The organism is Nannocystis bainbridge (assembly GCF_028368995.1).
Lineage (GTDB): Bacteria > Myxococcota_A > Polyangia > Nannocystales > Nannocystaceae > Nannocystis > Nannocystis bainbridge.
Map to the genome: position 1 here is coordinate 1,267,912 of NZ_JAQNDL010000003.1, position 57,671 is coordinate 1,325,582.

Here is a 57,671-nt window from a genome sequence, read left to right on the forward strand (position 1 = left end):
CCGTGCCCCAAGCAATGCCTCGTGATCAACGAGGTCGACTACGACCAGCCGGGCACGGACAACGCCGAGTTCGTGGAGATCTACAACGTCTCGAGCGGCCCGGTGAGCCTCGCCGGCCACTGGCTGGTGCCGGTCAACGGCAACGGCAACGCGCCCTACTCGGCGGTGGACCTCGGCGCGTCGTTCCCCTCGCTCGCCGCGGGGCAGTACCTCGTCGTCATCTGGGGCAACGTGACGGTCCCGGCCGGGCAGCTCAAGCTGGTCGCCAACATGATGAGCGTCATCCTCCAGAACGGCTCGCCCGACGGCGTGGCGCTGGTCCACGTCCCGAGCAAGCAGTACATCGACGCCCTCTCCTACGCCGGCGAGATCAACGGCGTGAACTTCATGGGCGTGGGCCCCTTCAACCTGGTCGAGGGCACGCCCGCCAACCTCGTCGACTCCGCCAACAACCCCGGGTCGCTGAGCCGGATCCCCAACGGCATCGACACCAACCAGATGAGCGTCGACTGGAAGTTCGTCAACACCCCGACCCCGGGCGCCGCCAACGTGCCCTGAGCCCGCCGAGGCCGCAGCGCCTCGCCCGAAGCATCGATCCGCGCGTCGCCCCGAGCCCTCGAGGACCCGACGCGACGCGCAGATCTTATCCAATCATATGTCCAACCGGACATGCTCCTGAGAGCATGTCCGTGTGGACATCTCATGACATCGGCCGCAGGACCTCCGGGCGCGCCGGCGCTCACTCTCCCGCCGGCTCGACCCGCCGGACCTGCAGCTCGGCCTCTGCCGGCCGCCCTTCCCACGCCGCGAAGCTCCCGGCGAACGCGGCCCCCGCCGCCTCGATCGCCGCCGCCTCCCCGCCCTCGAGCCCGATCGCCCAGCGCAGCGCGCCCGCGCCCAGCGGCCGCGGGTACGGCCGCACCCGCGCCCCCGCGTCCTCGAGCGCCAGCAGCAACCACATCACATGTCCTTCGAGCCAGCCGATGCATTCGCCGGCCGCCTCGCCCACCCCGATCAGCGTCAGCTCGACGCGCGCCGGATGCTGGGCCGGATCCACCGCGCTGATCAGCGACGGATCGCCCGCGCCGGCCAGCGCGTGCCCGCGGCGCAGCTCCGCGTGCAGCAGCGCCAGCGTCGAGCGGATCACGTGGCGCGCCGAGTTGAAGGACGGCGGCGTCGGGGTCCAGATCGGCCACAGCGGCTTGCGCCCGCCGCTCCGCGGCTCCGGCGGCGCTCCGAACGCGATGGCCGCCCCTGGCGTGCGCGCCGACAGCAGCATGAAGAAATACCGCAGCAGCGCCGCCGGCTCCGCCGCCACCTCGGCCTCCCCGGCCGCGCGCAGCGCCCACGCCGTCAGCAGCGCCCACGTATAGCCGCCGAGCAGCCCCCACGCCCCGACGTCGAGCTGACGCGCGCGCGCCCACGCCCGCACCCGCGCCAGCGTCTCGCGGAACACCTCGGCCTCGTAGTGCTCGCCCACGAGGGCCACCAGCGCGTCGGCATCGATGCAGGCCAGCGCCGCGCGGCGGCTGGCCTCGTCGAGCGTCGCCAGCTCGTCCGCGGCCAGCGACCCCAGCGCTCGCGCCTGCAGCGGCGGCGGCAAGTCGGCGACCTGCAGATCGACCGCGACCCCCTCGAACCTGCACTTCAGGACAGGCAGCCCCCCGCTCTTGACCGTGCGCACGCCCTGCAGCTCGCCGGCCGCGGCCAGCCGCTCCGTCAGCGCCGCGAACAGCGGCTCGCGCTCGGCCCCGTCCGAGCCGGCCCACACCAGATCGAGGTCACCGTCCGGCCGCGCCGCTCCCAGCCGCGCCGAGCCGACCAAATGCAGCTGCGAGCCCGCGTGCACCGCCGCCGTCGCTCGCGCGAACACCCCCGCGACCCGCTCGTGCGCCGGCGACGGCCAGCGAGCGAACGACGGCAACAGAACCGCCTGTCCCTCAGGACAGCTCGGCACCGTCGCCTTGATCTCGAACGGCCCCTCCTCCCCGCGGCCGATCAGGTGCACCGCCTCGACCGTGAATTCCAGCGGCCGCCAGCTCGCCTGCCAGCGCGCCATCGCGGCCGCGATCTCCGCCTCGCTGCCCGTCAGTCTGGCGATCGTCAAATGCGGCGTGAACCCCGGCCCGCGCGACGACTGCTCGTCGCACAGCGGGAACAGCCCCGCCGCGGCCGCCTGCAGCGCCATCAACGCCCCGGGCGGATCGCTGACCGGCTCGAGCCACACCGTCGTGCTGCCGCGGTGGTCAAACCGGCGCAGCTCCTTCAACACGATCCGCAGCGGCAACAGCTCGCGCAGCGCCGTCGTCAACGCCTGCGCCGCCGCGGCGAACAGCGCCTCCGGCACGAACCCGTAGATCAAGTTGATGTGCGGCATCCAGCGCCCGTGGCTCGGGTCGTGGTCCACGCGGATCGCCTCGATCGCCGGCCACGCCGACGCCGGCGGGATCACCACCAGCGCGCTGCGGTGCACCGGCGTCGCCGCGGCCAGTCGGGCCCGGCGCGCCGCCGCGTCGGCGCCTTCGACCACCTGCAGCAGCGCGCACAGGCCGAAGTGATCCGACACGAACCGCTCCTGTCCCTCGGGACCTGTCCCGAACGACCTGTCCCCGAAGATCGTGGCGTCGACCGCCGCCAGCGCCCCGGCCGGCGAGCGCACCAGCGCCCGGTCGAACCGCGCCGCCCGCCCGGTGCGGCTCGCCAGCGCCGCCAGCGGGTTGGCGACCGGGTCGAACGTGAAGCCCGGGTGATGCGGATGGACCTCGCGCCACACGTCGACGAGGCCCGCGCGCGCCAGCTGCCGGTCCTCCTCGCCGTCGCCGAAGTTGAGATCGCCGAGCACCAGCGCGTCGTCGACATCGGCCCGGCCGAGCCGCTCGACCAGCACCCCCAGTTGCTCGGCGCGGCGGTCGTCCGCGTCGGCCTTGCGGTTGCTCGTCAGGTGCACCGCCGCGACCGCCAGCCGTCGCCCCGCCACCTGCAAGCGCCCGACCACCAGCCGCTTGCGCTCCGAGAACGCGTGCAGCTCGAGCGCCAGCGGCCAGCGCGACAGCAGCACCTGCCCGTACGGCTGCAGCCCCTCCGCGTCTGGCCCTTCGGACACGTAGTAACCATCGCGCAGCCACGGCGCCGCCAGCAGCGCGGCCCACAGCCCCGGCGTCACCTCCTGCAGCGCGACGATGTCGGCGTCGCGCTCGCGCAGCAGCTCGAGGCACGCCGGCGTGCGCGCCTCGGTGTACAGCTGCTCGGGCTCGTAGAGGTCGAACAGCACGTTGTAGGTCGCCACCTGCAGCGCCTCGACCCGGGCCTCGTGCAGCCCGGTCGCCGGCACCGGCAGCCACGCCCCGCTGCGGCGATCGAAGCGGAAGCACGGCCGCGCCACGAACGCCGCCGGCCCGCCGCGCGCCTTGCCGCGCCGCGTCGGCGGAGCCGCGATCGTCGGCGTCGGCGCGCACGCGCGGGCGATCGCCGGGTGGTCGGCGGCCGGGCTATCACCTGACCCGAAGACCAGGTCGATGCGCGCCCGGCGATCCCACACCACCAGCTCGCCGGCCTTGATGAAGAAGATCCGGTGCCACGGGATCTCGTTGTCGCCGGCCAGGAACTCGGCCAGCGGCGCCTCGCGCACCCCCGCGAACCGCTCCTCGTACCCGACCACGAACTGGCGCACGTCGAACGCCGCGTCGAAGCGGAGCCGCCCGACCACGTCCTGCACCGGCCGGAGCCCCTGCCTCTCGCGCTGCTTCGCCATGACGACCTCCCGCGATCGCGGGGTCACGAGGCTAGGCAGCGCGGCCGGGCGAAGCAAGCGGTTTGCCTCGCGCGCCCGCGCGCCCGCGCCTGCATCTGCGATCCGCCGCGCGCCCTGCCGCGCACCGGCGCCCCCGCCTGCGGTGTTACCGTCGCCCGCATGCAGCGCCTGCCGATGCTCGCGATCTCTCCTCTCGCCGTCGTCCTCACCAGCGCCACGGCCCACGCCGCCGACGTCCCGGTGGCCGACGTCGAGGCCTTCCTCGCCGCTGTCGCCGCGGCTCAGCCTGGCGACACCATCGTCCTCGCCGCCGGCGACTACGAGGTCCACCAGAGCAAGATCGCCTGCAACACCCCCGGCACCGCCGACGCCCCGATCGTCGTGCGCGCCGCCGAGCCCGGCGCCGCCAGGCTGCGCCTCGACTCGCTCGAGGGCTTCCACGTGCGCGCTCCCTTCTGGAAGTTCGAGGGCCTCGACATCGAGGGCATCTGCGCCGCCGACAGCGACTGCGAGCACGCCTTTCACATCACCGGCGCCGCCAGCCACACCCACATCGTCGGCAACCGCCTCCACGGTTTCAACGCCATGATCAAGGGCAACGGCGAGCCGATCGGCCCCGACATGGCCTACGAGCACCCCGACGACGTCGTCGTCGAGTACAACGAATTCTACAACGACGCCCCGCGCGACACCGCCAACCCGGTCACCCCGATCGACGTCGTCGGCGGCCAGCGGTGGGTCTTGCGCGGCAACTTCATCCACGACCACGCCAAGGGCGGCGGCGACAACATCAGCTACGCCGCCTTCCTCAAGGGCCACGCCAAGGACGGCCTCATCGAGCGCAACCTCGTCGTGTGCGAGCTGCTCCACAGCGGCCAGGTCCGCCTCGGCCTCTCGCTCGGCGGCGGCGGCTCGGGGCCCGACATGATCTGCGAGGACGGCGCCTGCAAGCCCGAGCACGAGCGCGGCATCATCCGCAACAACATCGTCCTCAACTGCCCCGCCGACGTCGGCATCTACATCAACGCCGGCGCCGACTCGAAGATTCTGAACAACACCCTCTACAACACCGCCGGCATCGACATGCGCTTCGCCGAGACCACCGGCGTCGTCCACAACAACCTCATGAACGGCAAGATCCGCGACCGCGACGGCGCCGTCACCGACAAGCAGAACAACCTCGTCGAGGCCACCCTCGAGCAGTTCGCCGCCTGGTTCGCCGACCCGGCCGCCCAGGACTTCACGCTCGTCGACGGCGCCGCGATCGTCGGCCTCGGCCTCGCCGTGCCCGAGGTCACCGACGATTACTGCGGCAACGATCGCAACGACGGCGCGCCCGACATCGGCGCGATCGAGTACGACGGCGACGGCTGCAACGGCGGCCTCCCGGTCCCCGGCGGCAGCGGCGGCGAGACCTCGACCACCGGCGAATCGACCGGCGGTGACTCGACCACCGACGATCCCGGCACCCCGACCACCGGTGATTCCGGCGCCCCGACCACCGGTGATTCCAGCGACCCGACCACCGGTGATTCCGGCGACTCGACCACCACCGATCCGACCGCAGGGACCACCGCCGCGTCGGCCAGCGACACCGCCGGCGACACCGCGCCTGCCACCGACGACGACGGCGGCTGCGGCTGCCGCAGCGACGCCTCGGCCGGCGGCCCGCTGGCCCTGCTCGCCCTCGCCGGCCTGCTGCGCCGGCGCCGGCGCGCTTCCTGACCACGAGCCCCGGGACATTCACCACAGTCGCCCGCGTCTCACGCGGGCTCCCGGGCCGGTCTCGATTCATCACAGTCGCTCGTCCGCGAGCGACGCGAGCATTCATCACAGTCGCCCGCCCGGGCTCGGCGCGGCCCCAGCCGCTCGCTCGCGGCGCATGCATGCAGTCGCCGCACCGTCGAACTCGGTTGCCGCCGATCCGCGACATGCCATGCTCCTGCGCTCCGCCATGCGCCCCGCACCGCTCCATTCTATTTACCAATCCATCGTCGCGCTCTGCTTCCTCGCGCTGCCGGTCCACGCCCGCGCCGCCGAGGTAGCGACCGCGATCGGCCCGATCGTCGGTGGCAAGCACGGCATGGTCGTCTCCTCGAGCAACGAGGCCGCGCGGGTCGGCGCCGCGGTCCTCGCCGACGGCGGCAACGCCGTCGACGCCGCGATTGCCGTCCAGTTCGCCCTCGGCGTCGCCGAGCCCGGCTACTCCGGCATCGGCGGCGGCGGCTTCATGCTCGTCTACGAAGCCGCCACCGACGAAGTCACCGTCTTCGACAGCCGCGAGCGCGCCCCTGCCAGCGCCAGGCCAAAAATGTTCCTCAAGAAGAACGGCGAGCCGATCGCATTCGCCAAGCGGCGCACGCTCGGCGTCGCTGTCGGTGTCCCTGGCGCGCTCGCCGGCATCGAGGCCGCGCGGCTCGAGTTCGGCACCCGTCCTCTCGCCGAGCTGATCGCCCCGTCGATCGAGCTCGCCGAGCACGGCGTCATCGTCAGCCGGCTCATGGCCGCCAGCCTGCGCGAGCACGAGGCCGTGCTCGCCGCCAATCCGGCCGCCAGCGCCCGCTTCTTGCCCGGCGGCGAGCCGCTGGCGATCGGCGACCTGCTGGTTCAGCCCGAGCTCGCCGACACCCTGCGCCTCATCGCCGAGGACGGCATCGACGCCTTTTATCGCGGCCCGATCGGCGAGGCCTTCGTCGCCGAGGTCGACGCCGCTGGCGGCGGCATGACGATGGCCGACCTCAAAAAGTACGCCATCACCCGTGACGAGCCCGTGCGCGGCAATTACGGCGTCTACGAGCTCGTCACCGTCGCCCCGCCCAGCTCCGGCGGCCTCACCGTCCTGCAGATGCTCGCGCTGCTCGACCGGCTCGACCTCGGCCAGTACCCCGAAGATTCCAGCCTCCGCTACCACGCCGTCTTGAAGGCCATGCACCTCGCCTTCGCCGATCGCAACGCCTGGCTCGGCGACCCCGAGTTCGTCGACATCCCGCTCGCTGGCTGGCTCGCCCCCAAGTACATCAAGCAGCGCGCCGCCCTCATCGACTTCGACGCCGACACCTGCCCCATCCCGCCCGGCGCGCTCGCCGGGGCCGCGCCCGCGCTCGCGCCCCTCGAATTCCTGAACGGCGACCCGCAGACCACCCACGTCGACGTCGCCGACCGCTGGGGCAACCTCGTCGCCTTCACCGTCACCATCGAGCAGCACTACGGCACCGGTCGCCTGCTGCCCGGCCACGGCTTCTTCCTCAACAACGAGCTGACCGACTTCGACCCCCTGCCCGGGCGGCCCAACTCGCCCGCGCCGAACAAGCGCCCGCTCAGCAGCATGGCGCCGACGCTCGTCCTCCAGGACGGCCAGCCCGCCTACGTCATCGGCTCGCCTGGCGGCCCGCGCATCATCGCCGCCGTCGCCCAAGTCCTGCTCGACCTGCTCGAGTACGACCTCGACCTCGAGCACGCGATCGCCCGCCCGCGGGTCTTCGCTGCCGCCTGCGACGACAAGATCCGCTGGGAGGCCGACCTCTCGCCGGCCGTCCGCAGCGAGCTCGAGCAGCTCGGCCATCGCTTCCGCGACGAACCGCTCGAGGTCGGCGACGTCGGCCTCATCGCCATCGAGGGCGACACCTACGTCGGCGTCGCCGACCCGCGCCGCGACGGCGTCGCCGTCGGCCTCACCCGCGCCGACTGAATTCATTGTCACCAACGCGGCCAGCGGACGCCGCAGTGTCGTCGACCCTCCGCCCGCTGCGGCGAGCGCGACCCGGCCCGTGCGCCGCGCGGACCGCGAGCGTCACCACCTGTCCTCAAGTGCATGTCCCGATTCGGCGCCCCGCGGCCGCGAGCGTGTCGTGCAGGGTGCGGGCCTTCCGACATGCGCGACGGCCGTCGTCGCCGCGGACGGGCGTCCGCGCCGAAAACGCGCCTCATCGATGTGTGGACGCGCCGGTCCTGCCAGCGGGTCGCGCCGCGCGAGCGGGCCGGCCCCCGCTGGTAGGATGGTCGCATGTCGATGGCTTCGCTTCGCCCGTTCGTGACTCGCGCGTCTCTGGTCTTGTCGGCGCTCTCCACCGCCTGCGGCGACAACAGCGGCGTCGCCACCGAGAGCAGCAGCGCCTCCACCACGCTCACCACCCCGACCAGCGTCACCGACGGCCCCACCACCGACGTCGGCACCGCCTCGATCACCACTGGCACCGGCACCGACACGCTCGGCGGCACCGACAGCGTCAGCGCCACCGAGTCCCCCACCACCACCGGCACGACCTCCACCTCCACCACCGACGCCACCACCGGCCCCGTCGTCACCACCGGCACCGAGACCGACGTCACCACGATCGATCCGAGCCGCGGCACCACCGAGGACACCGACGGCACCTGCATCAAGTGCACCGCCGACCTGCACGGCATCGAGACCTGCAACGGTCAGCCCATCGCCACTTGCGAGGGCACCGACGGCTGCGACGCCGAGCTCGTCGCCTGCATCAACGCCTGTCAGGCCGCCGAGAACAGCAAACAATCGGTCGGTTGCGAGTACTACGCCACCTTCATGCAGCACCACGACGGCCCCCAGTCGCGCTGCTTCGCCGCCTTCGTCGCCAACACCTGGAACACCCCTGCCAAGCTCGCCGTCACTCGCCAGGGCCAGACCCTCGACATCGCCAAGTTTGCGCGGATCCCCAGCGGCATGGGCCCTGGCCTCACCTACGGCCCCTACGACGCCGACGCCGGCCTCGCGCCTGGCGAGGTCGCCATCCTCTTCCTCGCCGGGCCCAAGGGCGCTCCCATGCAGGGCTCCGCGCCCTGTCCGGTCGACAGCGCCGTCCCGCAGGGCGCCGCCGTCGCCGGTACTGGCCTCGGGGACAGCTTCCGCATCAGCGCCGACGTCCCCGTCGTCGCCTACCAGATCAACCCCTACGGGGGCGGCAGCGCGGCCGTCACCGGCGCCTCGCTGCTCCTGCCGACCAGCGCCTGGGACACCAACTACATCGTCATCAACTCGCTGCAGGCCTCGGTCGGTCAGCCCTCGGCCAACATCGTCGCTCACAGCGACGGCACCAAGGTCACCATCGAGCCGGTCGTCGCCCTCGCTGGCGGCGGCGGCATCCCGGGCGGCCCTCCCGGCGTCCCGCTCGAGTTCACCCTCAACGCTGGCCAGCACGCCCAGCTGACCCAGGGTGCCGAGCTGACCGGCAGCGTCATTCAATCCGACAAACCGATCGGCCTGATGGGCGGCCACACCGGCATGCAGGCCCCCGTCGGCACCCCTTATTCCGACCACGCCGAGCAGATGATCCCGCCGATCCGCGCGCTCGGCAGCGAGTACGTCGGCGTCATGCACCGCCCGCGCGTCAACGAGCCGGCGATGTGGCGGGTCGTCGGCGCGGTCGACGGCACCGAGCTGACGTGGAGCGGCGACGTCGGCGGGCCGACCAACCTCGCTCGCGGGCAGAAGGTCGAGTTCGTCACTGCCACCCCGTTCGTGGTCGAGAGCCAGGACGACGAGCACCCCTTCTTCCTCTTCACCTACATGAGCGGCTCGGGCTGGCAGCCGAACCTCAGCGGCCACGGCGACTCCGACTACGTCATCAGCGTCCCCGTCGACCAGTACTTGCCGCGCTACGTCTTCTTCACCGACCCGACCTACCCCGAGACCAACCTCGTGCTCGTGCGCAAGAAGACCGAGGCTGACGTGTTCGAGGACGTCACGCTCGACTGCAGCGGCGTCGTCGGCGGCTGGCAGCCCGTCGGTGACTACGAGTGGACCCGCGTCGACCTCAGCACCGGTGATTTCCAGCCGGTCGCCGGCTGCTCGACCGGCCGCCACGAGATCACCAGCGACGGCCGCTTCGGCATGTGGATCTGGGGCTGGGGCAGCCCGAAGACCACCGTCTTCACCCAGAACGTCTCCTACGGCTACCCCGCCGGCATGAACGTCCAGCTCATCAACGACGTGATCATCATCCCGCAGTGACCCGCGGCGGCCCGGCGAATCACTGCACCACGAGGTCCGCCGGCGAGCGCGGCGCGACCTCGTACGTGTCCTCGTACTGGAACGCCAGCCCCGTGACCGCCAGCGTCTGCCCCGGCACGATCGCCTGCAGCGCCGCCGCGTCGAAGCCGGCCGACACGTGCACGAAGATCTGGATCTGCCCCGAGCCGTCGTCGACCCACAGCTTGTAGCCGTACGGCGAGTCGTCGACGAAGCCCTGCGTCACCGCGCCGGTGACCTTCACCAGCCGGCCCTCGACCTCCTCGTCGACGTCCGCGGTGGCGACCGCCTCCGGCGCGACTGCCATCGCCTCGCCGAGCGCCGCCACCCCGGCCGGCTCGGCCGTCACCACCCGCATCTTCGCCATCTGCCCGAGCACCCCGGTCACCTCCACGCGGTCACCCAGCGCCAGCGTCGCGGCCTCGTCCATCTTCACGTAGATGCCCGCGCCGCCGTCGGCGATGGCGAAGCCGTGCTCGAAGGTCGCCGACGTGAAGGTCCCCGGCGCCACCGACACATGGCCCTTGACCGTCACCTCGCTGCCGTCGGCCTGTTCGCGCGCCGCGGCGATCGAGAGGTCCGGTTCGGCCGGCTCGCGGCAGGAGATCAGACAGACAGCGGCGAGCGTGGAGCGGAGCGCGAGGCGGAGCATCAACCGATTGTACGCCGACGCCGGCGTCCGAGCGAGCTCGACAGTCAACGGCGGCCCCCCTGCGCGCTCGCGCCCACCGGGCTCCACGGGAGCGAACGCCGGATTTCGCCACATGGCCTCCAGAGCATGTTCTTCATAACATGCTCTTATCGACATGCCCTTACGGGCATGTCCGAACGTGCATGTCCTGCGGCGGCGCGCGACTACTTCCGCCGGGTGCTGCGCACGGCCATGAAGGCGAACACCAGGAACGCCAGCGCCCCGCCGCCGATGTACGGATAGGTGTTCGCCTCGCTCGCGCGCAACATCCGGAGCGTGCCCGTGCCGCTCTCCAGCGTCGACATCGCGCGCCTGTACTGCTCGCGGTCCTCCGGCAGCACGTTGCCTTGCGGGTCGTACCGCACCTGAGCGAGCGTGGCGTCCGCGGCCTCGAGCCGTTCGGCCGTCTCGGCCCTCGTGCCCTGGAACTTGCGATAGTCGCTGATGCCGGCGCCGGCGACGAGCAGCGCGACGAGCGCGAGGAACCCGGCGGCGAAGGTGGTCGAGTTGAAGGAGCGGCGAGCTGGGGTCGAGGTCATCTCGTGGGACAAGGACGTCGCCTTCCGGGCCAGGTCGCACGGAGACTCGCGAAAGCGTCGTTCGTCCGCGAACGCGGAGCCGGCCCCAGGGCGGTCCCCGACTCGCGCCGCACCATCGATGCACCCTGCGGCATGCCCTCATTCATGCCACCGGAAGTCCGCCATCGTCGCCGCATGAATCCCGCGTCAGCCGGCGTCGCCGAGGCCCGCGGCTTGACAAGCCCGGCGCCGATGCCGTCCCCTCCCTCCGCCATGACGCACCCCCCCGACGACGTGTTCGCGCGAGTCTCCCAGCTCCTCGGCAAGCGCTCCGACGACCCCGCGGTCGTCGCGTTCCATGCGGCCCGCGGCCTCAAGCCGCCGCCGATCGTCACCAAGCTCGACATGCTGTACGACGTGCGCGACCAGGAGGCCGGCTTCACCCTCAACTACCAGGCGGAGGTGCTGCTGCCCGGCTGCTACCCGCCGCGCCGCGAGGGCGGCAAGTACGTCGCTTACCTCGCGTCGGTCGACTTCCGCCCGTCGTTCACCGGGCGCATCGCCGGCGAGCTCGACGTCGGATTGCCCGAGGCGCAGGCCAGGACGCTGGCGCAGCAGTTCGAGGACGGCTCGTGGAGCACGCCGATGTACCGCGGCCACGTCGTGCGGCGCGAGGCCGGGCAAGAGGTCGTGTTCCTCTACGACCCCGACGACGACAGCTTCGCCGAGGTCCAGCTGCAGCTCGTGCAGCTCGCCGAGGACGACCCGGCGCTCGCGCAGCTGGCGAGCGACGCGAAGGCCAGCGAGCCCACGCCGGCGCCGCGGCAGTTCCCGCGCCGCGGCCGCAAGGCGCCGGGCAACGAGCCGCTGCCCGCGCCGCTCGCCGCCCTGTTCGAGCTGCAGGGCAGCGACGGCCTCGGCGAGATCGACCTCGAGGTCCTGTCGGAGATCGAGGCCGGCGGCCCGGCGGCGTGGACCGGCAACAAGGCGGCGGAGCACGAGCTCCGGGTGTTCGCGCAGGACGGGTCGGGCGGGCTGGTGGCTTTCTGGATCGTGCAACACGACGACGGAGCCGCGCGGCCGCTGGCGGACCAGCCGGTGGTGTTCCTCGGCTCCGAGGGCGAGCGAGGCGCGGTGGCCTCCGACCTCGCCGACTTCCTGCATTTGCTGGCCGCGGGGATCGGGCCCTACGAGGTCGTGGAGTACGGCTCGACCGAAGGCGAATCACCGCAACCGGCGATCGCCGCGCTCGCCGAGCAGTTCTTCCCCGCCCGCGGCCAGCGCGAGGCCAGCGCGATCATCGTCGACGCCCAGCGCGACTACGCGGATTTCGCCGACCGCCTCGCGGCGCTGGTGAAGCACTGAGAATTCGCCCGCGCTACTGACCCAGCGTCGCCGCCAGCCAGGCGTCGATCTGGGCCCAGCCGACCTCGCGGTTCAGGTGCAGGTTGAAGTCGTGGCCGATGTCCGGCAGCACCTGCACCGTGACCGCCGGAGCGCCGCTGTAAAACGCGGCCTCCTCGGCGGCGACGGAGGCGGAGGCGATGAGGTCGTGCTCGCCGAGCTGCGACAGCACCGGCACCTCGACCTGGTCGACGCGTGACAACCCGACGATCGCCTCCGGATCGCCGATCGCCAGCGCCGTCATCATGTCGAGCACGTCGAGCAACAACCCACGCGGCAGCCCCGAGACCATGTTGGCGTTGTCGTACGCGATCACGTCCGGGTCCGCCGTCGGCGGATAGTAGAACAGCAGCTCGCGCACCGGCGGCGAGAAGGCCACGTAGGGCTGCTGCAGCGGCTCGGCGAACGCCTCCGGATCGATCGGGATGATGCGCGGCGCGTGGGCCCAGCCGGTCGCCACCAGCGCGTCGGCGATCGGCCCGTAGCTGCCGAGCGCGTACACCGAGGTGATGGTGCCCATCGAGTGGCCGACCAGGGCCACCTTGTCGAACACCGGATCGCCGAACAGACCGAAGCTCCGCACCCGCGTCAGCACCTGCTCGAGCGCGCTGGCGCTCTCAGCGAGGTCGGCCAGATCGCCGGGCGGAGCGCTCGACGCGCCGGCACCCAGCATGTCGAGGGCCAGGACCGCGTAGCAGCGCGCCGTCATGTAGTCGGCATACGAGTAGCGTTCGCCGTTGATGCGAGGCCCGTCCCAGTACTCACTGTCGTACGTCCCCCCGTGCAGGACCACCTGCAGCGTCCGATCGTGCCACAGCCCGCACGCGCCGCCGAGCTTCATGGACAAATGCCCGACGACCGTGTAGTCCTGGTCGTCGGACAGCGTGACCACGAATTCGACACGCTTGCCGAGGCTGACGCTCACTGGCAAAAGCCCGGCCTCGGCGGCCGGGACAGGCAGCAGATTCGCCGCTGCTGCTACCATCAGTGCACCCGCCGCGCGAGCTCCCTTGCGTGCGCTCATCTCGTCCTCCTATGATTCGCCGGGGTCGCGGCCGCGACGACCAGGGCCGCACGGCCCCGCCAGCGACGCCGCACGATCAAGCTACAAGCCCGCGGCGCCGCAGCCAAGACAATTCGCGGGACCTTTGGGCATCCCACGCGCTGCGCTGAATGTGGTCACGGGGCGGAGACCGGCCCCGGGGCGCCGGGGCCCCACGCCCGACGTGTCGGATGCGCCCCATGAATGATCATACCCCGCTCGGCATGACGGGGCCGCGGGCCCGGGAGCTCCAGCGGCGGATCCTCCTCAGCGCCCAGGTCCTCGTGATCGCCTGCCTGATCGCGGCGGCCGGCAACACCGCGATCACCGTGTTGCTCGCGCACATGTGGCAGCTCGACGGCGTCATCGTCGTCCTGCTCGGCCTGGTCGCGGCCTACTGGCGTGTGGTCATTCCGCGCGCGCGGGCCGGCGAGCTCGACGGGGCGGCCCGCGCCGCCATTCGCGTCATGACGGTCGCGGTCGTGTTGTGCTCGCTGCTGATGGCGGGCACCGCCGGCAGCCTGGCGCTGACCGGCTTCATCACCGCTCTGGCGCTGGCGCCCGGAGTGCTGTCGTTCCGCGAGGTCAACCGCACGATGCTGGCGATCACGCTGATCGGCATCGCGCTGATCGCCGTGGAGGCCCTGCAGCCGCCGTTTCAGGCCGTCTTCCCGCTGTTTCAGACGTGGCTGCTGATCATGACGTCGGTCGGCATGGTCGCCCTGGCCCTGCTCGTCGTCCGCGACTTCAAGCAGTTCCCGCTGGCCACCAAGCTGCAGATCGCGTTCCTGTTCGTGTCGCTCGGCGGGGTCGCGCTGCACGCGGGGCTCGGCGGCTCCGACCTGCGCAAAGAGCTGGTGAGCCGCGCCGAAGCGCAGCTCGGCCAGGTCGCGCTGGCGGCCACCGGCTCGCTCGACGCGGCGCTCTACGACGCGGCCGCGCTCGCGTCCAGCGACGCTCGCCAGGCCGACCTCGCCGCCGCCGGCCCCGACATCGACGGCCGCCGCCGCGCCGCCGCCGGAATCGTCGCGCTGACCGAGCGCCCGCTCCGGCCGGCCGTCGGCGCGGTGGTCCTCGGCGACGACGGCGAGGTGTGGGCTTCGGTCGGCGACCTCGACGTCGCGCACACGACCCCGCAGGAGCCCGTGCGCACGGGCGTGCGCGTGGGGCTGCGCAACGGCGCCTTCGAGGTCGAGGTGCCGCTGCTCGGCCGCGACGGCGCCCGGCTGGCGGTGCTGCGTATTCGCTACGCCGCCGCGCCGCTGCGCGAGGCCCTGGGCCGGCTCTCGAGCGTGGTCGGCGACGGCGTCGGCGTGCTGGTGCTCGCCCCCGACGGCGAGCCAGCGCTGCGCGCCGGCGCCGAGGCGACCCCGCTCGCCGCGGTCCACGAATCACCGGGCGAGCGGGTGACGCAGCTGCAACCACCCGGGCGCCACGGCATGCGGATCGCCGCGACGATCGACGCCTCGACCCTGCTGGCGCCGCTGCGCGCCCGCGACCGCGACGCCAAGCTGATCGCCATGCTGATCGCGGCGCTGGTGTCCGGGGTCGCGTTCGCCGTCGGCAGCGTGCTGTCGCGGCCGATCCTCGGGCTCACCGCCGCGGTCACGCGCATGCGCGCCGGCGACCTGACAGCGCGCGCCAGCGAGGGCGCGCACGACGAGGTCGGCGAGCTGACGCGGGCCTTCAACGCGATGGTGGCCCAGCTCGGCGAGCTCATCGACGGCCTCCGCACCCGCACCGCCGAGCTGCACGCCGAGGTCGCCACCCGCCTGCAGCGCGAACAAGAGCTGCAGCGCCTCAACGAGGAGCTGTCGACCGCCCGCGACCGCGCGCTCGAGGCCAGCCGGGCCAAGAGCACCTTCCTCGCCAACATGAGCCACGAGCTGCGCACGCCGCTCAACGCGATCATCGGCTACACCGAGCTGCTGCAGGACGACGCCGCCGAGGCCGGCCAGCGCGAGGTGGTCCGCGACCTCGCCAAGATCCACGGCGCCGCCGCGCACCTGCTGACCGTCATCAGCGACATCCTCGACCTCTCCAAGATCGAGGCCGGCAAGCTCGACGCGCACCTGGGGCCGGTGATGTTCGCCGAGCTGGCCGCCGAGGTCACTGGCGCCCTGCGGCCGCTGGCCGACAAGCACCGCAGCGTGTTCGTCGTCGAGGTCGACCCCGACGTCGGCGTGCTCCACACCGACCGCACCTGGCTGCGGCAGATCCTCTACAACCTCCTCAGCAACGCCGCCAAGTTCACCAGCCGCGGCCAGATCCTGCTCCAGGCCACGCGCGTGGTCGACCTCGACGCCGGCGTCGACGAGCTCCGCTTCGTCGTGCGCGACACCGGCATCGGCATCCCGCAGAGCAAGATCGGCGCGCTGTTCGAGCCCTTCACCCAGGTCGACGACTCGACCACCCGCCGCTTCGGCGGCACCGGCCTCGGCCTGGCGATCACGCGCCGGTTCTGTCGCATGCTCGGCGGCGACATCACCGTCACCAGCGAGCTCGGTCAGGGCTCGAGCTTCACCGTGATCCTGCCGGCGCGGAGGTCCGTCCCCGCGGCGCCCCAGCAGCTCGGCGAATGGACCGAGTCGACGCCGATCGAGCCACCCGCCGAGGGCGCCTCGACCGTGCTCGTCGTCGACGACGAGATCGTCGTCCAGGAGCTCATGGCCCGCTTCCTCGCGCGCGAGGGCTATCGCGTGGTCCCGGCCCGCAGCGGCGCCGAGGCGCTGCGACTGGCGCGCGAGGTCTCGCCGGACGTCATCACCCTCGACGTCGTCATGCCCGGCATGGACGGCTGGGCGGTGCTCACCGCCCTCAAGCGCGACCCGCAGCTCGCCGAGGTCCCGGTGATCGTGATGACGATCGTCAGCGACCGCGACGTCGGCTTCTCGCTCGGCGCCTCGGACTACCTGCTCAAGCCGATCGATCGCGACCGCCTGCTCTCCACCCTCGCCCGCTACCGCCGGCCGAGCCTGCCCGCCTCGGTGCTGGTGGTCGACGACCAGCCCGACGTCCGCGAGCTGCTGCGCCGCCTGGCCGAGCGCGCCGGCTGGTCGGTGCGCGAGGCCGCCGACGGCCGCGAGGCGCTCGCCGCCCTGCGCGACGGCATTCCCGACGTCGTGCTGCTCGACCTGATGATGCCCGAGGTCGATGGCTTCGAGGTCATCCAGACCATGCGCGCCGAGCCACAATGGCGCGACGTCCCCGTCATCGTCATCACCGCCTGCGAGCTGTCCGCGTGCGAGGCCGAGTTCCTGCGCGCCGGCGTGCACCGGGTGCTGCGCAAGGGCAGCTACTCGCAGGCCGCCCTGCTCGACGAGGTCCGCGCCCTGCTCGAGGCCGCCGCGAGCAAGGCCGCCCGCGATCCCGACGCCTCGTAGCAGCCGCCAGTCCGCGAGCCCCCTCGCGCAAGCCGAGCGCCTTCAGATGTGCTTGCGCGTCACCGCCACCGTCAGCCGCTGATACAGCGACGGCAGCAGGCGCGCCATCAGGTCGATGAAGTGCGCGTCAGGCCCGACCAGCACCCGGCGCTTGTCCTTCTGCACCCCGCGCAAGATCGTCTCGGCCGCGACCTCGGCGGTGGTGATGAAGTTCTTCTCGAACTTGAGGTTGGCGTTGTTCGGGTCGCCGCCGAGCGCGGCGATGCTCGGATCGATGCGGCCGGCGCGGGCGATGTTGGTCTTGATCCCGCCCGGATGCACGCTGGTGGCCGAGACCCCGCAGCGGAGGATGTCGAGCTCCTGCCGCAGCGACTCGGTGAACCCGCGGACCGCGAACTTGGCCGCGTTGTAGGCCGACTGCGACGGGATGCCGATGAGGCCGAACACCGACGACGTGTTGACCACGTGGCCCTCGCCCGCCGCCTTGAGGTGCGGCAGGAACGCGCGCGTGCCGTGGACCACGCCCCAGAAATTGATGTTCATCAGCCACTCGAAATCTTCAAGGCGCATGCCCTCGACCGTGGCCCCGAGCCCGACCCCGGCGTTGTTGAAGATCAGGTTGACCCGCCCGTGATCGCGCACCACCTGGTCGGCCCACGCGAAGATCGCCTCGCGGTCGGCCACGTCGACCCGCTGCGTCGTCACCTTGACCCGCGCCTCCCGCAAGAGCGCCGCCGTCTCGGCCAGCCCGATCTCGTTCACGTCGGACAGCGCCAGGTGACAGCCGCGCCGCGCCAGCGCCAGCGCCAGCGTGCGACCCATGCCCGAGCCGGCGCCGGTGATCGCCGCGACCTTTTCGGTAAAGCTCTTCATCCCGGCCGGCATACCAGCTTTGCCGGCCCCGGCCCAGCCCATTCGGCCTCCACCCGCACGTGCCGCCGCTTTTGCACGGCGCGCACGCCCCTGGATCCTGCGAGGAGCAGCCGCCGCCGGCCCCCGTACCGTCGCTCGCCGGCGTCAGCGTCGGCTCGCCGCTGTCGACGAAGTCCCACAGCGGCCCTGAGCGTCGGATATGATCATAGGACTGCCCGCCAGCGCCGTCATGCAGCGGCGCTCGGCGGCGCTGCTCTGCGCTCAGGTCTCCCAGGAGTAGCCGCCGGAGCCCTGGCTCTTCTTCCCCTTGCTCGACTTCTCGCCGTAGCCGACGACGTCGAGGGTCGCATCGCCCTCCCACTTGAAGCCGATCGCGTCGCCGCCGGTCAGCTTCTTGTGCCCGCAGTTGCGGGTGGACCCGACGACGACCGCGCCGTTGCCGTACCAGCCAGTGCCGCGATTGACGATGTCGTCGACGTGCTCGAGGAAATTGTCGTCGACGAGCCGGCTGCAGAACCGCTCCGACGGGAAGCGCACGGCGATGCCGCGAATATCGAGCGTCGTGCGTTGACCCTGCTTGAGCTCCTCAGCCTCAGGTGTATCCCACATGTTCGTCCTTTCGAATGGAGGGACATGCATACCATGGCACCCGCCCCCGCCTGGGGCCGCCCGGGCACTCGAACTCGAGACAATACCAGTGGTCAGGCGGAGACGGGCGACGCGGATCGCATTCGCCCTGCAGAGAATCGCGCAATCGGGTCACCAGCGCGCACGACGGGCAATGCGGGTCACCGACGTCGCAGCGGCTCCGCGCAATGACGATCGTCTCAGAGCAACAGGCACGCCGCCGTCGGCACCTCGTGGTCGACCGTCAGCAGGCACTGCGCGCGCAGGCTGATCGCGATAAGCTCGCGCGCCTCCGCCTCGCCCGGCTCGCGCCCCGCGCCCGCCAGCGCCCGCGCCCGCGCCAGGTCGGCGAGCAACCGCGGCCGCGCCAGCCCCGTGAACTCGTCGGTGCCGCGGACCCCGCCCTCGCCCAGCCCGGCCGCCAGCAGCTCGGCCAGCACCGCCGCGTCGGCGCTGCGCAGCGGCTGGTCCCGGGCCCAGGCTGGCCGATCGGGCATGTCCGCGAGGACACGTACGTGCGCCTCGACCACGTCGACGGCGGCCAGCATCTTGTCGTATTTCAGCGTCTCCGGCGTGTCGCTGGGCTGGTGGTAATGCGGGGAGCGGCCGGTCGAGACGAACAGCGAGGGGATCTCGCTACCAAAGAAGGCGCCGTGATCGCTGAACGCCTGCCGCCCGTGCGGCAGCTCTTCGACGAGACGCAGGTGCATCGCCCGCACGGGCAGCCGCGGGTCTTCGCGCAGCGCCGGGGCCGGCGGCCGCACGAAGGTCTCGCGGCCCATCACGTACAGCGGCGAGCGGTAGCCGTCCCACAGGTCGCCGCCCATCAGGTCGAGGCAAACCACCGCGACCAATTGCTCGCGGGCGATCGTCGGCCGAGCCACGAAGTAGTCCGAGCCCATCGAAGGCGTGCGGTAGTCCGGCGGCTCCTCGGCGTCGAAGGCCGCGAGCAGCACGCTACGCGCCGGCGGATCGGCGGCCAGCCGCCTGACGACCGCGAGCGCGACCGCCACGCCGCTGGCGTTGTCGTCGGCACCGGGATGCACCACCCCGTCGACCTCGCCGAGGTGATCGTAGTGGGCCGCCAGCACCACGTGCTCGCCAGCCCGCGCCGGGTCGCGCCCCGGCACCCGCGCCAGCACGTTGGCGCCGCGCGGCAGCGGCTGCTCGAAAGACCCTGTCTCTCCGGCCATCTCGAGCCCGTACGCCCGCACCCCGGCGACGATCGCCGCCCGCGCCGCCGCCCCGCCCGGGCTGCCGTTGTCGCGCCCGCCGAGCTCCGGCCCGGCCAGCAGCTCGACCCAGCAGCGCAGCGCCGCCGCCTCGTCGCGCTCGCCGGCGCATGAGGTCGGCGCCACGGCCCGTGGCACCGTCGCCCCGGTCACCCCCGCGTCGGCCACCGGCGCCACCGACCCCGCCTCGCCCCGCTCCCCGCAGGCGAGCATCCAGCAGACCGCGAACAGGCGCCAGGGCGACATCCCGACCATGTAGCACGGCGTCCGCCCCCGCCGGAGCGCGCGTTCGCCGGCACGACGCCCGACCCATCATCGGGGCCGGAAGACCGCAATCTCTCGCGTCTCCGCCTGTGCCCCTGAGCCGGCATCGGGCGATTTGTGACCCCGTATACCAAAATTTCGGGTTGCTCGCGACCGCGCGGCTTCCTAGATTCCTCGTACCTCCGGCGAGGTCGGTATGATCAACCGCCATTTCACCGCATATACACGTTTCACCGGCGAGGGCGCGCGATGCTCGAAGTAGAGATCGACGTCGAGGTCGTGGCGCCGCCGCCGAACGGCGCGCCGCTCGATTTCCGCGAGCGACTGGTGCTGGCCCTCAAGACGACCGACGCCGCGGTGCTCGAGGCGGCGGAGGGGGCCTTCCGCGGCGTGTGGCCGAGCATCGACGCTTACATCCTCGAGCGGCTGGCCGCCGACCTGCCGCCGGGGCTCGGCTGGGTCCTGGACTGCTGCGACCCCGCCGGCCTGCGCCAGGGCTACGAGGCCGGCGCGCGCGAGGTCTGGGCCATCCCGCTGGGCCACGGCCGGGCCATGGTGTTCGAGAGCCGCCAGGCCGCCGCCGCGCCGGCGTAGCGGCCCTCGCTCGCGCTCGTACGATTGCGCCGCCGTCGCGCGATTCATGCGACCTGGTGCGGCAATCGTGACACCCCGCATTGCCCGCGGCGCCCGTCCGCGATCGGCCGTCGGGACCCGGACGGGCCCGCGGGCGAAACCGCGCAAACCCCGCACCCCGGGCCCTCTTGCCGATTTGGCCGGGATTCGGGACGCTGCTTGGGTCACCGGTGTCCTTCATCAACACCAAGGCCGGCGAGATCGGCGTCAAGGTCGTCTACTTCGGGCCCGCGCTGGCTGGCAAGTCGACGAACATTCGCACGATCCACCGCAAGACCCGGCCGGCCCTGCGCGGGCGGCTCGACGCGATCGCCGGCGACCTCGGGCCGATGCTGTCGTTCGACTTTGCCCCGGACACCTTGCCGCGCATCGACGATCGCTACCGCGTGCGGCTGCACCTCGTCACCGTGCCGGGCCCGGTGCTGAGCCCCGTCTCGCGCAAGCTCGTGCTCAAGGGCGTCGACGCCGTCGTGTTCGTCGCCGACACCCAGGAGGAGGGCGGCGAGCTGGTGCGGTTCGAGGACAACGTCGAGTCGATGCAGCAGCTCCTGACCCTGCTCGACGACCTCGGGGTCGACAGCGCCTTCATGCCGATGGTGCTGCAGTACAACAAGCGTGACCTCGTCGAGGCCCCGACCCTGCGCCCGTTCGACTCGGCCCACGCCTCGCCGATCCCCCTGACGACCCTGGCCGCCCTCGACGAGGCGATCAACCCCAACGGCCTGCCCACCATCGAGGCCGTCGCCACCGCGGGCATCGGCGTGATGGACTCCCTGCGCATCGTCGTCAAGGACCTGCTCGCCCCGCTGCGCGCCGAGTACGAGGCCAGCGGCGACCGTTACCCGATCGCCGCCGGCAGCTCCGGCGGCTGGCCCCGCGTCTGACCTGCGCTTGTATCAGCGTGTCCCCGGGGACAGGTCATTCACCTGTCCCGCGGGACAGCTCGCTTACGCCTCTTTCGCCTCGTACGCGGCGATCAGGTGCTTGTAGTTCGGCACGTGCTCGACCATCAGCTTGGTGAAGCCGGACTCGTCGTTCCGCCAGTCCCGCATCAGCTCGGACGCGACCGCGAACCATGACATCGGCTGCGCCCCGGCCATCGCCATGCGAGCGATCGCCCCGCCGGCCGAGCCGACGCACAGCGAGCCGGACGCGTCGGTCACCACGCGGACGTCGTAGCCGGCCTCGAGCGCCGACAGGACCACGAACGCGACGCACACGTCGGTCGTGATGCCGGCCACGATGAGCTGCTTGCGCCCGGTCTTCTTGACCGCCTTGACGAACTCGGGGCTGTCCCACGCGTTGATCTCGCCCTCGCGGCGGATCACCTGGACCTTCGGCAGCCGCGCGCGCACCTCCGGCATCAGCGGCCCGTTCGGTCCATCCTCCTTCGAGGTCGTGACCACTGTCGGCAGCTTGAACAGCTTCGCGGTGTCGGCAAGGGCCAGCACGTTGCGGTCGAACACGTCGGGGACGTGGTCGTGGACCAGCTGAAACAGGCCCGATTGGTGGTCGATGATCAGCAGCGCCGCCTCGTCCTTCGACAGGCGGTCGTACTTCAGCTTGGCGCGTTCGATATCCATGATGTGTCCTTTGGAACAGGTGCGCAGGCGCGCGGATCACCCGTCGCCCGCGACGGTCACCATAGCCACCGCTGCCGGCGCGCGAGCCTCCGGCCCCGGCGCTGCTCCTGCCCTCTCACGGCCCGGTCGCCGGCCGCACCGGCCCTTTCGGCCGCGGCCGCCGCGGCGCGCCCGTGCCCATGGCCCTACGGCGACCTGTCCTTCGAGACATCTCATCCGCGCGCCCGCGCGGCGCGCTCCTCCACGCGATCACGCGCCCGATCGCGCCCCGGCGACATCGACCGCCGTCGGTCGTCACATACGCCAGGCCCGCCTCGACCTGTCCTCGCGGACATATCACCGCGACCCTCGCCGGCGCCCGCGCAAGTCCCGTGGTCGCCGCGAGGACGACCGGTCGCCCGTCACGGCTCCTTCGCCGCCTCGTGGGTGCCTCGCCACCGTCGCACCGCCAGGTACACCAGCACGTACGACAGCCCCGCCAGCGTCGGGATCGCCACTGCCGCCCCGAGCGCGAACGGCCCAAGCATCGAAGTGAACAGCTCCCACCAGCCCGACCCGTCGAGCGCCCGCAGCTCGGCCCACGACGGCAGCGGGCGGCCCATCAGCGCCAGCCCGAGATAGAGCTCGCCGGCGTAGAACACCGCCCCGGTGACCGGGTTCACCACCGCCGTGCCGAGGTACGTCGCCGGGATGTTGAGCTTGAGCGGCGGCGCCAGGGCCAGCGCCAGCAGCATCCCCGCGAACGGGATCGGGATCAGCGACAGCCCGACCCCGAGCGCGAAGCCGCCGGCGATCCCCTGCGGCGTGCCGTTCAGGGCCAGGAGCCCCGCGACCCAGGTCCGGACCCGCCCCACTACTTCTTGTCCCTCTCGTCCTTCTCGAGCTCCGCGTTCGCGGCCTCCACACCGGCCTTGGCGGCGCCCTTGATCTCGTTGAACTCGGCCTTGCCCTTCTCGAGGGCATCACGCGCGCCCTGCTCGACCTTGTCGGCGCCGCGCTGGATGTGCCGCGCCGCATCCTCGGCGCCGTCCTCGATCTTCTCGCCGGCCACCCTCGCCCCCGACTCGACCACGCCGACCGCCTTCTCGGCCCCCGAGCGGACCTTGTGCCCGGCCTCCTTGGCCGCGTCGGCCGCCGCGTCGATGGCCTCCTTCGTCTCCGCGGCCGCGCGCTTGCTCGTCGGCGAGTCGCCGCAGCCGGCCAAGAGCCCCGAGAGCACCACCGCGAGCGCTGAAATCCCGTGTTTGCGCATGCTTTCTCCTTCGAACCGGCCCAAGCGTGATCGCGAACGGCGAACTCGACAAGCGCGCTTGCATATCTACTCGGGAGTAGATATGCTCCCCGAGCATGGGTCGTCCGGCAGCTGGGAGCAACACCACGGCCACCCCGGAGCGCCTGCTCGACGCCGCCGACGCGGTGTTCTCGCAGCATGGATTTCGCGGCGCGCGGCTCGAGGACATCGCCGCGGCCGCGGGCATCCGGCGGCCCTCGCTCCTCTATCACTTCCCCTCCAAGGAGCTGCTCTACAACGCGGTGGTCCGGCGCACCTTCCAGCGCCTGGGCGCCGCGCTGACCGAGGCGATGCTGCAGCCCTCGAGCTTCTCCCAGCGCTTCGACGCCATCATCGACACGTACACCCAGTTCCTCGAGGAGCACCCCGAGCTGGCGCGCATCCTCGTGTGGGAGCTGCTCGACGGCCAGGGCCCCGGCCGCGTCGTCCTGCTCGAGCAGGTCGTGCCGCTGCTCGACCTGACCGAGCGATTCGCCCGCATCGAGGGTCGCCGCGACATCCGCCCCGACCTGCCGGTGCGCGCGGCGATCCTGCAGATCGCCAGCGACCTGGTGCTGCGCACCTCGGCCCGCGAATTCAAGACCGCCCTGTGGGGCGATCAGGACCACGCGCGGGTCCTCGCCCGCGCGCTCTTCTTCTCGAGCAACAGCGGAGGGTAAGCAATTGCACGTCAAAGAGCTCCTCAACCAAGCCAGCGCCTATAACCCCACCACGGTCTTACAAAAGGTGCTGCGCAGCGGCAACGTCAAGGTCGCGCTGAACCTGCTCGGCCCGGCGATCCGCGGGCTCGTGCTGCACGGGGGACGCAGCCCCACCAGCGAGATGCAGGCCAATCACAAGGCCCACTTCGACTGGACGTACCAACGGACCCAGCCCGAGATGGCGCGCCTCTACGAGCTCGCCAAGACCTCGCAGTGGAACGCCACCACCGACCTCGATTGGTCGATCGACGTCGACCCGTTCGACACCAGCCGCGAGCTGTTCCCCGAGCAGCTGTCGCCGCTGCCGAGCATCCCCGCCTATCGCAAGCTCGACACGCGCGCCCAGCAGGTCCAGCGCCACGCGCTGCTGGCGTGGATGCTGTCGCAGTTCCTCCACGGCGAGCAGGGCGCCCTGTTCGCCGCCTGCCAGGTCACCGAGGCCGTGCACTGGGTCGACGGCAAGCTGTACGGCAGCACCCAGGTGGTCGACGAGGGCCGCCACGTCGAGGTCTTCTACCGCTACCTCAACGACAAGCTCGGCAAGCTCTACACCGTCAACGACAACCTCTTCACGCTCATCGACGCGCTGATGACCGACGGCCGCTGGGACCTCAAGTTCCTCGGCATGCAGATCATGGTCGAGGGCCTCGCCCTGGCCGCGTTCGGCACCCTGCGGCAGACCAGCCGCGAGCCGCTGCTGCGCGAGCTGCTCAAGTACGTCATCACCGACGAGGCCCGCCACGTCCACTACGGCGTGCTGTCGCTGCGCGACTTCTATCATCAGCTGCCCGAGACCGACCGCCGCGAGCGCGAGGACTGGGCCTTCGAGGTCGCGGTGCTGATGCGCAACCGCTTCCTCGCCCACGAGTTTTACGACGAGTTCTACGGCCACGCCCTGTCGCGCAAGCAGTGGGACGAGCTGATCCTGCGCTCGTCGTACATGCAGAACTTCCGCAAGACCATGTTCCGCCGGCTGGTCCCCAACCTCAAGCGCATCGGCCTGCTGACCGACCGCATCCGCCCCCACTACGCCGCCCTCGGCCTGCTCGAGTGGGAGAACGAGCGCGCCGCCACCGACATCACCGCCGGCGACCTGATCCGCGACTCCGACATCCCCGTCACCCTCAACTGAGCTCGCCGCGCCCGCGGTCGTCGCCCACATGTCCCCGAGGACATGTCATCGCCCCGGATCGGAGATGACATGTCTCTCGGGACATCCCGTCAATCAAAGCACACCTCCTCGGTCGGCTGGCAGTCCTCGACCCAAGCCGCCGGGTCGCCGCACTCGGGCGTGAACGCGATCAGGCACGCCTCGAACAGCTCGCGCGGCTTCAGCATGCAATCGACGATCTCCGCGTAGCCGGGCGGCTGCGTCTGCGAGCGCCACTGCCAGCGCACCTCGTCGGTCCCCGCGCCGCGGGGGATCAGCCGGTGCAGCGCGCACCCCCCGTCGCAGCGCGCCACCTCGATCACCCCGGTCGCGCGGTCGTAGAGGGCAGCCAGCGCGCACATGCCCGCGGGGCCAGGTCCCTCGCAGCCGCCCGCGCAGTCCCAGGCCGGGCACAGCGGGTTGTCGAGGCACGCGAACAGCCCCTCCGGCAGGTGCGGCCCGCTCGCCCCCGGCTCCTCGCTCGCCTCGCTCGTCGCCGCCGTCGTCGGGTCGCCCGCGCCCGTCGTCGCCGTCGAATCACCCGTGCTCGCATCGGGCGTTCCCGGCAGTCGCTCGCTGCACCCGGCGATCCACACGAAGATTCCGAGCCCGACGAGGCGACGCAGCATGCTTCCACCATAGCCGCCGGCTCGCGGCTCCGCGCCGCCGGTCCGATCGCGGTACGAGCCTCGCGCGGATTCGCCCGGCTCGATCCGCGCCACGGCCTCGCGCGTCGCGGGCATCATGCGCCCGTGACTGCCCCCCAGCTCCGCCAGATCGGCGCCGCCTCGGCGCTCGTGCTCCCTGATGCCGGCCCCGCCCTCGGCACCCTCGACGACGCCATCCAGCTCATCGGCGACGCCGGGGGCAGCGACGCCGACACCGTCGTCATCCCGGTCGCCCGTCTCCACCCTGATTTCCTGGTCCTGCGCACCCGCATGGCCGGCGAGTTCACGCAGAAGTTCGTCCAGTACCGCTGCCGCCTCGTCATCCTCGGCGACCTCTCGCTCGCCCTCATCGACAGCCCCGCCCTCCGCGACTACGTGCGCGAGGCCAACCGCGGCGACGACGTGTGGTTCTTCGCCGACTGGCCCGAGCTCGAGCGCCGCCTCACCGGCGAAGCGGCCTGAGCCGCGGCTGGGCCAATCGCAACACATGTCCTATCGGCCATGTCTTACGAATCGCCGAGCGCCGTGGACCCCGGCGCGTCGTGCCACCGCCGGCGGCGACCGTCCTCGTCCATAGTCGCGCGATTTTTGTCACGCCTCCTCGCGGTCGGTTCCTCACCGAACGGTGCTCTAACCGCACCTGCATGAGCGGCGCTCTCCTCTCTCCCCTTCGTCTGCGCAACGGCCTCGTCGCCCGCAACCGGGTCTGGCTGGCCCCGCTGACCAACCAGCAGAGCCGCGACGACGGCGTGTGTTCGCCCGAGGAGCAGCGCTGGCTCGAGCGGCGGGCCGAGGGCGGCTTCAGCGTCGTCGAGACCTGCGCCGCCCACGTCTCGCGCGACGGCCAGGGCTTCGACGGCCAGCTCGGCGTGTGGGGCGATCATCAGCTCCCGCGCCTGCGCGAGCTCGCCGCCGGCATCACCGGCGCCGGCGCGATCGGCCTCGTCCAGCTCTACCACGGCGGCGTCCGCTCGCCCTCGCGGTTGACCGGTCAGCAGCCGTGGAGCGCCAGCAGCTTCACCGAGGCCAAGCCCGACTTCGAGGTCCCGCGGGCCGCCGACGTGCGCGACATCGAGGACGCGCTCGACGCCTTCGAGCAGGCCGCGCGTCGCGCCGCCGCCGCTGGATTCCAGGGTGTCGAGCTCCACGGCGCCCACGGTTATCTCCTCGGTCAATTCCTCAGCAGCGCCATGAATCAGCGCACCGACGAATGGGGCGGCAGCTTCGCCAATCGCGCTCGCCTCATTCGCACCGCCGTCCGCCGGGTCCGCGCCGCCACCCCCGCGCAATTCCTCGTCGGTGCGCGGATCTCCCCCGAGGATTTCGGCCACGCCCGCGGCCTCGACCTCGACGAATCGTTGCAGCTCGCCGCCTGGCTGGCCGAGGACGGCGTCGATTTCCTCCACGTCTCCCTCTGGGACACCAGGAAGAACACCGCCAAGCGCCCCGACCAGCACCCCGTCCCGCTGTTCCGCGCCGCCTTGCCGGCCGGCGTGCCGCTGGTCGTCGCCGGCAACATCTGGACCCGGGCCGAGGCCGAGGCCCAGCTCGGGCTCGGCGCCGACTTCGTGGCTCTCGGCAAGGTTGCGATCTTGAACCCCGACTGGCCGCGACGCGCCGCCGATCCGGCCTACGAGCCCGAGCGCGGCCCGCTCACGCCCGCCCAGCTGCACGACCTGGCCATCAGCGACACCTTCGTCGACTACCTGCGCCGCTTCAGGACGATCGTCCGCGACGCCTGAGCTGCCGTCGCCCATCCTGGCGCGCTGTGGTGATTCGCCACAGCTCGCCAATCACCCCAGAGGCCGCCGCTGTGGTGATTCGCAACGCCCCGCTCTCCTCTCCAGCTGCGCCCCGATCTATCACCCCCCTCTGAATTTTCCCGCGTGACAATGCCGCCGCGCCGCGCCGATCGCCGCCTGCGACGGCGCGAATAAGTCGCCTCCCGGGGCGTCACCGGAGGCCATGACAATCCATCGAAGCGTGCATCGCGGCCTCCTCGCCTGGACCCTCGCCTGCGCCGGCGGATGTGGGGACGACGGCGGCGGCTCGACCGGCGACGGCTCCACCACCGAGCCCGCGACCTCCGCGGCCACCGACGAAAGCACGGGCGCGCCCGGCACCACCACCGACGGCACCACTGGCACTTCCACCACCGGCGAGGACCCGACGACCACCGGCGAGCCGGAGACCGGCAGCACCACCGAGGCCCCGATCGACGGCAGCGGCCTCAATTGCATGACCCCCGCGACCCCGATCCCGAATCCGGTCCCGCCGGAGATCCTTCCGACCTCCTTCACCTTCGATTTCGCCGAGAGCGGGACCGTCGGCGATATCAACGTCAAGCTGCGCACCAGCGAGCTCAAGAGGGCATCCTACGTCGAGATCCGGCTGACGCACGGCGAGACCACGGTCGTCCTTTCCAAAGACAATTGCGAGGAGAACAAGGACTTCAGCGTCGTCTTCGACGACGAGGCCGGCCCGTTCACCTGCTGCGGGGACATCTTCTGCTCCGGCGATCCGCTCGTCGGCGACTTCCAGCCCACCGAGCCGCTCGCCGCCTTCGCCGGCCAGCCGATCGCCGGCACCTGGACGCTCGACATCTACCCCTTCACGTGGTCCCCGGACCTGCCGTATCAGGGCATCGTCGAGGAGTTCTGCCTCGACATCTCCCTGCCCTGATCGAAGGCGGAGCATCGCTGCGATCGCCGGCGCCGATCGCCGGCACATGTCTCGAGAGACATGTTGTGTCAATTCATCGCTGTCCGCTCGCCGATGCGCATGCCCGCGCGTGGCATCGCGCCTGCGCGCCCGCGAGCGCTCGCCGTACTTGTGCGCCGGCGGGTCGCTCCCGTATAGCCTGATCATGCGCCGCTCCCTGCTCCTCGCCTCCCTCGCGCTCGCCTGCACCCCCGCGCCGCCCCAGGGAGTGAGCACCGAGCCCCGCCCTCTCGCGCCCGAGCTCCCCACGCCCGCCCCTGCCCCTGTCCCCACGCCGGTCCCTGCGCCCACGCCTGCGCCTGCGCCCGTCGTCGCCCCCGCCCCTGCCCCCGCGCCGACCTTGCTCGCCGGCCCCGACCGCTATCGCCTGCCGAGCGCCGCCCGCTGCCAGGAGGGCGAAGAGGGCCCCTTCTGCGGCGTGTACATCGTCGACGCCGCCACCGGCGACACCACCACCCTGCTGACCCGCGACGGCTCTGCCTGGCTCGTGCGCGTCGGCAAGACCGAGACGCCGACGGTCGTCGAGTTCGTGGAGATGCCGCGCCCCCCGGAGCAGATCCAGCCCCTCGATCTGCCGCGCACCGACGCCGGAGCGATGATCGCCTTTTTGCCGCCGCATCCGCTCGTGCCCGAGCCCTTCGCGCTCGCCGGCGTGCGCTCCTTCTTCGGCGATTTCGTCGTGCTCGGCGACAAGTTCTACGGCGCCGGCCTCGTCAAGGACACGACCCTCCTCGAGATCGATCCCAGGGCCCGCAGCTTCAAGCCCTTCAACCTCGCCGGCAAGTCGCCGCTCTCCATTCAGCCCGCGGGGCAAAACCTCGCCCTGTCGCTCGCAGGCAAAAAGCGCAAGACGGTCGCCACCTTCGAAGTCGCGACCGGCAAGCTGCTCCGCGAGTTCGCGCTGCCCCGCGACCTCGAGCCCGAGTGTCGGCGCAGCCATCACTATTACGGCGAGGACCAGGCGCATTTCGACATGGCGACGGGTCGCTTTTACGTCGGCTTCTCCTGCTTCCCCGACGCCTGACAGCAATCGTCGGGCTGCTTCCTCCAGAGCGGAGCGGGGTCCTCCTTCGCCTCGTCCTGCCGATGAGGAGTTCCCTGACATTGCTATGAGCGGCGCGCGCCGCGGGCTGCCCTCCTCGCGCAGACCTGCGGTCGGACGTCCGTCCCGCGAAGCAGTTTGTCCGCGCAGCGGCGCACGACCGACCGCATCGCTCCTTCGCGCCTCGCCGCGCCCCCGAAGATTCTCGTCCATACGGCCTCGTGCGGGCTCCATTCGTCGATTCTCCGTCGCTCGGAATACATGTCCCTCGGGCTATGTTCCATCCCATCAGGACCACCGAGGTGCGCCTCGCTCTGCCTCCTCCGGAGGCCTCAGCGGCGGCGGCCTGGTCAACCTCGCCCGCTACCTCGGCGCCAAGTACCCCGATCAGCGCCTCGGCCTGGTCTCCTCCACCCTCGACGTCACGATCCGCTTCTTCTTCGGCTACGGCGAGGACGAGTGCACCCCGAAGACCATCAACGTCCCCGCCGGCGAGTTCGAGGCCGGGCTCGTCGACCTGCGCGACAACTACGTGCACGAGCCTTCCGGCGTGTGGAGCACCTACCTGGTCGGCGGCAGCGACGCCCACGTGTGGACCATGAGCTCGCGGTTCGCCAACACCCACGTCGACGGCGTCCGCTTCGTCGACTGGCTCACCGACCTGCTGGCCGGCGAAGCCCGCCACGTCGGCCCGTGACCTGCGCTCGCGGACATGCCCAATCGGACATGTCCACGCAGACACATCACACCTCCGCGCCGCAGGTGCGCGCGACGGCTCGATCCGCCGCCGCGATCGAGGTCATCCTTCGCGTCTTCCGCCGTCGACTCGCTTCGAGCGGGCAATGACCGCCCGACCGTTCGCCTCGTTCCTGCTGCCCCGAGGACGTCGCACCTGAGGCCGCTCGCGGGTCCGGGTCGGCGATCGCGCAATGATTTGTCGCCCGCCGCCTCGAACCGCGCGGGGGCATCTGCTACAGCATGGCGATGATCGACCTCTACACCGCAGCCACGCCCAACGGGCACAAGGTTTCGATCGCGCTCGAGGAGATGGCTCTCCCTTACGAGGTCCACGCGCTCTCGCTCACCCGAGGCGACCAGAAGCAGCCCGAGTTCCTCGCCATCAACCCTAACGGGCGGATCCCCGCGATCGTCGACCGCGACGCCGGCGACCTCGCCGTGTTCGAGTCGGGCGCGATCCTCATCTACCTGGCCGAGAAGACAGGTCAGTTCCTCCCCACCGAGGCGCACGCGCGCAGTCGCGTCCTTCAGTGGTTGATGTTCCAGATGGGCGGCGTCGGCCCGATGATGGGCCAGGCCAACGTCTTCTTCCGCTACGCCCCCGAGAAGATCCCCTACGCCATCGGCCGCTACCAGCGCGAGGTCCGGCGCCTGCTCGAGGTCCTCGACAAGCGGCTCGCCGGCGTCCCCTACCTCGCCGGCGACTACTCGATCGCCGACATGGCCACCTGGCCGTGGGCCCGCGCCCACGACTGGGGCGGCGTCAGCATCGACGGCCTCGACCACCTGCAGCGCTGGCTCCGCGACGTCGGCGAGCGCCCGGCCGTCGTGCGCGGCTACGCCGTCCCGCCCTCCGAGGCCCCGCAGCCGACCGACAAGACCGTCGAGGGCATCCGCAACACCCTCCTCGTGTGACAGCGCCGCCGAAGATCGACCAGTCTGTTCCGTCAGGTCCGAAGGGACATGCCCCGAGAGACATGTCCCAAGACCGTCCGCCTCACGCCAGCCCGTAGAGCGAATCGACCAGCGCGTCGAGGGCCGGCGCGACTGACGGGTCGCCCGCGCGCCAGCGGTCGACCAGCCTGACGATCTCCGCCGCCACCTCCCGGTCCCAGTCCTCCGGGGCCGGCACCGGCAGCCCGCGCAGCTGGCGGGGACCGATCCGCAGGTACCCGCGGGCCAGGCGGTCGCCGCCGTGCACGTGTTGATAATAGTCGTCGATCACCCGGCTGTGCACGATCGCCGCCAGCACCCGCAGGTCGTCGGGCCACCAGCAGATCGTCGTCGACTTGCCGGCCAGCACCTCGCCGCGGGCGTCGATCGTCGCCTCGATCGAGCGCGTCATCCCGGCCACGATCAGCTTCGGCGTGCGCGCCTGGGCCAGCCGGCGCGGCGGCAGGCGCTCGGGCGCCGCGATCACCGGGCGCAGGAAGCTGCGGCCCAGGTAGCGCAGCGGCGTCTTGCCCCACAGCTCGGCGCAGCGGTCGATCGTCCCGCTGTTGACCACGCGCAGCCCTGCTTCGCCCTCCACGATCAGCTCCGCGATCGCGTAGGCCTCGCCGACGGTCGCCGCGCCCCACACCTGCGCCAGCTCGCCGAGCGGCCGGCCGACCGCGCGCATGTGGGCCACGCAGGCCGCGTCGCCGCGGCCCGAGATCGGCCACGGCCCCTGGGACAGACCTGTCCCGAGGGACATCTCCTCACATTCGTCCGTGCCGCGCCGCAGCGCCACCGGCGTCGCCTCGCCCGGGCCGCGGCGGGCCACGAACGCCAGCGGGTAGACCCCGGCCGCGAACGGCAGCGCCTCGCTCAGGTCGTACAGCGCCACCAGCCGGGCCTCGCGCGTCAGCAGCCGGCGGGTCGCCGCCGCGTAGTCGGCCGACGCCAGCTTGTTCGGCACCACCAGCGCCACGTAGCCGCCCGGCGCGCACAGGCGCAGGCCGAGCTCGATGAACACGCAGAACAGGTCCCAGTTGCCGCGGGCCGCCTCGTAGCAGCCGGCGCAGTGGCGGCGCAGCGCCGCGTGGTGGCGCGTCATCGCCTCCGCGTCGACGAACGGCGGGTTGCCGAGCACCGCGTCGAAGCCCCCCGCCGCCAGCGCCGCCGGGAACTCCTCCGCCCACACGAACGGCTGGCCCGCCGCCGCCGGCGCCCCGGCCCCCAGCAGCGCGTTGCCGACCTTGATGTTTTCGGACATGTCCTCGGGGACAGCTCCCACCAAGCCCGCCACCGCCGCGCGCGCCAGCAGGGCCGCCGCCGGGTCGACGTCGACCCCGAAGATCGCCGCCTGCAGCAGCGCCAGCCGCTCGCCCGCGCTACGCGCTTCACCTGTCTCTCGGGCCATCTCCTCGTCGCGGGCCAGCAGCGCCGCCGCGGCCGCGATCAAGAACGCCCCCGCGCCACACGCCGGGTCGACCACCCGCACCGTCGCCCCCGCCGGCGCCGCCGCCAACACGCGCCCGAGCGCGTCGTCGACCAGCCGGCGCACCAGCGGCGCCGGCGTGTAGAACACCCCGTCGCGCTTGCGGCGGGCCGGATCGAGCCCGCGTTCGTGCGCCCGCGCGGCCTCGTTCATGCCGGCGATCCCGGGCCCGCGGCGATCTCCAGCGCGCCCGCCGCGGCGCCCCTGGACGGCGACCACGGCCCGCTCTCCGCCCTCGCCAGGCCCGCCCGCGGCCAGCCCGGCCGGGCCACGAGCGCCTCGCCGCGGACCTTCGCGGCCCGTCCGGCCCGCGGCTCACGCGACCTGGCGTCGGCGCACACCGGCGCAGTTTACCCACGCCCGCCCGTCTGTGCTACCACTCCCGCGCGGACGGCTCGCCACCTGTCCGGAGAGACATGTCCCAACAAACAGCCTCGCCCGAACGGCTCGCGCCGGTGATCGCCCCCTCGCTGCTCAGCGCCGACTTCGCCCGCCTCGGCGAGGAGGCCGTCGCGCTCGACCGGGCCGGCGCCGACTGGCTGCACGTCGACGTCATGGACGGCCGGTTCGTCCCCAACATCACGATCGGCCCGCTGGTGGTCCAGGCCCTGCGCCCGCACACCGCGCGCGTGCTCGACTGTCACTTGATGATCGAGGAGCCCGAGCGCTACGTCGAGGCGTTCGCCGACGCCGGGGCCGACATCATCACCGTCCACCTCGAGGCCTGCCGCCACCTCCACCGCAACCTCCAGCAGATCCGCGACCTCAAGCGCAAATCTGGCGGGCGGGTGCTGGCCGGCGTCAGCCTCAACCCGCACACCCCCGCCTCGGCCCTGGTCCACGTGCTCGACCTGTGCGACCTCGTCCTCGTCATGAGCGTCAACCCCGGCTTCGGCGGCCAGCAGTTCATCCCCGCCGTGCGGCCCAAGATCCGCGAGCTGCGGGCCATGATCACCGCCGCCGGCCTGCCGACCCGGATCGAGGTCGACGGCGGCGTGACCGTCGACACCATCGCCGACATCGCGGCGGACGGCGCCGACGCCTTCGTGTCCGGCACCGGCGTCCTGCGCAGCCGGCAGTTCGGTCGGGACTACGCCGCCGCCATCGCGGCCCTTCGGGGAACCGCCGATGCCGCCATGATCTGGCGCACCTGACCGGCCGTCCGGCCCCGCGGAGGCCCTGCGCGATGGCGCGGGAAGTTGGCTGGCGGCGCAATCGGTGTCACAAACGGGCGCGTCGATTCCGCCATGCCGTCGCTCGTCCGTCACTCCTCGTTCGTCGCGTTCGCCCTCGTGCTCGCAGCCGCGGGCGACGTCGCCGCCCAATCGCCCACCCCAGCCCCGCCGGCCGAGCCGCCCGACGAAGAGGCCGCGCCGCCTGCCGAGCCCACGCCGCCGCCTGCCGGTACTGCCGCCTCGACCGCCAAGACGACCGGCACCATCGGCACCCAGGCCCCGGCCAGCAGCGGCGCCGCCAACCTCGACGACGCCAAGTTCGCCACCACCAGCACCACCGAGCCGATGGACGCCACCGAGGCCGAGGTCTCGGCGGGTGGTCTGTTCACCTCTGGCAACGCGCGCTCGGCCGCGATGACCGGCGGCGGCCGGTTCCGGATCCGCCGCAAGATCCACGAGTTCCAGGCCCAGTTCGTCGGCAACTACGCCCAGGCCGCGATCCGCCTGCCCGACGGCGAGCGCAGCAGCCAGCTGACCGCCGGCAACGTCCAGGGCCGGGTGCGCTACGACGTCTACTTCCACCCGCGGGTCACGTTCTTCACCATGCTGACCGCGCGCTTCGACCCGTTCCTCGGGCTCAACATGCGCATGCGGGTCGACCCGGGCTTCGCGTTCTACATCATCAACCAGCCCAAGCACCGCCTGTGGGCCGAGGCCGGCTACGACTTCCTCTACGACCAGCGGCGGCTGCGTCGCGGCGCCGACAATGCCCAGTGTCCGGCCGGCACCACCCTCGTGCTCGACGTGCCGAACACCACCGCGGCGATGCCGACCTGCGCCGCCCGCTCGAGCGTCGCCACCCACTCGGGCCGCGTCTTCCTCGGCTACACCAACCTGCTGTCCGAGTACGTCACCTTCACCACCGGCATCGAGTACATCCAGGCGTTCGCGCCGTTCCGCTCCAACGCGGTCGAGACCGACGGCGGCAAGGCGCGCAGCAAGTCGTGGGTCAACTGGGACGTGGGCCTCACCACCGCCCTCGGCAAGCGCTTCGCCTTCGCCACCAGCTTCACCCTCCGCTACGACAACGCCCCGCTGCCGGGCATCAAGAAGCTCGACACGATCACCTCGTTCAGCCTGGTGTTCCGCTTCATCTAGGCCGGCCCGCGAGCGACCTGCCCCAAAGGACATCCGCCCAGCGCGCCGCCGGCTGTCTAGTGGGACATGTCGAAAAGGACATGCCCTTCGGGACACCCGGTCTGGCTGCCCCGCGGACACGTCCTTGAAGGCACGGCCTTCGGGTCGCCGAACCGGCGTGACCTCGGGAGCATGTCCCTGAGGCCATGCCCTTCGGGTCACCCCACCCGGCCTGTCCCGTGGATATGTCCCCGAAGACATGCCCTTCAGGTCACCCCACCGCCATGGCTCGTGGACATGTCCTTGAAGCCATGCCCTCCAGGTCACCCGATCGCCAGGGCACCCGGTCACCGGGCGCGACCTGTCCCTCAAGCCAGATCGCTCTGATTTTTTCTTAGAAGAATCTCACTCGGGCACGTCGCACACCGGCTCCGGCTCCGGCTCCCGGCAGCGATCGCCCTCCCCGCACTGCAGGTGGCCCAGGCACTGCACCCACCCGGCGGACTCGCCGCACCCGGCGTCCACCCCCCCGCGGAGCACGCACACCTGCGAACCGGCGTTGGGCTTGCACTCCGCGTACGGCTGGCACTCCCAATCCAGGCATGGTTCGCCGGCGGTCGGCAGCTTGACGCACTTCCTGCTCGTCTCGTCGCAGGTGTTGTCGAGGCGGGCGCACGGCGGGTAGTTGTTCGTCGAGCAGCTCTGGCCCTCGTTCGGCAGCGTCCGGCACGTGCGCCCGCCGTCGTCCGAGGAGTAGCATTGCAGGCCCTCGGCGCATTCGACCCACCCTGACGAGCAGTCCCCGCCTTCCCCGGTCCGCTCGCGGCAGATCGACTCCGAGAAATCGCAGTACAGCTCGAGCGCGCACGAGTTGCCGTTGTCCACGCACGACTCCCCCGCCTTGCGCCGCGCCGTGCACACCGTCGGCAGGAACGTATTGGGGTCGCGGGCGCAGAACGCATCGTCCGCGCAGCCCGAGCCGCTGCACGCGTCGCCGATCTGCGGCCCTGCGCCGCCCAGCACCCGGCACGCCCCCGGGCAGCACATGTCCTCCTCGCAGCCGAACGGCGAGAACCCGCACACCGCATCGCCCGCGCACTCCTCCGAGTTGAGGCACGGATCGTAGTTGCGGACCTTGCCGACGAACACGTCGGCGCACACCGCCGGCCCCGCCGTGGGGCCGACGCTGAACAGCACCCGCTCGAGCAGGTTGCGCTCGCACGCCTGCGCGCTCACCTGCTCGAGGCAGGCCTCGGCCGCCTCGGCGTCGAACTTCACCCGCTCGGCCGCCAGCGCCGCCAGCAGGTACTGGAAGCGCCCGCTCGTGTCCCACACCAGCGATTCGCGGCACTGCGCCGGCGACTGGAACACCGCGCAGCCGGACGCCCACGCGCACAGCGCCTGCTCGTACTCGCCGGCGAAGTCGTCCGGCGTCGCCGGCTCCGCGCACCCCGCCGTCACACACAGCACCAGCCCGGCGATCGTCGTCCTCATGATGTCCTCCACGACATGTCCTTATGTTTATGTCCCTTGAGGCAGCTGATCCGCCGCCGGCACCGGACACACGCTGTCGATCGCCGGCGCGACGCAGCGGGCGTCGTCCCAGCCGTCGCAGCGCAGCGCCCCGGCGCAGCGCTGGATGTCGAAGCCGCACGGCTCGCCCTCGCCGCCGCGGGCCACGCAGACCTGGGTGGTCCAGTCGCAGCTGCTGGACAGCCCGCACACGCTCATCGGGCACGGCTCGCCGGGCCCCGGCGCCGCCACGCACTGCTCGCTGTCCGGATCGCAGGTCGCCCCGAGCGTCCCGCAGCCGAGGTACCAGTCGGCCTTGCAGGCCGCGCCCAGCGGCGCGAACGCGCGGCAGCGGCCCGCGCCGACGTACTCCGGGTCGGCGCAGAACAGCCCCTCCTGGCAGCCGAATTCGCCGAACGGGGCGCACGCCTCACCCTCGCCGCCGAGCGGCCGACACAGGCCGCTCTGGAAGTCGCAGAAGCTGTCGGCGTCGCACGCGTCGACGCTCTGGCAGGCGCCGCCGGCCGGCCGCTGCGCCGTGCACTGCGTGGACGCCCCGGTGTTCGGGTCGCGGTCGCAGAAGCTGCCGGGCTCGCAGCGGCTGTTGCCGTTGCAAGGCGTGCCCACGGTCAGCGACGCCAGCCGGCGGCAGCCGCCGACGCAGCAGCTGTCGGTGCACGACGGATCGAAGCCGCACACCATCTCCGCCCCCTCCTGCAGCGCGCACTCGGCCGTCAGCAGGCACGGCCCGTTCTCGACCATCGTCCCGCGCAGGATCGCGTCGCAGGCGGCCCGCCCGGCCGCTTCGGCCTCGTCGACCACGTACGAGCCCAGGAGCTCGCAGCCGCGGGCCTCGACGTAGGCCAGGCAGCTCGCCGCCGCCTCGGCGTCGAACACCAGCCGCCCCGCCGCCTCCGAGGCCCGCAGGTACGCCGTCGCCTGCCCGCCCCCGCCCTCGCCCTCGTCGAGCCGCGCCTGGGCCAGCAGCCGCGGCGGATAGACCGTGTCGAAGAACTCGACCGCGCGGCAGTCCGCCTCCGCCGCGAACGCCCCGCAGCGGACCGCCCAGCCGCAGTAGCTCGCCTCGGCCAGCTCGAAGAAGTCGGCGAACGCGATCGCCTCGGCCGCGCCGGTGTCCGTGCCCGTGCCCGTGTCGGTGTCCGTCGTCGCGGCCTGGTCGCTGCCGCACCCGAGCACCCCGACCAGGATCACGGCAGAGCACCGACGCAAAGTTAAGCGCATGCCCCAAGCTACGGGCCGCCCGCGCGGCCTGTCAATTCGCCGGCACCGGCGCGGGCGCGGGCGCCCTCGCGGCCGCGGAACGCCGGTCTGCCAGCGCCTTGCGGGCCCCGACGGCCTCGCCGATCAGCACCGTCGCCGCGCAGCTGGCCGCCAGGCTCGAGCGGGCCCGCTCGACCGCCTTGCGCACGCAGCCCGCCAGCCTGGGATCGGCCCCCTCGACCCGGACCTGCCCGGCCCGCCCGCCGCGGTAGCTCCAGACCACCGCCACCGCCGCCCCGGCCGGCGCGCAGGCGTCGAGCGCCGCCTTGTGGGCCGCCACGCCCTCGAGCGCCTCCGCCAGCGCCAGCGGGTCGGTCTGCGGCATCCGGCACGCCAGCTCGTGCACCGTCAGGCCCGCCATCGTCAGCGTCGGCGCCCGGCTCGTCAGCGCCACCTCGACCTTGCGCCCGCGCGACCGCTTCAGCTGGGCCGCCAGCTCGCAGCCGTCGCCGTCGCCGCCCTCGCACGCGCGCGCGAACAGGGCCGTCGCCTGGCCGACGTCGACCGCCGTGCCGACCCCGCGCAGCGCCGCCAGGCCCTGGCGCAGGCACCCCGCCGGCTGGCCGCCCGCGCACCCGCGCGCGAACAGCTCGACCGCGCGCGCGTTGTCGCCGGGCCGCCCGCCCGCCTCGTCGAAGATCAGGATGCCCGCGTTGAAGCAGCCGGTCGCGTGCCCGAGCCCGCACGCCTGCTCGAACGCCGCCGCCGCGCGGCCCGGGTCGCGCGTCGCCCCGCGACCTGTCTCGAAGAACAGCCCCGCCGTGAAGCACGCGAACGCGTCCTGCTTGGCGCACGCCAGCTCGAACATCGCCAGCGCGCGCGGCGGATCGGCCGGCACGGCGGTGCCTTCGGCCAGCATCGTCCCGACCGTCGCGCACGCCTCGGCGAAGCCGAGCCGGCACGCGCGGTCGTACAAGCCGACGGCCCGCGGCGGATCTTTCACCGCTCCGCCGACCCCGCCGCGCAGCACCCCGGCGAGGTTGGAGCAGCCGACGGCATGTCCGAGAGAACATGACCGATCGAGCAGGCGCAGCGCCTCGTCGGGGCGCTGCAGGCCGAGCGCCAGCATGCCCTCGGTGTTGCACTCGGCCGCCTCGCACTGCCGCGGCGGCTCGGCCGGCGCCGCGGTCTCCTGCGCGGCCGGGCAAGCAGCGACGAGCCACAGGCCCGCGACCAGGGGCGAGAGACACCCGTGCGTGCGCATATTTGCGCGAGGGTTGCCCACAGCCCCGGCAGCGTCAAGCCTCGGCGGGCGCGGGTGCGAGGAACACCGCCCGCGCCCGTATGCGGCCTTCGGCGCCGTCCTTGCGACAGCGCCCGCCTCACGCCCTCGCGCCCGGGATCGCCCGCCTCCGCCGCGAGCGATCTGCAGCCGTCCGCTCGTGCGGGCCGCCACGCCCGCCGCGTCGCGATCACCGGCGCTCCGCCGCGCCCCAAACCCTGGACAGGGACTCCATCCATTGCGAGCTCCCCGGTTCCCCGCGCTCGTGGCTCCGCGCTCCGTCGGCGCCTGGCTCGCCGAGCGCCTCGCGGACAACCCTGGACAGGGACTCCACACTTCATCGCCGCGAATCCCCGAGGCGCTCCGCCGCGCTTCGCCTTCCGCTGCGTCACCGCGCTTGCGGGCCTATCACCGCCGTCTCACGGTCGAGCCCGGTGGCTCGCGCGCTCGCATCGATGCCCGCACCATCGCCGTCGATCCGCGATTCGCTCGCCGCCTGCACACCGCATGTCTCTTCAGACATGTCCCTTTCGTCATGTCTGGACTGTCACACATCCCGGGCCCGGGTGTGTGCGAGCGCCACGTCGGCGTCGGGGTTCGTTCGCCCGGGCGCGCCGGCGCCTCGGGCCCCCTAACCTGCGGAATCCGCCCGAATTTCGCCTGGCATCGCGGCAGGCGCGCCTTTCATCGTCGACATGATCGAGCGGGACGCCGCCTGGCAAAGCTGCGTATCCTCCAGGGGACGCGCGGACCTTCGGGTCGCGCGCCAGGAGCCTCGACATGACCATCACGGATGCGACCGAGAGCGGCGCAGGTTGGACTGGCATCGCGACCCCCGAGCAGCGGCAGCTCTTGCGCGTGCTGCAGGCGGTGCGCGACGGCGACTTCTCGGCCGAGCTGCCGGGCGACTGGACGGGGCTGGGCGGCAAGATCGCCGACACCGTCAACCAGATCATCGTCGCCAACCGGGTCATGGCCGCCGAGCTCGAACGCATCGGCGAGGTCGTCGGCAAGCGCGGTCAGACCCGCCAGCGCGTGCGCGGCCACAACCGCGTCGGCGCCTGGGGCGAGATGGAGGACTCGGTCAACACCCTGATCGACGACCTCCTGTGGCCCACCGCCGAGGTGAGTCGGGCCATCGGCGCCGTCGCCAAGGGCGACCTGACCCAGACCATGCGCATGGACGTCGAGGGTCGGCCGCTGCAGGGCGAGTTCTTGCGCTCGGCCACCATCGTCAACACGATGATCGACCAGATGAGCGTGTTCACCAGCGAGGTGACGCGCGTCGCTCGCGAGGTCGGCACCGACGGCAAGCTCGGCGGCCAGGCCCAGGTCGCCGGTCTCTCGGGCGTGTGGAAGGACCTCACCGACAACGTCAACTCGATGGCGGGCAACCTCACCGCCCAGGTCCGCAACATCGCCGAGGTCACCATCGCCGTCGCCAGCGGCGACCTCTCGCGCAAGATCACCGTCGACGTGCGCGGCGAGATCCTCCAGCTCAAGGAGGCCATCAACACCATGGTCGACCAGCTGCGCTCGTTCGCCTCCGAGGTGACGCGCGTCGCTCGCGAGGTCGGCAGCGAGGGCAAGCTCGGCGGTCAGGCGATCGTGCCTGGCGTCGCCGGCACCTGGAAGGACCTCACCGACTCGGTCAACGCCATGGCGTTGAACCTCACCTCGCAGGTCCGCAACATCGCCGAGGTCACCACCGCCGTGGCCCGCGGCGACCTCTCGCGCAAGATCACCGTCGACGTCAAGGGTGAGATCCTCGAGCTCAAGAACACCATCAACACGATGGTCGACCAGCTCAACGGCTTCGCCGCCGAGGTGACTCGCGTCGCCCGCGAGGTCGGCACCGAGGGCAAGCTCGGCGGTCAGGCTCAGGTCCCCGGCGTCGCCGGCACCTGGAAGGACCTCACCGACAACGTCAACTCGATGGCCTCCAATCTCACCGCGCAGGTCCGCAACATCGCCGAGGTCGCCACCGCGATCGCCGGCGGCGACCTCTCGCGCAAGATCACCGTCGACGTGCGCGGCGAGATCCTCCAGCTCAAGGAGACCCTCAACACGATGGTCGAGCAGCTGCGCTCGTTCGCCTCCGAGGTGACGCGCGTCGCTCGCGAGGTCGGCACCGAGGGCAAGCTCGGCGGCCAGGCCCAGGTCCCTGGCGTCGCCGGCACCTGGAAGGACCTCACCGACAACGTCAACGGCCTCGCCTCGAACCTCACCTCACAGGTCCGCAACATCGCCGAGGTCACCACCGCCGTGGCCCGCGGCGACCTCTCGCGCAAGATCACCGTCGACGTCAAGGGTGAGATCCTCGAGCTCAAGAACACCATCAACACGATGGTCGACCAGCTCAACGGCTTCGCCGCCGAGGTGACTCGCGTCGCCCGCGAGGTCGGCACCGAGGGCAAGCTCGGCGGTCAGGCTCAGGTCAAGGGCGCCGGCGGCACCTGGAAGGACCTCACCGACAACGTCAACGCGATGGCCTCGAACCTCACCTCGCAGGTCCGCAACATCGCCGACGTGACCACCGCCGTGGCCCGCGGCGACCTCTCGCGCAAGATCACCGTCGATGTGAAGGGCGAGATCCTCGAGCTCAAGAACACCATCAACACGATGGTCGACCAGCTCAACGGCTTCGCCGCCGAGGTGACCCGCGTCGCTCGCGAGGTCGGCACCGAGGGCAACCTCGGCGGTCAGGCTCAGGTCCCCGGCGTCGCCGGCACCTGGAAGGACCTCACCGACAACGTCAACTCGATGGCGTCCAACCTGACCTCGCAGGTGCGCAACATCGCCGAGGTCACCACCGCCGTCGCCCGCGGCGACCTCTCGCGCAAGATCACCGTCGACGTCAAGGGCGAGATCCTCGAGCTCAAGAACACCATCAACGTCATGGTGGACCAGCTCAACGGCTTCGCCAGCGAGGTTACGCGCGTCGCCCGCGAGGTCGGCTCGGAGGGCAAGCTCGGCGGTCAGGCTCAGGTCCCCGGCGTCGCCGGCACCTGGAAGGACCTCACCGACTCGGTCAACGCCATGGCCTCGAACCTCACCTCGCAGGTGCGCAACATCGCCGAGGTCACCACCGCCGTGGCGACCGGCGACCTCTCGCGCAAGATCACCGTCGACGTCAAGGGTGAGATCCTCGAGCTCAAGAACACCATCAACACGATGGTCGACCAGCTCAACGGCTTCGCCGCCGAGGTGACCCGCGTCGCCCGCGAGGTCGGCACCGAGGGCAAGCTCGGCGGTCAGGCCCAGGTCCCCGGCATCGCCGGCACCTGGAAGGACCTCACCGACAACGTCAACTCGATGGCCTCGAACCTGACCTCGCAGGTGCGCAACATCGCCGAGGTCACCACCGCCGTGGCCCGCGGCGACCTCTCGCGCAAGATCACCGTCGACGTCGAGGGCGAGATCCTCGAGCTCAAGAACACCATCAACACGATGGTCGACCAGCTCAACGGCTTCGCCGCCGAGGTGACCCGCGTCGCCCGCGAGGTCGGCACCGAGGGCATCCTCGGCGGCCAGGCCCAGGTGCCGGGCGTCGCCGGCGCGTGGAAGGGCCTGACGGACAACGTCAACTCGATGGCCTCGAACCTGACCTCGCAGGTGCGCAACATCGCCGAGGTCACCACGGCGATCGCCCGCGGCGACCTCTCGAAGAAGATCACCGTCGACGTCAAGGGCGAGATCCTCCAGCTCAAGGACACCATCAACACGATGGTCGACCAGCTCAACGCGTTCGCGGCCGAGGTGACCCGCGTCGCCCGCGAGGTCGGCACCGAGGGCAAGCTCGGCGGTCAGGCCCAGGTCAAGGGCGTCGCCGGCACCTGGAAGGACCTCACCGACAACGTCAACGTCATGGCCGCCAACCTCACCAACCAGGTGCGCGGCATCGTCAAGGTCGTGACCGCGGTGGCCAACGGCGACCTGCGCCAGGAGCTCACGGTCGAGGCCAAGGGCGAGGTCGCGGCGCTGGCGACCACGATCAACAACATGACCGGCACGCTCGCCATCTTCGCCGACCAGGTCACCTCGGTCGCGCGCGAGGTCGGCGTCGAGGGTCGCCTCGGCGGCCAGGCCAACGTGCCCGGCGCGGCCGGCACCTGGAAGGACCTGACCGCCAACGTCAACCTCCTGGCGGCCAACCTGACCACCCAGGTCCGCGCCATCGCCGAGGTCGCCACCGCCGTCACCAAGGGCGACCTGACCCGGTCGATCCAGGTCGACGCCCGCGGCGAGGTCGCCGACCTCAAGGACAACATCAACGCGATGATCGACAACCTGCGCGCCACCACGGAGCGCAACAACGAGCAGGGCTGGCTCAAGACCAACCTCGCCAGCTTCACCCGCATGATGCAGGGCCAGCGCGACCTCATCACCGTGGGCCAGCGCCTGCTGTCCGAGCTGGTGCCGCTGATCGACGCCCAGCAGGGCGTGATGTACGTGATGGACGGCCTGAGCGGCGAGGCCGAGCTGACCCAGCTGGCCAGCTACGCCGACGCCCGCGATCCCAAGAACCCGCGCCACTACGGCGTCGGCGAGGGCCTGGTCGGCCAGTGCGCGGTCGAGCGCCAGCGGATCTTGCTGTCGCACGTGACCGACGAGTCGGTGGTCATCAGCTCGGGGCTTTTGACCGCCCGCCCGCGCACGGTGATCGTCCTGCCGGTGCTGTTCGAGGGCCAGGTCAAGGCGGTGATCGAGCTGGCCTCGCTGCGCGAGTTCACGGCCTCGCACCTGGCGTTCCTCGAGCAGCTGACGGGCAGCATCGGCATCGTCATCAACACCATCGAGGCGACCATGCGCACCGAGGGCCTGCTGCAGCAGTCGCAGCAGCTGGCCGGCGAGCTGCAGGCCCAGCAGAAGGAGCTGCAGCAGACCAACGAGGAGCTGGCGACCAAGGCCAAGCTGCTCGCCGAGCAGAACGCGGAGGTCGAGCGCAAGAACCAGGAGATCGAGCAGGCCCGCCGCGCGCTCGAGGAGAAAGCGGCCGAGCTGGTGCTGACCTCGCGCTACAAGTCCGAGTTCCTCGCCAACATGTCGCACGAGCTGCGCACGCCGCTCAACAGCATCCTCATCCTCGGCCAGCAGCTGGCCGACAACATCGAGCACAACCTCAACGACCGCGAGGTCGAGTTCGCCAGGACGATCCACGCCGCCGGCACCGACCTGCTCAACCTGATCAGCGACATCCTCGACCTGTCGAAGATCGAGTCGGGCACCGTCACCGTCGACTCCGAGGAGCTGCCGTTCTCCAGCCTGCGCGACACCGTCCAGCGCAACTTCCGCCACGAGGCCGAGAACCGCGGTCTCACCCTCACCACCGACTTCGCCGCCAACCTCGGCCGGGCCATCACCACCGACCCCAAGCGCCTGCTGCAGGTGCTCAAGAACCTGCTGTCGAACGCCTTCAAGTTCACCGAGCGCGGCGGCGTCCGCCTCGAGGTCAAGCTCGCCCCCAGCGGCTGGACCTCCGAGCACCCGGTGCTCAGCCACGCCCCGGCGGTGGTCTCGTTCTCGGTCAGCGACACCGGCATCGGCATCCCGCCGGAGAAGCAGCGCATCATCTTCGAGGCGTTCCAGCAGGCCGACGCCGGCACCGCCCGCAAGTACGGCGGCACCGGCCTGGGCCTGGCGATCAGCCGCGAGCTCGCCAACCTGCTCGGCGGCGAGATCAAGCTGCACAGCACGATCGGCAGCGGCAGCACCTTCACGCTGTACCTGCCGACCCAGTACCAGGGCCCGACCACCAGCAAGGTCATGCCGGCGCCGCGCAGCCACCACGCCGCCCCGGCCAACACCGCCCCGCCGCGGGCCGAGCCGATCCTCGACGACCGCGAGTCGCTGCAGCCAGGCGACGCCGCGCTGCTGATCGTCGAGGACGACCCGCACTTCGCCCACCTCCTGCTCGAGGTGGCGCGCGAGCGCGGCTACAAGGGCCTCGTCACCCTGCGTGGCGCCGACGCGGTCAACCTGGCCGTGCAGTACCGGCCCACCGCGATTTCGCTGGACATCTTCCTGCCTGACGTGCACGGCTGGGCCGTGCTGAGCCAGCTCAAGCAGAACCCGGCGACGCGGCACATCCCGGTCCAGATCTTGACGCTCGACGACGAGCGCCAGCACGTGCTCGAGCGCGGCGCCTTCACTTACCTGAACAAGCCGCTGTCGCGCGACAGCCTGGCCGCCGCGTTCGACCGCATGAAGCAGTTCGCCGCCAAGAAGCCGCGCGAGCTGCTGATCGTCGAGGACGACGCGGTCGAGCGCATGAGCCTGTCCGAGCTGCTGCTGCACGACGACGTGCGCATCACCGCGGTCGACAGCGGCGCCGCCGCGCTCGCCGCCCTGCGCGAGCGCACGTTCGACTGCGTGGTCCTCGACCTGCGCCTGCCCGACATGACCGGCTTCGAGCTGCTGGCCCGCCTGCAGCACGAGCCGGCCATGCGCGACCTGCCGGTGGTGGTGTTCACCGGCAAGGAGCTGTCGCCCGCCGAGGAGTCGCAGCTGCGCAAGGTCGCCAAGAGCATCGTGCTCAAGGACGTGCAGTCGCCCGAGCGCCTGCTCGACGAGACGGCGCTGGTGCTCCACCGCGACATCATGGCGCTGCCGGCCAACAAGCAGCGGATGATCGAGCGGCTCCACGACAACAACGAGGTGCTCGTCGACAAGCGGGTCCTCGTGGTCGACGACGACGTGCGCAACATCTTCGCGCTGTCGTCGCTGCTCGAGCGCCAGGGCATGCGCGTCATCAGCGCCTCGACCGGCCAGGAGGCCATCGACATCGTCAAATCCACGCCGGATTTGTCGCTGGCCCTGGTGGACATCATGATGCCCGAGATGGACGGCTACGAGACCATGCGGCGCATCCGCAAGGACCCGAACCTCCGGCGCCTGCCGATGATCGCCCTCACCGCCAAGGCGATGAAGGGCGACCGCGAGAAGTGCCTCGAGGCCGGCGCGTCCGACTACATCGCCAAGCCGGTGAACACCGAGCAGCTGCTGTCCTTGCTGCGGATCTGGCTCCACAGGTGACGGAGGCGTGGACATGACCGAGCGCGAAAGAGTCAACATCCTCCTCGTCGACGACCAGCCGGCCCGGCTGCTCAGCTACGAGGCCATCCTCGCGCCGCTCGAGCAGAACCTGGTGCGCGCGTCGTCCGGCGTCGAGGCGCTGCAGCGGCTGCTCAAGGAGGAGTACGCCGTGATCCTCCTCGACGTCAGCATGCCGGAGATGGACGGCTTCGAGACCGCGGCGATGATCCACCAGCACCCGCGGTTCGAGCGGACGCCGATCATCTTCGTCACCGGCCACAACATCACCGACCTCGACGCGCTCCGCGGCTACGAGCTCGGCGCGGTCGACTACGTGTACGTGCCGATCGTGCCGGAGATCCTGCGCGGCAAGGTGTCGGTGCTGGTCGAGCTGCACCTCAAGCGCCAGGAGTTGGTGCGGGCCAACCGCTCGCTCGAGCAGGCCAACGCCCAGCTCGCGCTCGCCAACTCCAACCTGCAAGCCGAGAAGACCCGCGAGCTCGAGCAGCTCAACGCGGTGCTCGAGCGCGCCAACGCCGGCCTCGCCGCGGCCAACGGCACCCTCGCCGCCGAGATCACCGAGCGCCAGCGGGCCGAGGAGGCGCTGCGCCACACTCACGCCCAGCTGCGCGAGGCCGACCGCCAGAAGGACGAGTTCCTGGCCATGCTGGCCCACGAGCTGCGCAACCCGCTGGCCCCGATCCACAGCGCCGTCGAGCTGATGGGCGTCAAGGAGATCGACGATCCCGAGGTCCGCTGGTGCCGCGACGTGATCGAGCGCCAGACCGAGCAGCTGCACCGCCTGGTCGACGACCTGCTCGACGTCTCGCGCATCACCCAGGGCAAGATCAAGCTGCAGAGCGCCCCGCTCGAGGTCGCGGCGGTGATCAGCCGCGCGCTCGAGACGACCCGCCCGCTGATCGAGACCCGCCGCCACCGGCTCGACGTCGGCGTGCCCGAGGAGCCGATCTGGATCGAGGGCGACCGCACGCGCCTGACCCAGGTGGTCGGCAACCTGCTCAACAACGCCGCCAAGTACACCCCGGAGGGCGGGCAGATCCGCCTCACGGTCGAGCTCGCCGGCCCGACCACGCAGGTGCTGATCCGCGTCGCCGACTCGGGCACCGGGATCTCCGGCGAGATGCTGCCCAAGGTGTTCGAGCTGTTCACGCAGGTCGACCGCACCGTCCACCAGGCCCAGGGCGGCCTCGGCATCGGCCTCGCGCTGGTGCGCCGCCTGGTCGAGCTGCACGGCGGCTCGGTGGCCGCCCACAGCGAGGGCCCCGGCAAGGGCAGCGAGTTCACGGTCCACCTGCCGCTCCTGCGCCGCGAGGCCGCCAGCGAGGCCGCGGACGCCCACGCCGCCCCGGAGCCGAAGCGGACCAGCCGCCGCGTGCTGGTGGTCGACGACAACGTCGACGCCGCGCTCAGCCTGGCCGGCCTGCTCAAGGTGTCCGGCAACATCGTCGAGACCGCTTACGACGGCCAGCAGGGCATCGACGTGGCCGACCGATTCCGCCCCGAGGTCATCTTCCTCGACCTCGGCATGCCCAAGCTGGACGGCTTCGGCGCCGCCTCGTGGATCCGCTCGCAACCGTGGGCCGCCGACGTGCTCCTGATCGCGGTCACGGGGTGGGGTCAGGAGGACGTGCGTACGCGGACTCAGCAGTCGGGGTTCGACGCCCACCTGGTCAAGCCGGTCAACTTCGCCAAGCTCACCCGCCTGATGGACCAGCACCGCGGCGGCGCCGGGCGAAAGAGCGTCGGGTGACGGCGCTCGCGCTCGCTGGCGGGCCTCGGGTCTGTCCCCAGAGACAGGCTCGGTTCCTGTCTCCGGAGACAGCTCGGACGGCCGTCCGCCGGGGCCCGGGCCCGCGCGCGGTCGCCCGCGTCAATGGCGCACTGCAGTACCGTGTTTTCTCGACTATTGAGGGATTTCCCTGGCCGAGGTAGCAATCTTGCGCATGGCCGCACCACCCCGTCCTCCCCGCGACGACGATCCGCGCTCGGAGCCGTGGGTGTCGATCGACGAAGTCGCCGCCCACCTCGGGGTGCGCAAGGACTCGATCTACCGCTGGATCGAGCGCCGCGGCCTGCCGGCGCAGAAGATCGGCAAGCTGTGGAAGTTGAAACTTTCGGAGGTCGACAAGTGGATGCTGGCCGAGGGCCAGCGCCGCTCGGAGACGCCGGGACAGCACCCGGCGACGGCTGCGCCGCGTGACTACGTGTTGGTCGTCGACGACGACGAGGTGGTCCGCGAGTCGCTGCGCGACTTCCTGGTCGACGAGGGCTACGGCGTGCTGGCCGCCGCCGACGGCCTGGAGGCGTTCGAGCTGCTGGCCGCCCCGGCGACGCCGCTGCCCGCCGTCATCGTGCTCGACCTCAAGATGCCGCGCATGGGCGGCCAGGAGTTCCGCGAGGTCAAGGCCCGCGACCCTCGCCTGGCCCCGATCCCGGTGCTGCTGGTGACGGCCGAGCGGCGCGTCGACGCCGGCGGCGCCATCGTCCTGCGCAAGCCGATCGAGCTCGGCGCGCTGCGCGACGCGCTGCGCAAATTGCTGGGCCGCTGAGACCACCATGAGCCGCACCGCCGAGCGCCGCTGAGGAAGAGACCATGAGCCGCACCGCCGACGACGACACCCGCACCGCCGAGCGCCGCTTCGCCGCGCTGACGCAGGCGTCCGGCCAGGCCGTATGGCGGGTCGCGGCCGACGGCGCCCGACCGCTCGAGGACTCGCCGGGCTGGCGCGCGCTGACCGGCGTGAGCCGCGAGCAATGGCTCGAGCGCGGCGTGCTCGCCGGTGTGCCGGCCGGCGACCGCGACCGCGTCGAGGCGGCCGTGCGCGCCGCCTTCGCGGCCGGCGTCGCGTGGGACCTCGAGGTCCGCCTGCAGCGCCCCGACGGCCACCTCGGGTGGGCGCTGCTGCGCGCCGCGCCGGTGGAAGGCCCGCGCGGCGAGCGGGTCGAATGGGTCGGCACCGTCGCCGACATCCAGCGCCGCAAGGACGTCGACTCGTTCCGCGACATGATGACGGGGATCCTCGGGCACGACCTGCGCAACCCGCTGAACGCGATGATGGTCTCGGCCCAGCTGGCCCACCTGCGCGCGCGCGAGGAGCCGGTCCGCACCCCGCTCGAGCGCGTGCTCGCCAGCGGCGAGCGCATGGGCCGGCTCATCGATCAGCTGCTCGACCTGACGCTGACGCGCCTGGGCGGCGGGCTCGTCGTCAACCCGGTCGCGGCCGACCTGCGAGAGATCGTCGAGCAGGCGCTCGAGGACCTGCCGGCCGCGAAGCCGCGGATCCGCTTCGACGCCGTCGGCGACCTGCGCGGCACCTGGGACTTCGACCGCCTGCAGCAGGTCGTCACCATCCTGCTCGGCAACGCCGTCGATCACGGCGCCCCCGGCACGCCGATCTCCGTCCGCGCTGTCGGCGAGGCCGAAGCCGCCGTCGAGCTGATGATCCACAACCACGGCCCCGCCGTGCCCGAGAGCGTGCGCGAGGCGGTGTTCGAGCCGTTCCGCCGCACCGACCCGGCCCGCCGCCACGGCGCCCGCGCGCTCGGCCTCGGCCTGTTCGTGAGCCGCCAGCTGGTGCTCGCCCACGGCGGCACGATCGCGTTCGAGTCGAGCGACGCCGGCGGCAACCTGATGCACGTGCACCTGCCCCGCCGGCCCCCGGCGTGACGAAGCGTGACGGGTGACGTGACCCGCGGCGCCGCGTGACGGCGTCGCTACGCGGCTGACGCTGGCGCATGATGTGTCGGGGCGGCGCTGTATAACGGCGCCCCATGGAGCATCGCCATACTGCTTGAAGCGCAGCATGGCGTGTCGAGGCAAGCTGCGTGAGTGCGTCGCATGAAGTGTTGCGGCGACGCTGCGTAGCGGCAGCGCATGCTGTGTCGCGGCGACGCAGTGTTGCGGCAGCGCATGCTGTGTCGCGGCGACGCTGTGTTGCGGCAGCGCAGTCGCGGCGACGCTGCATGAAGGCGGCGCATGAACTTTCGGCGACGCTTCGTGAATGCGTCGCATGACGTGTCGCAATGCTGCGCGACGGCGTCGCATGAAGTATCGGCGGCGCTGCGTGAATGCGCCGCATGACGTGTCGCAGCGATCTGCGAGACGGCGTCGCATGAAGTATTGCGGCGGCCCTGTGTGGCGGCATCGCAGGCGTGTAGCGACGTGCTGCATGATGGCGTCGCATGACGTCTCGCAGCGATCTGCGAGACGGCGTCGCATGAAGTATTGCGGGCGGCCCTGCGTGGCGGCATCGCAGGGCGTGTAGCGACGTGCTGCATGACGGCCTCGCATGAAGTATCGCGGCGGCCCCGCGTGACCGCGTCCCATGAGGTGCCGCGGCGACGCTGCGTGACGGCGTCCCATGACGTCTCGCGGTGACGCTGCGTGAACCCGCGACGCCTTTGCGCGCCGCGGCGCGACGCTTCGACCGCGGCGAGGCAACCCGCCTCGCGGAACTCTCCCTCGCGCGCCCATCGACCCCGCTCATCCCCCGGACCGCCCGCCCATCGGCGAGCACGGGCACTCGCGCGCCCCCGGGCGAGCGGACGGGTGGTCGCCGCCACTGTCCGGCGCCTCGCTGCGATTTTGTGGCTGGCGGGGCGCTCCCACTCGCCAATGGGAGCACCGCGGGCCTGCAGCCGGCTTTCCTGCGGCCTGAGCGGCAGTTCTCGGCCATTCGTCTCGCAAAACAATGATTTCCCCGATAACAAAATCAGTTTTAGCCCGTCCTCTCGCCGCCATGAAACTGGGTCTCAGTCGGTCACAGTCGGTAAAAGTCGAAGAAAAACAGCGCATACTTCGCAGTTAACGTCGTTATTGATGCGATCTTGATGCGTTTGGCCGCTCTCCTGACGTCCTCTTGATCCGATCATTGCGAATCTATTGGAGGTCAGACGAGGGGTCCACAATGCTCAATCGAATCACCGCTTCCGGGAATGCTTGCACTGTCACTTCGGCGCCGATGGGTGGTGCGACGACCGCGCGTTACTTCCGCGAGCTCGCGGACGTGACGGTGATGGGCAAGGACGAGGAGCTGGTCGCGGCGACGCGCCTCATCGAGCTGCGCAAGACCATGTGGGCCGCCTTCCTCGCCTACCCGCCGTTCGTCTCGGCGATCTGCGCCCTGGTGGCCGAGCGCCTGTCGGCCGAGTCGGTCCCGCCGGCCGTGCTCGAGGCGGTCGAGAAGACCTCGCGCGCCCTCCGCGACCGCGTCCTCAAGAGCCACGAGGAGGCCTTCACCGCCGCGCGCAACGCCCTCATCGAGCGCCTCGTGTTCGCCGACGTCGACAGCGTGGTGGCTGACTCGATCCTCGCCGACCTCACCGGGCTCGAGAGCGACCGCGGCGTCGCCACCAACATGAAGGTCAAGCCCCCGTACCGCGACAGCGCCCCGTTCGTCCGCTACGTCGCGGCCGCCCGCCGGGCCCACAGCGCGGTGATGCTGGCCAAGAACGCGTTCGTGCGCTCCAACCTCCGCCTCGTGGTCGCCATCGCCCGCCGCTTCGCCCGCAGCTCGATCCCGCTGCAGGACCTGATCCAGGACGGCAACATGGGCCTGATGAAGGCCGTCGACCGCTTCGACCCGACCCGCGGCTGCCGCTTCGCCACCTACGCCGCCTGGTGGATCCGCTACGCCATCACCCGCGCCATCGTCGACACCGACCGCAGCGTCCGCCTGCCCCTGCACATGATCGACGCGTGCAAGAAGGTCAGCCGCGCCCGCCGCGAGTACGAGGTGATGTACGGCCGCTGCCCGACCGACGAGGAGCTGTCCTCGGCCACCGGCATCAGCATGGAGCGCATCCAGCGGATGAGCTGGTCGCTGATCGACCAGCCGCTGAGCCTCTCGCTGCCGGCCACCCGCGACGGCGAGGGCAGCCTGGCCGACACCCTGGTCGACGCGACCCTGGTCGCCCCGTCCGAGCTGATGGACTCGGCCGTCCTCCAGGACGCCCTGCTCGAGGTGTTCGAGAAGCTGTCGCCGATGGAGGCCGACATCCTGCGCAAGCGCGTCGGCATGGACGGCGAGCCCGAGCTCACCCTCAAGGAGATCGGCGCCAACTACTCGCTGTCGCGCGAGCGCATCCGTCAGCTGCAGGAGCAGGCCCTGCGCAAGCTCCGCTCGGAGTTCGAGCGCCGCCAGCTGATGTAATCACAATAGCGACTCCCTGCTGAACCCGTCTGATACGACCCCCGACCCCGAGCCGATCGCCCCAACCCCTGGGCGATCGGCTCGCGTCATTTTTGGGTCACCGTCGACCGTCGGCCGCTGCGCTCGCGCTCGCTTCGCCGGGGCGCCGACGGGTGACCGGCGCACCGCCCGTCCGCAGCCAGCGGGCCGCCGGCAGGGGCGGCCCTTGAGCCCGCTATTCCGACTTTCGGCGCCCCCGCCGACCCTGGTGGACCGACGTGACATAGCCGAGCCCGGTGAGCGGACTTTCGAGGTTGCCGCTCGCACGCCGCCAGCCCTAAACTGGCGGGGCCGGGCTGCGCTCGGCACGCCCGAGTCGGCAAGCACATGACCGCAATCACTGCCAGCGAACGCGCGAGCATCCCCAAGGCCCCCACGGGGATCAACGGCCTCGACGACATCACCGGAGGCGGCCTCCCGCGCGGGCGGCCGACGCTCGTATGCGGCAGCGCCGGTTGCGGCAAGACCTTGATGGCGATGGAGTTCCTGGTCCGCGGCGCCATCGAGTTCGACGAGCCCGGGGTGTTCTTCGCCTTCGAGGAGACGGCCGACGACCTGACCGCCAACGTCCGCTCGCTCGGCTTCGACCTCGACGACCTGGCCGCGCGCGACAAGCTGATCGTCGAGCACATCCATATCGAGCGCAGCGAGATCGAGGAGGCCGGCGAGTTCGACCTCGAGGGCCTGTTCATCCGCCTGGGCCTGGCGATCGACACCGTCGGGGCCAAGCGCGTGGTGCTCGACACGCTCGAGACCCTGTTCGGCGGCTTCGACAACGAGGGCATCCTGCGCGCGGAGCTGCGGCGGCTGTTCCGCTGGCTCAAGGACCGCGGCGTCACCGCCGTCATCACCGCCGAGCGCGGCGACGGCACCCTCACCCGCCAGGGCCTCGAGGAGTACGTGTCCGACTGCGTGATCCAGCTCGACCACCGCATGCACGACCAAGTGTCGACGCGGCGGCTGCGGATCGTCAAGTACCGCGGCACCCACCACGGCACCAACGAGTACCCGTTCCTCATCGACAGCGACGGCTTCTCGGTGCTGCCGCTGAGCTCGCTCAAGCTCGACCACGAGGCCTCGACCGAGCGCGTGTCGACCGGCATCGAGCGCCTCGACGCCATGCTCGCCGGCGGCGTGTACCGCGGCACCAGCGTGCTGCTGTCCGGCACCGCCGGCACCGGCAAGTCGAGCATCGCCGCCCACATGGCCGCCGCCTGCTGCGCCCGCGGCGAGCGCTGCCTCTACTACTCGTTCGAGGAGTCGCCGTCGCAGGTGCTCCGCAACATGCGGACGATCGGCCTCGATCTGGCCCCGTGGCTCGACAACGGCATGCTCCACTTCGTCTCGACCCGCCCGACCTTCCACGGGCTCGAGATGCACCTGGCGACCATGTTCAAGCATGTCCGCGAGTTCGACCCGCAGTTGGTCGTCATCGACCCGATCAGCAATTTCATCTCGGTCGGCACCGCCGGCGAGGCCCAGTCGATGCTGCTGCGGCTGGTCGACTACCTCAAGAGCCGGCAGACCACGGCCGTGTTCGTCAGCCTGATCAGCGGCGGCAAGGGCCTGCTCGAGGCGACCGAGCAGAACATCTCGTCGTTGATCGACACCTGGATCTTGCTGCGGGACGTCGAGCTCGGCGGCGAGCGCAACCGCGGCCTCCACGTCCTCAAGTCGCGCGGCACCCCGCACTCCAACCAGGTCCGCGAGTTCGTGCTCACCGCGCACGGCGTCGAGCTGCGCGACGTCTACGTCGGCCCCGAGGGCGTGCTGACCGGCTCGATGCGGCTGGTGCAGGAGGCCAAGGAGCGCGAGGCCTCCGAGCTGCGCCGGCAGGCTATCGCCCGCAAGCGGCGAGAGATCGAGCGCAAGCGACAAGCACTGACGGCCCAGATCGCGGCCCTGCGGGCCGAGTCGGAGAGCGAGGAGCTCGAGCTCGAGCTGCTGCTCTCGGCCGAAGAGGCGGTCGATCGGCGGCTCGCCGACGACCGCGTCGGCATGGCGTCCAGTCGCCGCGCTGACGGCAACAAGCAACAGGAGGAATCGCCATGAACAGCGAGCACGAACTTCAGGCGGGATCCGACGAGCCCGACGTCTGGGAGCTGCGGCTGTACGTCGCCGGTCAGACCCCGAAGTCGATGCAGGCGCTGCATAACCTGCAGAAGATCTGCGAGGAGCACCTGCCCGGGCGCTACCGCATCGAGGTCATCGACCTCCACAAGCACCCGAAGCTGGCCAAGCAGGACGAGATCGTCGCCATCCCGACGCTCGTCCGCAAGCTGCCCGACCCGATCCGCCGCGTCATCGGCGACCTCTCGAACCTCGAGAAGGCGCTGATCGGCCTGCAGCTGGTGCCCGCGACGAACCCATGACCGCCCGCGCGACCGCCGTCTCTACCTGTCCTTTCGGCCAGGCCCAGCGTGACCGCCGTGCGCCCTCCGGGGCCCGTGCGGTCACCTGTCTCTTCGGCCATACGCGGGCCCACCCGGCGGAGGTGACGTCGTGAGCGACGCCCTCGCCGCTGCCCAGCGGGAGCTCGAGGAGCTGCGCCTCCGCCTCGCCGAGGCCCAGGAGACCATCCGCGCGATCCAGGGCGGCGAGGTCGACGCCCTCGTCGTCAGCGACGAAGAGTCGCCGCGGGTGCTCACGCTCGACGCCGCCGACAAGCCGTACCGCCTGCTCGTCGAGCAGATGCACCACGGCGCCGCCGCGCTGACGATCGAGGGCGTCGTGCTGGCCTGCAACCCGGCGTTCACGCGGCTGCTGCGGAGCGAGCCGGCCGCGGTGCTGGACCTGCCGCTGCAGCAGCACATCGACCCGCCGGGCCTGCCGGTGTTCGAGGCGCTGCTGCGCGACGGCCTGGCCGCGAGCGCCGAGAGCGAGGTCATGCTGCGCCGCGGCGACGGCGAGCGCATGCCGATCGTCCTCGGCGTGCGGGCGCTGCACGAGGGCGTCGCCGGCGTGTGCCTGCTGGTCGTCGACCTCAGCGAGCCGAAGCGACGCGAGCGGCTGATCGCCGACGAGGCGACCGCGCGGGCGATCCTCGAGCAGGTCGCCGACGCCGTGGTCGTGTGTGACAACGAGGGCACCGTCCTGCGCGCCAGCCGGGCCGCGCACGACCTGTGCGGCACCAACCCGCTGTTCCAGCGGTTCGACCGCGTGTTCTCGCTGACCCGCCACGACGAGCCCGGCGCGCTCGTCGACCTGACCGCCGCGTGGCGCGGCGAGCCGCTGCGCGGCCTCGAGGTCCGCTGGGACCGCCCCGGGGGCAAGCGCGCCGAGCTGATGCTGGGCGCCGGCCCGCTGGTCGTCGCCGGCGGCGAGCGGCTCGGCGTCGTCATCACCCTGACCGACATCACCTCGTTGCGCGAGGCCGAGGACGAGCTGCGCCGCCGCGCCAGCGAGCTCCAGGCCTCAGACCGCCGCAAGGACGAGTTCCTGGCGATGCTGGCCCACGAGCTGCGCAACCCGCTGTCGCCGATCCAGTCGTCGCTCGAGATCATGAGCCTGCAGGCGCTCGACGACCCGCTGACCAACCAGTGTCGCGAGGTCATCGAGCGCCAGGTCCAGCAGCTGACGCGGCTGGTCGACGACCTGCTCGAGGTGTCGCGCATCAACACCGGCAAGATCCAGCTGCAGATCGAGCGCATCGACCTCGGCGCGACGGTGCAGCGCGGCATCGAGACCAGCCGCCCGGCCGTCGACGCCAAGCAGCACCGGCTGCAGTTCGTCGGCCCGCCCGAGCCGGTGTGGGTCCGCGCCGACGCCACGCGGATCGCCCAGGTGATCGGCAACCTCGTCAACAACGCCGCCAAGTACACCGAGAACGGCGGCGAGATCGCCGTGCGCCTCGAGAGCGAGCGCGGCCACGCCGTCGTCCGCGTGCGCGACAGCGGGATCGGCATCCCGCAGGAGATGCTGGGCGAGGTGTTCGACCTCTTCACGCAGGTCCACCGCTCGCTCGACCGCTCGCAGGGCGGCCTCGGCATCGGCCTGGCGCTGGTCAAGCGGCTCGTCACCATCCACGGCGGGCAGGTCGAGGCCCACAGCGACGGCGCCGGGCTCGGCAGCGAGTTCGTGATCCGCCTGCCGCAGGGGGAGAGCGAGCGCGCCGCGCCCGAGCCGCCGCGCGCCGACAAGGCCGGCTCCTCCGGGCCGAGCCTGCGCGTGCTCGTCATCGACGACAACCGCGACGCCGCCGAGCTGCTGGCGGCCCTGCTCGGCATGCTCGGCCACAAGGTCGAGACCGCCGGCGACGGCCCGTCCGGCATCGCCGCGGCGCTGTCGTTCTTGCCGCAGCTGGTGCTGTGCGACATCGGCCTGCCGCTGCTCGACGGCTACGGCGTGGTCGCCGACCTGCGCCACCGCCCCGAGTTCGCCGCCACCCGCTTCATCGCCCTCACCGGCTACGGCCGCGCGGAGGACCGCCAGCGCTCGCAGGCCAGCGGCTTCCACGCCCACCTGATCAAGCCGGTCGGCCTCGCCAAGCTCAAGTCGCTGCTGCGCCCGCCGCAGGACGAGACCTGACCCGCCGGGCAGCCTCACGTCTTTCGTGAAGGGCTGTCCGTGAGGACATGGCCGGAGAGACACCCGAGGATGTCCTCTCGATCATGTCCTCAAAGCCATGCATGACCTTCCCGGCGCCGGTACTGCCCGTCCCGAGCGACACAATCTGGCCCTCCAAACATGTCCTCGAGGACAGATTAAAATCACGCCGGCTGTCGGGTTCGCCCGGCTGGCGGGTCCAGGCACGCCCTCGACCCGCCTCGTCACGCCGGCGCGGGCGCGAGCGGCAGGCCGATCGCCAGCGTCGTCCCGCCGCCGCTCGGCGATGGTTCGTGCCACAGCCGGCCTCCGTGGGCCTCGACGATGCTGCGGGCCACGAACAGCTCCGTCGTCGTCCGCCGGCGCGCCAGCGACGGGCGGCCGAGGTCCGCGATCACGTCGCTGACGCGGAGCACCACCTCCGCGCCCACCACCTCGCCGCGCAGCACCACCGCGCGCTCCGCCACCGCGGCCCGCAGCGCCGACTGCAGCGCGCTGGTCAGAGCCCGCACCAGGCGCTCGTGGTCGCCCAGCAGCCACGCCTCGCCCACCTGCAGCGTTTGCTCGATCCGGACCTTGCGCGCCGAACCCGAGGCCTCGCTGCGGGTGACCGCCTCTGCCACCAGCTCGCCCACCGGCAGCGGATAGCGCTCGAGCAGCTCCGGACTCCCGCGCAGGTCCGCCACCTCGTGCAGCCCGCGCGTCACGTCCTGCAGCCGCTGCGACGCGCTCTGCAGCATCTCCGTCACCATCTCCTGCTCCGGCGAACCGCCGCCGAGCCCCCCCAGGTAATCGCGGCACAGGCAGATGTTCATCAGCGGGTTGCTGA

Annotated in this window: 42 protein-coding genes (2 of these 42 only partly in view); 26 read left to right on the forward strand and 16 right to left on the reverse strand. The window is 71.5% G+C overall.

Translation table 11 applies throughout. From position 1 onward, the window contains the following. Positions 1 to 558, forward strand: partial view of a DUF4215 domain-containing protein gene (locus tag POL25_RS30305; RefSeq protein WP_272089738.1) — the end only. 1,875 nt of this gene lie to the left of the window's left edge; 558 of the gene's 2,433 nt are visible here — the last part of the coding sequence; the start codon falls outside the window, past its left edge; its stop codon occupies positions 556 to 558. A gap of 181 nt (positions 559 to 739) precedes the next feature. Here POL25_RS30305 and POL25_RS30310 read toward each other — a convergent pair whose 3' ends face one another. Next, positions 740 to 3,751 (reverse strand): poly(A) polymerase, encoded by a 3,012-nt coding sequence (locus POL25_RS30310; protein WP_272089739.1) that lies wholly within the window; start codon positions 3,749 to 3,751, stop codon positions 740 to 742. Between the two features lie 159 nt (positions 3,752 to 3,910). On the opposite strand from POL25_RS30310, the gene POL25_RS30315 reads away from it, so the two are divergent. The 3 genes from POL25_RS30315 (at position 3,911) to POL25_RS30325 (ending at position 9,722) form a co-directional block, all read left to right on the forward strand. Next, the gene (locus POL25_RS30315) at positions 3,911 to 5,476 is read left to right on the forward strand and encodes an MYXO-CTERM sorting domain-containing protein (RefSeq protein WP_272089740.1); all 1,566 of its coding nucleotides are present in this window, start codon (positions 3,911 to 3,913) and stop codon (positions 5,474 to 5,476) included. A gap of 229 nt (positions 5,477 to 5,705) precedes the next feature. Next, a complete protein-coding gene (gene ggt / locus POL25_RS30320; protein WP_272089741.1) occupies positions 5,706 to 7,439 on the forward strand; it encodes a gamma-glutamyltransferase in 1,734 nt (577 codons plus the stop codon). 321 nt (positions 7,440 to 7,760) lie between these two features. Continuing rightward, on the forward strand, positions 7,761 to 9,722 hold the full coding sequence (locus POL25_RS30325) for an IgGFc-binding protein (RefSeq protein WP_272089742.1): 1,962 nt from the start codon (positions 7,761 to 7,763) through the stop codon (positions 9,720 to 9,722). A 19-nt stretch (positions 9,723 to 9,741) separates the two neighbouring features. Here POL25_RS30325 and POL25_RS30330 read toward each other — a convergent pair whose 3' ends face one another. Together POL25_RS30330 and POL25_RS30335 are read right to left on the reverse strand one after the other, a co-directional pair. After that, the gene (locus tag POL25_RS30330) at positions 9,742 to 10,392 is read right to left on the reverse strand and encodes a DNA-binding protein (RefSeq protein ID WP_272089743.1); all 651 of its coding nucleotides are present in this window, start codon (positions 10,390 to 10,392) and stop codon (positions 9,742 to 9,744) included. Positions 10,393 to 10,595: 203 nt separating this feature from the next. After that, positions 10,596 to 10,970: a hypothetical protein gene (locus POL25_RS30335; protein ID WP_272089744.1), complete on the reverse strand. Its 375-nt coding sequence runs from the start codon at positions 10,968 to 10,970 to the stop codon at positions 10,596 to 10,598. A 252-nt stretch (positions 10,971 to 11,222) separates the two neighbouring features. On the opposite strand from POL25_RS30335, the gene POL25_RS30340 reads away from it, so the two are divergent. Beyond that, positions 11,223 to 12,314: a hypothetical protein gene (locus POL25_RS30340; RefSeq protein WP_272089745.1), complete on the forward strand. Its 1,092-nt coding sequence runs from the start codon at positions 11,223 to 11,225 to the stop codon at positions 12,312 to 12,314. Between the two features lie 13 nt (positions 12,315 to 12,327). Here POL25_RS30340 and POL25_RS30345 read toward each other — a convergent pair whose 3' ends face one another. Next, entirely contained in the window at positions 12,328 to 13,377 is a 1,050-nt protein-coding gene (locus POL25_RS30345) for an alpha/beta hydrolase (RefSeq protein ID WP_272089746.1), read from the reverse strand. A 218-nt stretch (positions 13,378 to 13,595) separates the two neighbouring features. Here POL25_RS30345 and POL25_RS30350 point away from each other — a divergent pair, with 218 nt between their 5' ends. Next, entirely contained in the window at positions 13,596 to 16,778 is a 3,183-nt protein-coding gene (locus tag POL25_RS30350) for a response regulator (protein WP_272089747.1), read from the forward strand. A gap of 42 nt (positions 16,779 to 16,820) precedes the next feature. On the opposite strand, the gene POL25_RS30355 is transcribed toward POL25_RS30350, so the two are convergent. The 3 genes from POL25_RS30355 to POL25_RS30365 all read right to left on the reverse strand — a co-directional run bounded on the left by POL25_RS30355 (position 16,821) and on the right by POL25_RS30365 (position 19,756). Then, positions 16,821 to 17,651: an SDR family NAD(P)-dependent oxidoreductase gene (locus POL25_RS30355; protein WP_272089748.1), complete on the reverse strand. Its 831-nt coding sequence runs from the start codon at positions 17,649 to 17,651 to the stop codon at positions 16,821 to 16,823. Positions 17,652 to 17,912: 261 nt separating this feature from the next. Further along, positions 17,913 to 18,260 (reverse strand): hypothetical protein, encoded by a 348-nt coding sequence (locus POL25_RS30360; RefSeq protein ID WP_272089749.1) that lies wholly within the window; start codon positions 18,258 to 18,260, stop codon positions 17,913 to 17,915. Between the two features lie 218 nt (positions 18,261 to 18,478). After that, positions 18,479 to 19,756: a M28 family metallopeptidase gene (locus tag POL25_RS30365; RefSeq protein WP_272089750.1), complete on the reverse strand. Its 1,278-nt coding sequence runs from the start codon at positions 19,754 to 19,756 to the stop codon at positions 18,479 to 18,481. Positions 19,757 to 20,023: 267 nt separating this feature from the next. Between POL25_RS30365 and POL25_RS30370 the strand changes: the two genes are divergently transcribed. Both POL25_RS30370 and POL25_RS30375 read left to right on the forward strand, forming a co-directional pair. Next, entirely contained in the window at positions 20,024 to 20,368 is a 345-nt protein-coding gene (locus POL25_RS30370; RefSeq protein WP_272089751.1) for a hypothetical protein, read from the forward strand. A 209-nt stretch (positions 20,369 to 20,577) separates the two neighbouring features. Beyond that, a complete protein-coding gene (locus POL25_RS30375) occupies positions 20,578 to 21,291 on the forward strand; it encodes a GTP-binding protein (RefSeq protein WP_272089752.1) in 714 nt (237 codons plus the stop codon). A gap of 63 nt (positions 21,292 to 21,354) precedes the next feature. On the opposite strand, the gene POL25_RS30380 is transcribed toward POL25_RS30375, so the two are convergent. The 3 genes from POL25_RS30380 to POL25_RS30390 all read right to left on the reverse strand — a co-directional run bounded on the left by POL25_RS30380 (position 21,355) and on the right by POL25_RS30390 (position 23,242). Further along, on the reverse strand, positions 21,355 to 21,990 hold the full coding sequence (locus tag POL25_RS30380) for an isochorismatase family protein (protein ID WP_272089753.1): 636 nt from the start codon (positions 21,988 to 21,990) through the stop codon (positions 21,355 to 21,357). 401 nt (positions 21,991 to 22,391) lie between these two features. After that, positions 22,392 to 22,844 carry a DUF2062 domain-containing protein gene (locus POL25_RS30385; protein ID WP_272089754.1) on the reverse strand — a complete coding sequence of 151 codons (453 nt, stop codon included), beginning with the start codon at positions 22,842 to 22,844 and terminating at the stop codon, positions 22,392 to 22,394. Continuing rightward, the gene (locus tag POL25_RS30390) at positions 22,844 to 23,242 is read right to left on the reverse strand and encodes a hypothetical protein (RefSeq protein WP_272089755.1); all 399 of its coding nucleotides are present in this window, start codon (positions 23,240 to 23,242) and stop codon (positions 22,844 to 22,846) included. Before POL25_RS30390 ends, POL25_RS30385 begins: the two co-directional genes overlap by 1 nt. Before the next feature lie 95 nt (positions 23,243 to 23,337). Between POL25_RS30390 and POL25_RS30395 the strand changes: the two genes are divergently transcribed. Continuing rightward, positions 23,338 to 23,940: a TetR/AcrR family transcriptional regulator gene (locus POL25_RS30395; protein WP_272089756.1), complete on the forward strand. Its 603-nt coding sequence runs from the start codon at positions 23,338 to 23,340 to the stop codon at positions 23,938 to 23,940. A gap of 4 nt (positions 23,941 to 23,944) precedes the next feature. Then, positions 23,945 to 25,114, forward strand: a complete 1,170-nt coding sequence (locus POL25_RS30400; RefSeq protein WP_272089757.1) for a ferritin-like domain-containing protein — start codon at positions 23,945 to 23,947, stop codon at positions 25,112 to 25,114. A gap of 89 nt (positions 25,115 to 25,203) precedes the next feature. On the opposite strand, the gene POL25_RS30405 is transcribed toward POL25_RS30400, so the two are convergent. Beyond that, positions 25,204 to 25,761: a hypothetical protein gene (locus tag POL25_RS30405; protein ID WP_272089758.1), complete on the reverse strand. Its 558-nt coding sequence runs from the start codon at positions 25,759 to 25,761 to the stop codon at positions 25,204 to 25,206. A gap of 123 nt (positions 25,762 to 25,884) precedes the next feature. Here POL25_RS30405 and POL25_RS30410 point away from each other — a divergent pair, with 123 nt between their 5' ends. The 6 genes from POL25_RS30410 (at position 25,885) to POL25_RS30435 (ending at position 31,216) form a co-directional block, all read left to right on the forward strand. Continuing rightward, positions 25,885 to 26,262 carry a DUF4180 domain-containing protein gene (locus tag POL25_RS30410; protein WP_272089759.1) on the forward strand — a complete coding sequence of 126 codons (378 nt, stop codon included), beginning with the start codon at positions 25,885 to 25,887 and terminating at the stop codon, positions 26,260 to 26,262. A 182-nt stretch (positions 26,263 to 26,444) separates the two neighbouring features. Continuing rightward, a complete protein-coding gene (locus tag POL25_RS30415; RefSeq protein WP_272089760.1) occupies positions 26,445 to 27,542 on the forward strand; it encodes an NADH:flavin oxidoreductase in 1,098 nt (365 codons plus the stop codon). A 241-nt stretch (positions 27,543 to 27,783) separates the two neighbouring features. Then, positions 27,784 to 28,482, forward strand: a complete 699-nt coding sequence (locus tag POL25_RS30420; RefSeq protein ID WP_272089761.1) for a hypothetical protein — start codon at positions 27,784 to 27,786, stop codon at positions 28,480 to 28,482. 184 nt (positions 28,483 to 28,666) lie between these two features. Next, positions 28,667 to 29,545 (forward strand): hypothetical protein, encoded by an 879-nt coding sequence (locus POL25_RS30425; protein WP_272089762.1) that lies wholly within the window; start codon positions 28,667 to 28,669, stop codon positions 29,543 to 29,545. Between the two features lie 85 nt (positions 29,546 to 29,630). Then, positions 29,631 to 30,260 (forward strand): hypothetical protein, encoded by a 630-nt coding sequence (locus POL25_RS30430; RefSeq protein ID WP_272089763.1) that lies wholly within the window; start codon positions 29,631 to 29,633, stop codon positions 30,258 to 30,260. Positions 30,261 to 30,547: 287 nt separating this feature from the next. Further along, positions 30,548 to 31,216 (forward strand): glutathione S-transferase N-terminal domain-containing protein, encoded by a 669-nt coding sequence (locus POL25_RS30435; RefSeq protein WP_272089764.1) that lies wholly within the window; start codon positions 30,548 to 30,550, stop codon positions 31,214 to 31,216. Positions 31,217 to 31,298: 82 nt separating this feature from the next. Here the strand turns inward: POL25_RS30435 and POL25_RS30440 are convergent, their stop codons facing one another. Then, positions 31,299 to 32,942, reverse strand: coding sequence for an Eco57I restriction-modification methylase domain-containing protein (locus POL25_RS30440; protein ID WP_272089765.1), 1,644 nt, complete (start codon positions 32,940 to 32,942; stop codon positions 31,299 to 31,301). Between the two features lie 197 nt (positions 32,943 to 33,139). On the opposite strand from POL25_RS30440, the gene rpe reads away from it, so the two are divergent. Together rpe and POL25_RS30450 are read left to right on the forward strand one after the other, a co-directional pair. After that, positions 33,140 to 33,877 carry a ribulose-phosphate 3-epimerase gene (gene rpe, locus POL25_RS30445; RefSeq protein WP_272089766.1) on the forward strand — a complete coding sequence of 246 codons (738 nt, stop codon included), beginning with the start codon at positions 33,140 to 33,142 and terminating at the stop codon, positions 33,875 to 33,877. A 93-nt stretch (positions 33,878 to 33,970) separates the two neighbouring features. Then, positions 33,971 to 35,056, forward strand: coding sequence for a DUF481 domain-containing protein (locus tag POL25_RS30450; RefSeq protein ID WP_272089767.1), 1,086 nt, complete (start codon positions 33,971 to 33,973; stop codon positions 35,054 to 35,056). A 384-nt stretch (positions 35,057 to 35,440) separates the two neighbouring features. Here the strand turns inward: POL25_RS30450 and POL25_RS30455 are convergent, their stop codons facing one another. The 3 genes from POL25_RS30455 to POL25_RS30465 all read right to left on the reverse strand — a co-directional run bounded on the left by POL25_RS30455 (position 35,441) and on the right by POL25_RS30465 (position 39,032). Next, positions 35,441 to 36,529: a hypothetical protein gene (locus POL25_RS30455; RefSeq protein ID WP_272089768.1), complete on the reverse strand. Its 1,089-nt coding sequence runs from the start codon at positions 36,527 to 36,529 to the stop codon at positions 35,441 to 35,443. Positions 36,530 to 36,556: 27 nt separating this feature from the next. Next, complete coding sequence (locus POL25_RS30460) at positions 36,557 to 37,759, reverse strand: hypothetical protein (protein ID WP_272089769.1); 1,203 nt, start codon at positions 37,757 to 37,759, stop codon at positions 36,557 to 36,559. Positions 37,760 to 37,820: 61 nt separating this feature from the next. After that, the gene (locus POL25_RS30465; protein WP_272089770.1) at positions 37,821 to 39,032 is read right to left on the reverse strand and encodes a tetratricopeptide repeat protein; all 1,212 of its coding nucleotides are present in this window, start codon (positions 39,030 to 39,032) and stop codon (positions 37,821 to 37,823) included. Positions 39,033 to 39,830: 798 nt separating this feature from the next. Here POL25_RS30465 and POL25_RS30470 point away from each other — a divergent pair. The 8 genes from POL25_RS30470 to POL25_RS30505 all read left to right on the forward strand — a co-directional run bounded on the left by POL25_RS30470 (position 39,831) and on the right by POL25_RS30505 (position 56,824). Beyond that, a complete protein-coding gene (locus POL25_RS30470; RefSeq protein ID WP_272089771.1) occupies positions 39,831 to 46,085 on the forward strand; it encodes a HAMP domain-containing protein in 6,255 nt (2,084 codons plus the stop codon). 13 nt (positions 46,086 to 46,098) lie between these two features. Then, a complete protein-coding gene (locus POL25_RS30475; protein ID WP_272089772.1) occupies positions 46,099 to 47,856 on the forward strand; it encodes a response regulator in 1,758 nt (585 codons plus the stop codon). A 193-nt stretch (positions 47,857 to 48,049) separates the two neighbouring features. After that, entirely contained in the window at positions 48,050 to 48,655 is a 606-nt protein-coding gene (locus tag POL25_RS30480; protein ID WP_272089773.1) for a response regulator, read from the forward strand. A gap of 44 nt (positions 48,656 to 48,699) precedes the next feature. Continuing rightward, positions 48,700 to 49,773: a PAS domain-containing sensor histidine kinase gene (locus POL25_RS30485; protein WP_272089774.1), complete on the forward strand. Its 1,074-nt coding sequence runs from the start codon at positions 48,700 to 48,702 to the stop codon at positions 49,771 to 49,773. Positions 49,774 to 51,067: 1,294 nt separating this feature from the next. Then, positions 51,068 to 52,258, forward strand: a complete 1,191-nt coding sequence (locus tag POL25_RS30490; RefSeq protein WP_272089775.1) for a sigma-70 family RNA polymerase sigma factor — start codon at positions 51,068 to 51,070, stop codon at positions 52,256 to 52,258. Positions 52,259 to 52,624: 366 nt separating this feature from the next. Next, positions 52,625 to 54,349 (forward strand): circadian clock protein KaiC, encoded by a 1,725-nt coding sequence (gene kaiC / locus POL25_RS30495; protein WP_272089776.1) that lies wholly within the window; start codon positions 52,625 to 52,627, stop codon positions 54,347 to 54,349. Beyond that, positions 54,346 to 54,669: a circadian clock KaiB family protein gene (locus POL25_RS30500; RefSeq protein WP_272089777.1), complete on the forward strand. Its 324-nt coding sequence runs from the start codon at positions 54,346 to 54,348 to the stop codon at positions 54,667 to 54,669. Before kaiC ends, POL25_RS30500 begins: the two co-directional genes overlap by 4 nt. A gap of 130 nt (positions 54,670 to 54,799) precedes the next feature. Then, positions 54,800 to 56,824, forward strand: coding sequence for a hybrid sensor histidine kinase/response regulator (locus POL25_RS30505; RefSeq protein WP_272089778.1), 2,025 nt, complete (start codon positions 54,800 to 54,802; stop codon positions 56,822 to 56,824). 242 nt (positions 56,825 to 57,066) lie between these two features. Here POL25_RS30505 and POL25_RS30510 read toward each other — a convergent pair whose 3' ends face one another. Then, positions 57,067 to 57,671, reverse strand: partial view of a sensor histidine kinase gene (locus tag POL25_RS30510; protein ID WP_272089779.1) — the 3' portion only. Its footprint extends 316 nt past the window's final position; 605 of the gene's 921 nt are visible here — the last part of the coding sequence; its start codon lies off the right edge, out of view; its stop codon occupies positions 57,067 to 57,069.

Excerpts from the sequence above, each read along its gene's own strand:
- POL25_RS30310 (WP_272089739.1), bottom strand. The coding sequence starts at position 3,751 with ATGGCGAAGCAGCGCGAGAGGCAGGGGCTCCGGCCGGTGCAGGACGTG.
- POL25_RS30315 (WP_272089740.1), top strand. The coding sequence starts at position 3,911 with ATGCAGCGCCTGCCGATGCTCGCGATCTCTCCTCTCGCCGTCGTCCTC.
- ggt (WP_272089741.1), top strand. The coding sequence starts at position 5,706 with ATGCGCCCCGCACCGCTCCATTCTATTTACCAATCCATCGTCGCGCTC.
- POL25_RS30325 (WP_272089742.1), top strand. The coding sequence starts at position 7,761 with ATGGCTTCGCTTCGCCCGTTCGTGACTCGCGCGTCTCTGGTCTTGTCG.
- POL25_RS30330 (WP_272089743.1), bottom strand. The coding sequence starts at position 10,392 with ATGCTCCGCCTCGCGCTCCGCTCCACGCTCGCCGCTGTCTGTCTGATC.
- POL25_RS30335 (WP_272089744.1), bottom strand. The coding sequence starts at position 10,970 with ATGACCTCGACCCCAGCTCGCCGCTCCTTCAACTCGACCACCTTCGCC.
- POL25_RS30340 (WP_272089745.1), top strand. The coding sequence starts at position 11,223 with ATGACGCACCCCCCCGACGACGTGTTCGCGCGAGTCTCCCAGCTCCTC.
- POL25_RS30345 (WP_272089746.1), bottom strand. The coding sequence starts at position 13,377 with ATGAGCGCACGCAAGGGAGCTCGCGCGGCGGGTGCACTGATGGTAGCA.
- POL25_RS30350 (WP_272089747.1), top strand. The coding sequence starts at position 13,596 with ATGAATGATCATACCCCGCTCGGCATGACGGGGCCGCGGGCCCGGGAG.
- POL25_RS30355 (WP_272089748.1), bottom strand. The coding sequence starts at position 17,651 with ATGAAGAGCTTTACCGAAAAGGTCGCGGCGATCACCGGCGCCGGCTCG.
- POL25_RS30360 (WP_272089749.1), bottom strand. The coding sequence starts at position 18,260 with ATGTGGGATACACCTGAGGCTGAGGAGCTCAAGCAGGGTCAACGCACG.
- POL25_RS30365 (WP_272089750.1), bottom strand. The coding sequence starts at position 19,756 with ATGTCGCCCTGGCGCCTGTTCGCGGTCTGCTGGATGCTCGCCTGCGGG.
- POL25_RS30370 (WP_272089751.1), top strand. The coding sequence starts at position 20,024 with ATGCTCGAAGTAGAGATCGACGTCGAGGTCGTGGCGCCGCCGCCGAAC.
- POL25_RS30380 (WP_272089753.1), bottom strand. The coding sequence starts at position 21,990 with ATGGATATCGAACGCGCCAAGCTGAAGTACGACCGCCTGTCGAAGGAC.
- POL25_RS30390 (WP_272089755.1), bottom strand. The coding sequence starts at position 23,242 with ATGCGCAAACACGGGATTTCAGCGCTCGCGGTGGTGCTCTCGGGGCTC.
- POL25_RS30395 (WP_272089756.1), top strand. The coding sequence starts at position 23,338 with ATGGGTCGTCCGGCAGCTGGGAGCAACACCACGGCCACCCCGGAGCGC.
- POL25_RS30405 (WP_272089758.1), bottom strand. The coding sequence starts at position 25,761 with ATGCTGCGTCGCCTCGTCGGGCTCGGAATCTTCGTGTGGATCGCCGGG.
- POL25_RS30415 (WP_272089760.1), top strand. The coding sequence starts at position 26,445 with ATGAGCGGCGCTCTCCTCTCTCCCCTTCGTCTGCGCAACGGCCTCGTC.
- POL25_RS30425 (WP_272089762.1), top strand. The coding sequence starts at position 28,667 with ATGCGCCGCTCCCTGCTCCTCGCCTCCCTCGCGCTCGCCTGCACCCCC.
- POL25_RS30430 (WP_272089763.1), top strand. The coding sequence starts at position 29,631 with ATGAGCGGCGCGCGCCGCGGGCTGCCCTCCTCGCGCAGACCTGCGGTC.
- POL25_RS30435 (WP_272089764.1), top strand. The coding sequence starts at position 30,548 with ATGATCGACCTCTACACCGCAGCCACGCCCAACGGGCACAAGGTTTCG.
- rpe (WP_272089766.1), top strand. The coding sequence starts at position 33,140 with ATGTCCCAACAAACAGCCTCGCCCGAACGGCTCGCGCCGGTGATCGCC.
- POL25_RS30450 (WP_272089767.1), top strand. The coding sequence starts at position 33,971 with ATGCCGTCGCTCGTCCGTCACTCCTCGTTCGTCGCGTTCGCCCTCGTG.
- POL25_RS30455 (WP_272089768.1), bottom strand. The coding sequence starts at position 36,529 with ATGAGGACGACGATCGCCGGGCTGGTGCTGTGTGTGACGGCGGGGTGC.
- POL25_RS30465 (WP_272089770.1), bottom strand. The coding sequence starts at position 39,032 with ATGCGCACGCACGGGTGTCTCTCGCCCCTGGTCGCGGGCCTGTGGCTC.
- POL25_RS30470 (WP_272089771.1), top strand. The coding sequence starts at position 39,831 with ATGACCATCACGGATGCGACCGAGAGCGGCGCAGGTTGGACTGGCATC.
- POL25_RS30475 (WP_272089772.1), top strand. The coding sequence starts at position 46,099 with ATGACCGAGCGCGAAAGAGTCAACATCCTCCTCGTCGACGACCAGCCG.
- POL25_RS30480 (WP_272089773.1), top strand. The coding sequence starts at position 48,050 with ATGGCCGCACCACCCCGTCCTCCCCGCGACGACGATCCGCGCTCGGAG.
- POL25_RS30485 (WP_272089774.1), top strand. The coding sequence starts at position 48,700 with ATGAGCCGCACCGCCGACGACGACACCCGCACCGCCGAGCGCCGCTTC.
- POL25_RS30490 (WP_272089775.1), top strand. The coding sequence starts at position 51,068 with ATGGGTGGTGCGACGACCGCGCGTTACTTCCGCGAGCTCGCGGACGTG.
- kaiC (WP_272089776.1), top strand. The coding sequence starts at position 52,625 with ATGACCGCAATCACTGCCAGCGAACGCGCGAGCATCCCCAAGGCCCCC.
- POL25_RS30500 (WP_272089777.1), top strand. The coding sequence starts at position 54,346 with ATGAACAGCGAGCACGAACTTCAGGCGGGATCCGACGAGCCCGACGTC.